The organism is Klebsiella sp. BDA134-6, assembly GCF_015601345.1.
In the GTDB taxonomy this organism is placed as follows: domain Bacteria; phylum Pseudomonadota; class Gammaproteobacteria; order Enterobacterales; family Enterobacteriaceae; genus Klebsiella; species Klebsiella grimontii.
In genome coordinates, this window is sequence record NZ_CP064785.1 from 57,672 (window position 1) to 115,342 (window position 57,671).

The 57,671-nt window shown below is 53.7% G+C and carries 43 protein-coding genes and 4 pseudogenes (1 of these 47 only partly in view); 20 read left to right on the forward strand and 27 right to left on the reverse strand.

Annotated features, from left to right (window positions below; all coding sequences use genetic code 11):
• The 5 genes in view from bcsR to bcsC are tightly spaced (at most 46 nt apart) and all read left to right on the forward strand, a layout consistent with a single transcriptional unit that may run on beyond the window.
• Positions 1–69, forward strand: partial view of a cellulose biosynthesis protein BcsR gene (gene bcsR / locus IYV58_RS27735; RefSeq protein ID WP_004126335.1) — the 3' end only. Its footprint begins 120 nt before the window's first position; 69 of the gene's 189 nt are visible here — the last part of the coding sequence; its start codon lies off the left edge, out of view; the stop codon is at positions 67–69.
• An 11-nt stretch (positions 70–80) separates the two neighbouring features.
• Positions 81–818, forward strand: a complete 738-nt coding sequence (bcsQ, locus tag IYV58_RS27740; RefSeq protein WP_112165992.1) for a cellulose biosynthesis protein BcsQ — start codon at positions 81–83, stop codon at positions 816–818.
• A complete protein-coding gene (bcsA, locus tag IYV58_RS27745) occupies positions 815–3,433 on the forward strand; it encodes a UDP-forming cellulose synthase catalytic subunit (protein ID WP_195729789.1) in 2,619 nt (872 codons plus the stop codon). The genes bcsQ and bcsA overlap by 4 nt, the downstream gene beginning before the upstream one ends.
• 10 nt (positions 3,434–3,443) lie before the next feature.
• The gene (bcsB, locus tag IYV58_RS27750; protein ID WP_195729790.1) at positions 3,444–5,777 is read left to right on the forward strand and encodes a cellulose biosynthesis cyclic di-GMP-binding regulatory protein BcsB; all 2,334 of its coding nucleotides are present in this window, start codon (positions 3,444–3,446) and stop codon (positions 5,775–5,777) included.
• 46 nt (positions 5,778–5,823) lie between these two features.
• The gene (gene bcsC, locus IYV58_RS27755) at positions 5,824–9,306 is read left to right on the forward strand and encodes a cellulose synthase complex outer membrane protein BcsC (RefSeq protein WP_195729791.1); all 3,483 of its coding nucleotides are present in this window, start codon (positions 5,824–5,826) and stop codon (positions 9,304–9,306) included.
• Positions 9,307–9,393: 87 nt separating this feature from the next.
• Here the strand turns inward: bcsC and IYV58_RS27760 are convergent, their stop codons facing one another.
• A complete protein-coding gene (locus tag IYV58_RS27760) occupies positions 9,394–11,139 on the reverse strand; it encodes a coiled-coil domain-containing protein (RefSeq protein ID WP_195729792.1) in 1,746 nt (581 codons plus the stop codon).
• Positions 11,123–11,500 carry a hypothetical protein gene (locus IYV58_RS27765; protein WP_195729793.1) on the reverse strand — a complete coding sequence of 126 codons (378 nt, stop codon included), beginning with the start codon at positions 11,498–11,500 and terminating at the stop codon, positions 11,123–11,125. Before IYV58_RS27765 ends, IYV58_RS27760 begins: the two co-directional genes overlap by 17 nt.
• Positions 11,501–11,987: 487 nt before the next feature.
• On the opposite strand from IYV58_RS27765, the gene IYV58_RS27770 reads away from it, so the two are divergent.
• From IYV58_RS27770 to IYV58_RS27785, 4 genes and pseudogenes are all read left to right on the forward strand, one after another.
• Positions 11,988–12,407: a hypothetical protein gene (locus tag IYV58_RS27770; protein WP_195729794.1), complete on the forward strand. Its 420-nt coding sequence runs from the start codon at positions 11,988–11,990 to the stop codon at positions 12,405–12,407.
• Positions 12,408–12,707: 300 nt separating this feature from the next.
• The gene (locus tag IYV58_RS27775) at positions 12,708–13,310 is read left to right on the forward strand and encodes an LbetaH domain-containing protein (protein ID WP_227676979.1); all 603 of its coding nucleotides are present in this window, start codon (positions 12,708–12,710) and stop codon (positions 13,308–13,310) included.
• 297 nt (positions 13,311–13,607) lie between these two features.
• Positions 13,608–13,769, forward strand: a complete 162-nt coding sequence (locus IYV58_RS27780; RefSeq protein WP_195729806.1) for a hypothetical protein — start codon at positions 13,608–13,610, stop codon at positions 13,767–13,769.
• A gap of 272 nt (positions 13,770–14,041) precedes the next feature.
• Positions 14,042–14,625 (forward strand): annotated as a pseudogene (locus tag IYV58_RS27785) (site-specific integrase); the annotation flags it as partial.
• 196 nt (positions 14,626–14,821) lie between these two features.
• Here IYV58_RS27785 and IYV58_RS27790 read toward each other — a convergent pair.
• Both IYV58_RS27790 and hha read right to left on the reverse strand, forming a co-directional pair.
• A pseudogene (locus tag IYV58_RS27790) lies at positions 14,822–15,441 on the reverse strand (Rpn family recombination-promoting nuclease/putative transposase); the annotation flags it as partial.
• 489 nt (positions 15,442–15,930) lie between these two features.
• Entirely contained in the window at positions 15,931–16,134 is a 204-nt protein-coding gene (gene hha, locus IYV58_RS27795) for a hemolysin expression modulator Hha (RefSeq protein WP_195729795.1), read from the reverse strand.
• Between the two features lie 696 nt (positions 16,135–16,830).
• Between hha and IYV58_RS27800 the strand changes: the two genes are divergently transcribed.
• The 6 genes from IYV58_RS27800 to IYV58_RS27825 all read left to right on the forward strand — a co-directional run bounded on the left by IYV58_RS27800 (position 16,831) and on the right by IYV58_RS27825 (position 23,251).
• On the forward strand, positions 16,831–17,253 hold the full coding sequence (locus tag IYV58_RS27800) for a hypothetical protein (RefSeq protein WP_195729774.1): 423 nt from the start codon (positions 16,831–16,833) through the stop codon (positions 17,251–17,253).
• Between the two features lie 207 nt (positions 17,254–17,460).
• A complete protein-coding gene (locus tag IYV58_RS27805) occupies positions 17,461–18,021 on the forward strand; it encodes a fimbrial protein (protein WP_195729715.1) in 561 nt (186 codons plus the stop codon).
• A gap of 47 nt (positions 18,022–18,068) precedes the next feature.
• Positions 18,069–18,800 (forward strand): fimbrial biogenesis chaperone, encoded by a 732-nt coding sequence (locus IYV58_RS27810; RefSeq protein ID WP_195729716.1) that lies wholly within the window; start codon positions 18,069–18,071, stop codon positions 18,798–18,800.
• A 42-nt stretch (positions 18,801–18,842) separates the two neighbouring features.
• On the forward strand, positions 18,843–21,350 hold the full coding sequence (locus IYV58_RS27815) for a fimbria/pilus outer membrane usher protein (RefSeq protein ID WP_195729717.1): 2,508 nt from the start codon (positions 18,843–18,845) through the stop codon (positions 21,348–21,350).
• A 17-nt stretch (positions 21,351–21,367) separates the two neighbouring features.
• The gene (locus IYV58_RS27820; protein ID WP_195729718.1) at positions 21,368–22,012 is read left to right on the forward strand and encodes a helix-turn-helix transcriptional regulator; all 645 of its coding nucleotides are present in this window, start codon (positions 21,368–21,370) and stop codon (positions 22,010–22,012) included.
• A 108-nt stretch (positions 22,013–22,120) separates the two neighbouring features.
• Complete coding sequence (locus tag IYV58_RS27825; protein ID WP_195729719.1) at positions 22,121–23,251, forward strand: fimbrial protein; 1,131 nt, start codon at positions 22,121–22,123, stop codon at positions 23,249–23,251.
• A gap of 363 nt (positions 23,252–23,614) precedes the next feature.
• On the opposite strand, the gene IYV58_RS27835 is transcribed toward IYV58_RS27825, so the two are convergent.
• From IYV58_RS27835 to IYV58_RS28650, 4 genes are all read right to left on the reverse strand, one after another.
• On the reverse strand, positions 23,615–24,334 hold the full coding sequence (locus IYV58_RS27835) for an HNH endonuclease (protein ID WP_195729720.1): 720 nt from the start codon (positions 24,332–24,334) through the stop codon (positions 23,615–23,617).
• 56 nt (positions 24,335–24,390) lie between these two features.
• Entirely contained in the window at positions 24,391–24,696 is a 306-nt protein-coding gene (locus tag IYV58_RS27840) for a DUF596 domain-containing protein (RefSeq protein WP_195729798.1), read from the reverse strand.
• A gap of 158 nt (positions 24,697–24,854) precedes the next feature.
• A complete protein-coding gene (locus IYV58_RS27845) occupies positions 24,855–25,202 on the reverse strand; it encodes a hypothetical protein (RefSeq protein WP_195729721.1) in 348 nt (115 codons plus the stop codon).
• On the reverse strand, positions 25,199–25,396 hold the full coding sequence (locus IYV58_RS28650; RefSeq protein WP_195729722.1) for a ProQ/FINO family protein: 198 nt from the start codon (positions 25,394–25,396) through the stop codon (positions 25,199–25,201). Before IYV58_RS28650 ends, IYV58_RS27845 begins: the two co-directional genes overlap by 4 nt.
• A 173-nt stretch (positions 25,397–25,569) precedes the next feature.
• On the opposite strand from IYV58_RS28650, the gene IYV58_RS27855 reads away from it, so the two are divergent.
• From IYV58_RS27855 to IYV58_RS27870, 4 genes are all read left to right on the forward strand, one after another.
• Positions 25,570–25,935 carry a DUF596 domain-containing protein gene (locus tag IYV58_RS27855; RefSeq protein ID WP_195729723.1) on the forward strand — a complete coding sequence of 122 codons (366 nt, stop codon included), beginning with the start codon at positions 25,570–25,572 and terminating at the stop codon, positions 25,933–25,935.
• A 1,148-nt stretch (positions 25,936–27,083) separates the two neighbouring features.
• Entirely contained in the window at positions 27,084–28,505 is a 1,422-nt protein-coding gene (locus IYV58_RS27860) for a ShlB/FhaC/HecB family hemolysin secretion/activation protein (protein ID WP_265090825.1), read from the forward strand.
• A gap of 53 nt (positions 28,506–28,558) precedes the next feature.
• Positions 28,559–33,895: a DUF637 domain-containing protein gene (locus IYV58_RS27865; protein WP_195729725.1), complete on the forward strand. Its 5,337-nt coding sequence runs from the start codon at positions 28,559–28,561 to the stop codon at positions 33,893–33,895.
• Positions 33,895–34,272: a hypothetical protein gene (locus tag IYV58_RS27870; RefSeq protein WP_195729726.1), complete on the forward strand. Its 378-nt coding sequence runs from the start codon at positions 33,895–33,897 to the stop codon at positions 34,270–34,272. The genes IYV58_RS27865 and IYV58_RS27870 overlap by 1 nt, the downstream gene beginning before the upstream one ends.
• 53 nt (positions 34,273–34,325) lie before the next feature.
• Here IYV58_RS27870 and IYV58_RS27875 read toward each other — a convergent pair.
• From IYV58_RS27875 to tap, 3 genes and pseudogenes are all read right to left on the reverse strand, one after another.
• Positions 34,326–35,424 (reverse strand): annotated as a pseudogene (locus IYV58_RS27875) (IS3 family transposase).
• A gap of 1,276 nt (positions 35,425–36,700) precedes the next feature.
• Positions 36,701–37,564 (reverse strand): incFII family plasmid replication initiator RepA, encoded by an 864-nt coding sequence (repA, locus tag IYV58_RS27880; protein WP_413784955.1) that lies wholly within the window; start codon positions 37,562–37,564, stop codon positions 36,701–36,703.
• A complete protein-coding gene (gene tap, locus IYV58_RS27885; RefSeq protein ID WP_195729799.1) occupies positions 37,557–37,634 on the reverse strand; it encodes a RepA leader peptide Tap in 78 nt (25 codons plus the stop codon). Before tap ends, repA (IYV58_RS27880) begins: the two co-directional genes overlap by 8 nt.
• 85 nt (positions 37,635–37,719) lie before the next feature.
• Here tap and IYV58_RS28545 point away from each other — a divergent pair.
• A pseudogene (locus IYV58_RS28545) lies at positions 37,720–37,827 on the forward strand (replication protein RepA).
• A gap of 47 nt (positions 37,828–37,874) precedes the next feature.
• Here the strand turns inward: IYV58_RS28545 and repA (IYV58_RS27890) are convergent.
• The 16 genes from repA (IYV58_RS27890) to traQ form a co-directional block, all read right to left on the reverse strand.
• Entirely contained in the window at positions 37,875–38,126 is a 252-nt protein-coding gene (gene repA, locus IYV58_RS27890; RefSeq protein WP_195729728.1) for a replication regulatory protein RepA, read from the reverse strand.
• Between the two features lie 131 nt (positions 38,127–38,257).
• Positions 38,258–38,809, reverse strand: a complete 552-nt coding sequence (locus IYV58_RS27895) for a phospholipase D family nuclease (RefSeq protein ID WP_265090826.1) — start codon at positions 38,807–38,809, stop codon at positions 38,258–38,260.
• A gap of 99 nt (positions 38,810–38,908) precedes the next feature.
• Complete coding sequence (locus tag IYV58_RS27900; RefSeq protein WP_195729729.1) at positions 38,909–39,217, reverse strand: hypothetical protein; 309 nt, start codon at positions 39,215–39,217, stop codon at positions 38,909–38,911.
• Complete coding sequence (locus IYV58_RS27905) at positions 39,214–39,864, reverse strand: DUF2726 domain-containing protein (RefSeq protein ID WP_195729730.1); 651 nt, start codon at positions 39,862–39,864, stop codon at positions 39,214–39,216. The genes IYV58_RS27900 and IYV58_RS27905 overlap by 4 nt, the downstream gene beginning before the upstream one ends.
• A gap of 55 nt (positions 39,865–39,919) precedes the next feature.
• The gene (locus IYV58_RS27910) at positions 39,920–40,564 is read right to left on the reverse strand and encodes a hypothetical protein (RefSeq protein WP_195729731.1); all 645 of its coding nucleotides are present in this window, start codon (positions 40,562–40,564) and stop codon (positions 39,920–39,922) included.
• A gap of 368 nt (positions 40,565–40,932) precedes the next feature.
• Complete coding sequence (locus IYV58_RS27915) at positions 40,933–41,526, reverse strand: fertility inhibition protein FinO (protein WP_195729732.1); 594 nt, start codon at positions 41,524–41,526, stop codon at positions 40,933–40,935.
• A 454-nt stretch (positions 41,527–41,980) separates the two neighbouring features.
• Positions 41,981–42,706 carry a type-F conjugative transfer system pilin acetylase TraX gene (traX, locus tag IYV58_RS27920; RefSeq protein WP_195729801.1) on the reverse strand — a complete coding sequence of 242 codons (726 nt, stop codon included), beginning with the start codon at positions 42,704–42,706 and terminating at the stop codon, positions 41,981–41,983.
• A gap of 56 nt (positions 42,707–42,762) precedes the next feature.
• Positions 42,763–48,024 (reverse strand): conjugative transfer relaxase/helicase TraI, encoded by a 5,262-nt coding sequence (gene traI / locus IYV58_RS27925; protein ID WP_195729733.1) that lies wholly within the window; start codon positions 48,022–48,024, stop codon positions 42,763–42,765.
• Complete coding sequence (traD, locus tag IYV58_RS27930) at positions 48,024–50,345, reverse strand: type IV conjugative transfer system coupling protein TraD (RefSeq protein WP_195729734.1); 2,322 nt, start codon at positions 50,343–50,345, stop codon at positions 48,024–48,026. The genes traI and traD overlap by 1 nt, the downstream gene beginning before the upstream one ends.
• Positions 50,346–50,539: 194 nt before the next feature.
• A complete protein-coding gene (traT, locus tag IYV58_RS27935) occupies positions 50,540–51,271 on the reverse strand; it encodes a conjugal transfer complement resistance protein TraT (protein WP_075912709.1) in 732 nt (243 codons plus the stop codon).
• Between the two features lie 140 nt (positions 51,272–51,411).
• Positions 51,412–52,002 carry a hypothetical protein gene (locus IYV58_RS27940; RefSeq protein ID WP_139316161.1) on the reverse strand — a complete coding sequence of 197 codons (591 nt, stop codon included), beginning with the start codon at positions 52,000–52,002 and terminating at the stop codon, positions 51,412–51,414.
• A 15-nt stretch (positions 52,003–52,017) separates the two neighbouring features.
• Positions 52,018–54,840: a conjugal transfer mating-pair stabilization protein TraG gene (gene traG / locus IYV58_RS27945; protein ID WP_195729735.1), complete on the reverse strand. Its 2,823-nt coding sequence runs from the start codon at positions 54,838–54,840 to the stop codon at positions 52,018–52,020.
• A complete protein-coding gene (traH, locus tag IYV58_RS27950) occupies positions 54,840–56,210 on the reverse strand; it encodes a conjugal transfer pilus assembly protein TraH (protein ID WP_075912707.1) in 1,371 nt (456 codons plus the stop codon). The genes traG and traH overlap by 1 nt, the downstream gene beginning before the upstream one ends.
• Positions 56,197–56,625, reverse strand: coding sequence for a conjugal transfer protein TrbF (locus IYV58_RS27955; RefSeq protein ID WP_075912706.1), 429 nt, complete (start codon positions 56,623–56,625; stop codon positions 56,197–56,199). The genes traH and IYV58_RS27955 overlap by 14 nt, the downstream gene beginning before the upstream one ends.
• Positions 56,618–57,190, reverse strand: a complete 573-nt coding sequence (gene trbB / locus IYV58_RS27960; protein ID WP_195729736.1) for a type-F conjugative transfer system pilin assembly thiol-disulfide isomerase TrbB — start codon at positions 57,188–57,190, stop codon at positions 56,618–56,620. Before trbB ends, IYV58_RS27955 begins: the two co-directional genes overlap by 8 nt.
• Positions 57,162–57,401 (reverse strand): type-F conjugative transfer system pilin chaperone TraQ, encoded by a 240-nt coding sequence (gene traQ / locus IYV58_RS27965; protein ID WP_075912704.1) that lies wholly within the window; start codon positions 57,399–57,401, stop codon positions 57,162–57,164. Before traQ ends, trbB begins: the two co-directional genes overlap by 29 nt.
• Positions 57,402–57,671 lie beyond the last annotated feature (270 nt).

The following is a 57,671-nucleotide window of genomic DNA, read 5'->3' on the forward strand; positions in this document are numbered from 1 at the left end:
CGACGCGAGCAGTTAACCGCGGCGCTAAAACGTTGGCCATTACTGGCTGAATTAGCAGAGAAAAAGTAAGGAAGCCATCAATGGCGATTCTGGGATTACAGGGCGTGCGCGGCGGTACTGGCACCACGTCGATAACCGCTGCGCTGGCCTGGGCGCTGCAGTTACTTGGTGAAACCGTACTGGTGGTGGATGCCAGCCCGGACAACATGCTGCGCTTTTTTTTCAACGTCGATTTCAGCCACAAAGCGGGCTGGGCGCGCGCCCTCATCGACGGGAACGACTGGCGAGACGCCGGGCTGCGCTACACCTCGCATATCGATCTGCTGCCCTTTGGCCAGCTAACGCCGGGCGAGCGCGAGAATATTGACCAGCTTCAGCCGACGCTGGCGCCGATGGCCGGGATCGTGCAGAAGCTCCATCAGCAGGGCGATCACCGCTGGCTGCTGATTGACCTGCCGGACGGTTACTCGCCGCTGACCCGCTCTCTCATTGACGTCTGCGACCGCACGCTGGTCGTCGTGCATCCGGACGGCAATAGCCATATTCGCCTGCATCAGCAGGCGCTGCCGGTCAATAGCGATATTTTGATTAACGATCTGCGCGTCGGCAGCCAACTGCAGGAGGATTTGTATCAGCTGTGGCTGGAGAGCCAGCGGCGCATTCTGCCGGTAACGATTCATCGTGATGAGGCGATGGCGGAGTGTCTGGCGGCGAAGCAGCCCCTCGGCGAATACCGCCAGGACTCGCTGGCGGCGGAAGAGATACTGACGCTTGCCAACTGGTGCCTGCTGCACTACGCCGGCAAGGGGGCGGAATGATTCGCCTGAGCGCGCTGCTGCTGGCGCCGCCGGTCGGGAAACGGCTGAGCGAGCGCTATCTTGATTACCGCCAGCACGGCGCCTCGTGGTTGTCGGCCGCGCTGGGCTGCCTGTGGGCGTCTCTGGCATGGGCGTTTATGCCGCTGGAAACGCCGCGCTGGCAGGCTATCCGCGAACGTCACGGCGAGTTTTTCCCGCATATTAATCCGCATCGGCCGCGCCCGCTGGACCCGATTCGCTACCTGCTGCAAGCCGTGTGGCTGCTGGCGACGCGGGCGCCGGAGCCGGATAAAAAGATCAACTGGCGTTCCCTGGCGGCGCTGGAAGGCGTCCACGGGCGCTACGCCCAGTGGCTGGAAAAGCTGCCGGAAAAGGTCAACGCCCGTACCGGCCATCTGGATAAGCATAAAGAGCTGGGGCACCTGCATCCGAAAATACGGCGGCTTATTCTGGGCACGATAACCTTTTTCTCGCTGATCCTCGCGCTGCTCTGCATTACCCAGCCGTTTAATCCGCTATCGCAGTTTATTTTCCTGCTGCTGCTGTGGGGCGTAGCGCTGCTGGTGCGCCGTATTCCGGGACGCTTTTCGGCCCTGATGCTGATCGTGCTGTCGCTGACCGTCTCCTGCCGCTACATCTGGTGGCGCTACACCTCGACGCTCAACTGGGATGATCCCGTGAGCCTCGTGTGCGGGATAATTCTGCTGTTTGCTGAAACTTATGCCTGGGTGGTGCTGGTGCTGGGGTATTTCCAGGTCGTCTGGCCGCTGAACCGTCAACCGGTTCCGCTGCCGGAGGATATGGCGCAGTGGCCGACGGTCGATATTTTTGTGCCGACCTATAACGAAGACCTTAACGTGGTGAAAAACACCATTTACGCTTCTCAGGGCATCGACTGGCCGAAAGACAAGATCAATATCTGGATCCTCGACGACGGCGGGCGCGAAGAGTTCCGTCAGTTCGCCAAAGACGTCGGGGTGCACTACATCGCGCGCACCACCCACGAACACGCGAAAGCCGGCAATATCAACAACGCCCTGAAGTACGCCAAGGGCGAGTTCGTGTCGATTTTCGACTGCGACCACGTGCCGACCCGTTCGTTCCTGCAGATGACCATGGGCTGGTTCCTGAAAGAGAAAGCGCTGGCGATGATGCAGACGCCGCACCACTTCTTCTCCCCGGACCCGTTTGAGCGCAACCTGGGACGATTCCGCAAAACGCCGAACGAAGGCACGCTGTTTTATGGCCTGGTGCAGGACGGGAACGACATGTGGGATGCGACCTTCTTCTGCGGCTCCTGCGCGGTGATCCGCCGCGGCCCGCTGGATGAAATCGGCGGCATTGCCGTGGAAACGGTGACGGAAGACGCCCACACCTCCTTGCGCCTGCACCGTCGCGGGCACACTTCAGCCTACATGCGTATTCCGCAGGCGGCTGGTCTGGCGACGGAGAGCCTGTCGGCGCATATTGGCCAGCGCATCCGCTGGGCCCGCGGGATGGTACAAATTTTCCGCCTTGATAACCCGTTGTTTGGCAAAGGGCTGAAGCTGGCGCAGCGCGTCTGCTACGTCAACGCGATGCTGCACTTTCTGTCCGGTATTCCGCGGCTGATCTTCCTGACCGCGCCGCTGGCGTTTCTGCTGCTGCACGCCTATATCATCTATGCGCCGGCGCTGATGATCGTCCTGTTCGTGCTGCCGCATATGATTCACGCCAGCCTGACCAACTCGAAGATTCAGGGCAAATACCGCCACTCTTTCTGGAGTGAAATTTATGAAACGGTGCTGGCGTGGTATATCGCGCCGCCGACCTTTGTCGCGTTGATTAACCCGCATAAGGGCAAATTCAACGTGACGGCGAAAGGCGGCCTGGTGGAGGACGAGTACGTCGACTGGGTGATCTCACGTCCCTATATCTACCTCGTGCTGCTGAACCTGGTCGGCGTTGGCGTGGGGATCTGGCGCTTTATGTACGGCCCGGAAAACGAAATTCTGACCGTCTGGGTGAGCATTATCTGGGTGTTCTATAACCTGATTATTCTCGGCGGCGCGGTGGCGGTCTCGGTTGAGAGCAAGCAGGTGCGGCGATCGCACCGCGTGGAGATGTCGATGCCAGCGGCGATTGCCCGCGATGACGGGCACCTGTTCTCCTGTACCGTTCATGATTACTCCGACGGCGGCCTCGGCGTCAAGATTCACGGCGAGGCGCAGGTGCTGGAAAGTCAGCACGTCAGGCTGCTGCTGAAGCGCGGGCAGCAGGAGTACGCCTTCCCGGTGCGGGTTGCGCGGGTCAACGGCAGCGAGGTTGGGCTACAGCTGCTGCCGTTAAGCAATCAACAACATATCGATTTTGTGCAGTGTACGTTTGCCCGCGCAGATACGTGGGCGCTTTGGCAGGATAGCTTCCCGGAAGATATGCCGATGGAAAGCCTGCTGGATATCCTGAAGCTGGGGTTCCGTGGATATCGTCACCTGGCGGAGTTCTCGCCGCCGTCGGTGAAGGTTATTTTCCGCTCGCTCACCATGCTGGTGGCCTGGTTTGTCTCGTTTATTCCGCGCCGTCCGGAACGCGCAGCGGCGACACTCTCGGCAGAACCGGCGATGGCTCAACAATGATGATAATGCGATGAACAGAAAACTCTCTTTGATTTGTGCAGTAGCGGTGGGCATTGGCGGCTGGTCTCCCTTCGCTTCGTATGCGGAACCGGCGCCGCAGGCCACGCAGACGACGACGGTACCCGGTATCGCCGGTACGGTGGCGGACAGCCAGCCCACGGCGACGCTTGCCGACCCGGCGGCGCCGGTGGTGGTGCTGGATAACGCCCCGACCCGCGACGTGAAGCTGACCTTCGCTAAAATCGCCCCGCCTCCGGGCAGCATGGTGCTGCGCGGCGCGCGCCCTGAGGGTTCGGTAGAGTTCGGCATGCGCAGCGATGAAGTGGTAGCGAAAGCGCTGCTGAATCTCGACTACACGCCCTCTCCGTCACTGCTGCCGGTGCAGTCGCAGCTGAAGGTGTATCTTAACGATGAGCTGATGGGCGTGCTGCCGGTCACCAAAGAGCAGTTGGGCAAAAAAGTCAGCGCGCAGATCCCTGTCGATCCGCTCTATATCACCGGTTTTAACCGCGTGCGTCTTGAGTTCGTTGGCCACTATCGCGATGTGTGTGAAAACCCGGCCAGCAGCACCTTATGGCTGGACGTCGGTCGCGAAAGCTATCTGGATTTAACCTACCAGTCGCTGAACGTACGCAACGATCTTTCGCATTTCCCGGTGCCGTTCTACGATTCGCGCGATAACCGCCAGCTGACGCTGCCGATGGTCTTCGCCTCCGCACCGGATGTCCTGCAGCAGCAGGCGGCGGCCATTATCGCCTCCTGGTTTGGTAGCAAGGCGGGCTGGCGCGGCCAGCAGTTCCCGGTCCAGTTCAACCAACTGCCTGACCGTAACGCCATTGTTTTTGCGACCAACGATAAGCGCCCTGACTTCCTGCGCGAGCATCCGCCGGTTAAGGCGCCGACGATTGAAATGATCGACCACCCGGATAATCCATACGTCAAGCTGCTGGTGGTCTTCGGGCGGGATGATAAAGACCTGCTGCAGGCGGCGAAGGGGATAGCCCAGGGCAATATTCTGTTCCGCGGCAGCAGCGTGACGGTTGACGATGTCAAACAGCTGCAGGCGCGTAAACCGTACGATGCGCCAAACTGGGTGCGTACCGATCGGGCGGTGACCTTTGCCGAGCTGAAAACCTACGAACAGCAGCTGCAATCCAGCGGCCTGGTACCGGATTCCATCAACGTGGCGCTGAACCTGCCGCCGGATCTCTACCTGCTGCGCGCCAACGGTATCGACATGGATCTTAAATATCGCTATACCATGCCGCCGATCAAGGACAGCTCGCGCATGGATATCAGCCTTAACGATCAGTTCTTACAGTCCTTCAGCCTCAACAGCTCGCAGGATGTGAATAAGCTGATACTGCGCCTGCCGGTGCTGCAGGGGCTGCTGGACGGCAAAACGGAAGTGACGATCCCGGCATTGCGCCTCGGCGCCATGAATCAGCTGCGCTTCGACTTCCAGTATATGAACCCGATGCCGGGTGGTTCTATCGATAACTGTATTACCTTCCAGCCGGTGCAGAACCACGTGGTGATAGGCGATGACTCGACCATCGATTTCTCGAAGTACTATCACTTTATGGCGATGCCGGATCTGCGCGTCTTTGCTAACGCGGGCTTCCCGTACAGCCGGATGGCCGATCTCGCCGATACCCTGGTCGTGGTGCCCAGGTCGCCGACCGAGGGCCAGGTTGCCACGCTGCTGGAAACCGCCGGCGGCATCGGCGCGCAAACCGGCATGGCGGCCATTAACCTGCGCATGACTGACGACGGTAGCCAGATTAAAGATAAAGACGCCGACCTGCTGCTGATTGGCTCCATTCCGCAGGCGCTGAAGGACGACACGAAAATCAACCTGCTGGTTGAAGCGACCAAAAGCTGGGTGAAAATGCCGATGCGCCACTACGATCTGGCCAGCATCTATCCCGATACCGAGGCCAGAACGCCGAATACCCGCACCGACGTCACGTCGACCGGGCCGATGGCGGCGATTATTGGCTTCCAGTCGCCGTACAACGATCAACGCAGCGTCGTGGCGCTGCTGGCCGACAGCCCGCGCGGCAACGAACTGCTGACCCAGGCGCTTAACGACAGCGGTAAACGCGCGGCGATGTTTGGTTCCGTTGCGGTCATTCGTGAGTCGGGCGTCAACAGCCTGCGGGTGGGCGGTGTTTACTATATCGGGCATCTGCCGTGGTTCGAACGCATCTGGTTTGCGCTCTCCAGCCATCCGGTGCTGCTGGCGGTGCTGGCGGCATTAAGCATCGTACTGCTGGCGTGGGTGCTGTGGCGTATGCTGCGTATTATCAGCCGCCGTCGCCTCCACCTTGATGATGAGTGATTAATGTACAGCATTGCATTCATGTTACTTTTTCCTGGAAAACGAAATGTACAAGTTTTCATTAAACTCACTAATGTTATGCTTAGTCGCACTAATACCTGTTGCTTTTGGCGCAACCACGCCAGCGCAACAACATCTGCTTAAGCAGGTACGTCTTGGCGAGGCAAGCCATCGCGAAGACCTGGTGCGAGAGTCGCTCTATCGCCTAGAACTAATTGATCCCAGCAATCCAGATGTTGTAGCTGCTCGAATACGCTATCTTATTCGTCAGGGTGATACTGCTGGGGCGCAAAAACAACTTGAACGACTGAATAAACTCGCACCTGAATCTGAGATGCTCGCTGATTCACGTAATGAATTAAAGGTTACACATGGTGAGGGTGAAGAGGCATTACAGCAGGCAAGACTTCTGGGAGTAACAGGACATGTCGAGGACGCTATTGCCAGCTATGAAAAGATATTTAGCGGTGTACCTAATAGTATGCCCTATGTGCAGGAATATTGGGTACTGGTATCACAGCTTCCGGCGCGCCATAACGAAGGAATTAAACAGCTGGAGAAATTAAACGCGAAACAACCAGGTAACATAGATTTGCAGGCAATACTGGCAAAACAGATGTTTCGCGATAATAACAGACAAAAAGGGTTTTCCTATCTGGAACAGATGTCGCGCTCGCCGGCGGGCCGGGGAACGGCTGCGTCTATATGGTTCGACGCAATTAACGATATGCCGGTCAGTCAGGTAAGTGTTGAGGCGTTGCAGCGTTTTCTTATACTTTTTACTGACTCTGAAAAACAAGAAGATGCCAAATCCCTACTGGAAAAACAGCAAATCTCATTGAAGGATCCGGTTTTCCGTGCTCGTAATGAGGGGCTGGTGGCGGTGAAGGCCGGGAAAGGTTCGGTGGCCGTGGCCGATTTGCAGCAGGCCGTACGGGCGGATGCCAAAGACAGTGACGCGGTTGGCGCATTGGGGCAGGCGTACTCCCAGCGCGGCGATCGGGCGCGGGCGGTGGCCCAACTGAGTAAAGCCATCAAAATGGACCCGGATAGCCCGAGCCGCGATAAGTGGGACAGCCTGCTCAAGACTAACCGCTACTGGCTGCTGATCAAGCAGGGCGATAGCGCCCTCAAAAGCGGCCAGCTGGCGCAGGCGCAAAATGCTTACGCTCAGGCGCAGCGGATAGACACTACCGACAGCTATGCGGTGCTGGGGTTGGGTGATGTGGCGGCGGCGCGTAAAGAAAACGCCGCGGCGGAGCGTTACTACCAGCGCGCGCTGCGAATGGATCGCGGCAACAGCCTGGCGGTACGCGGTCTGGCAAATCTGTATCGCGGCGAATCGCCGGAAAAAGCCAGCGCGTATATCGCCAGCCTGTCGCCGGGCCAGCGGCGCAGCATTGATGATATTGAACGCAGCCTGACGAACGATCGGCTGGAGAAACAGGCCGAAGCGCTGGAGAGCCAGGGCAACTGGGCGCAGGCGGCGGAAGTGCAGCGCAGACGGCTGGCGCTGGATCCGGATAGCGTGTGGATCGTCTACCGTCTGTCGCGGGATCTGGTCAGCGCGGGTAGCCGCAGCGAAGCCGATGCGATCATGCGCGCGATGGTCAATCGCCAGCCTGGCGATGCCGACCGGGTTTACGCCTACGGCCTCTATTTATCCGGGAATAACCAGGATGAGATGGCGCTGGCGCAGATTAACGCCCTGCCGCGCGGCCAGTGGACGGATAATATCCGCGAGCTGGAGGCGCGTCTGCAAAGCGACAGGATCTTGCGTCAGGCAAACCAGCTGCGCGATAGCGGCCAGGAAGACCGGGCGATCGCGCTGATTCAACAGCAGCCGACGTCGGTGCGCTACGCGCTGACGCTAGCGGACTGGGCGCAGCAGCGCGGCGACAGCCTGACGGCGATTGCTGAATATCAGCGGGTGCTGGGGCAGCAGCCGGACAACGGCGATGCGCGTCTGGGCCTGGCGGAAGTGTATCTTGCCGATGGCGATAAAAATGCCGCCCGCGCCCAGGTGGCGCAGCTCAAGGGCGAAGACATCGATTCTATCAATATGCAGCGGCGTATCGCCCTGGCGCAGGCCGGGTTGGGCGATCGCGCTCAGGCGCAGCAAACCTTCGCCCGCATCGTGCCGCAGGCGAAAGCGCAGCCGCCGTCAATGGAAAGCGCGCTGGTGCTGCGCGACGCCGCGCGTTTCCAGGCGCAGAACGGCGAGCCGCAACAGGCGCTGGAAGGCTATAAAGATGCAATGGTGGCCTCCGGCGTCGCCCGCGAGCGCCCACAGGATAACGACACCTTTACGCGGCTGACACGTAACGACAGCAGCGATGACTGGCTGAAGCGCGGGATCCGCAGCGACGCCGCCGATCTTTATCGTCAGCAGGATCTTAACGTCACCCTCGAACATGATTACTGGGGCTCCAGCGGTACCGGCGGCTATTCCGACCTGAAAGCGCATACCACAATGCTGCACGTGGACGCGCCGCTGGCCGACGGGCGCATGTTCTTCCGTACCGATCTGGTGAATATGGACGCCGGGAGTTTTTCGACGAAGAACGACGGCAGCTATTCGCCGAGCTGGGGTACCTGCGGCGAAATCGCCTGTACCGGCGGCAGCAAACACCAGAGCGACAGCGGCGCCAGCGTCGCGGTGGGCTGGAAGAATGATACCTGGAGCGGCGATATCGGCACTACGCCGATGGGCTTTAATGTCGTTGATGTGGTGGGCGGCCTGAGCTACAGCAGCGACGTTGGCCCGCTGGGCTACACCGTTAACCTCCACCGACGCCCCATCTCCAGCTCGCTGCTGGCCTTTGGCGGGCAGAAAGATAACCCTAACGACGGCCATACCGGCAAGACCTGGGGCGGAGTGCGCGCCGACGGCGGCGGTGTGAGTCTGAGCTACGATAAAGGCGAGGCCAACGGCGTCTGGTCTTCGCTGGGCATCGACCAGTTGACCGGGAAAAACGTCGCCGACAACTGGCGCGTGCGCTGGATGACCGGCTACTACTATAAAGTGATTAACGAAGATAACCGCCGGGTCACCGTCGGCCTGAACAATATGCTCTGGCACTACGATAAGGATCTCAGCGGCTATACGCTGGGTCAGGGCGGTTACTACAGTCCGCAGGAATATGTCTCCTTCTCGGTACCGGTCACCTGGCGTCAGCGGACGGAGAACTGGTCATGGGAGCTGGGAGGCTCGGTGTCATGGTCCCATTCGCGCACCAAAACCGAGGCGCGCTATCCGCTGCTCAATTTGATTCCCTCGCAGTATCGCCATGATGCCAGCCAGCTTACGGAAGAGGGCAGCAGCAGTTCCGGCGTCGGTTATACCGCGCGGGCGCTGATTGAGCGACGGGTGACCAGCAACTGGTTTGTCGGGGCGGCGGTGGATATTCAGCAGGCGAAAGATTACACCCCGAGCCACGCGCTGCTGTACGTCCGCTATTCGGCTTCCGGCTGGCAGGGCGATATGGATATGCCGCCGCAGCCGCTTGTCCCTTACGCCGACTGGTAAGATAGTCTAATATCTGGTTAGTCTGTTGAGTGTCAATCATAGAGTGGAGGAAACTCCACTCTATGAGAAAAGATAAGTTAAATTTATCTACTTTAGAATAAAAGTTATAGAAATTAAATTTTCCACTTCAATTCCTTCTGGGATATTTTTATAAATATCACCAGCCTTTCCATAGAGAATCATAACTCCACCTTTACCACCCTCAGTAAAGACTTTAAGAAGAAGAGGGTCTTTAACTTGAGAGTATTTTACTTTTGTATTCATTGTATTTAAAATAGGCTTACCTTCCAGTGTTTTTTCCAGCATATCAAATGTTACGATATTGTCGTTAGTATACTTCTTGTCTGAAGATTTTTCCGTAACGAGAAAAGTACTATTTTGTAAAACCTCATATTCCTTTTTATTAATTTTCTTGATGATTTTCTTAGCGTATGTGCTATTAATAGTTTGTACTGTCTTATCGATTTTGATAACGTTTTCCATAATTAAATTTTTATTTATTTTAAGTGACTTGCTATACGCGTCATTGATTCCAGCGATCATCATTAATGGATCCAAATCGATTTTGTTATTTGCAATTTTCTTAAATTCTGCATCCATTTTTTCATAATAGAAAACGCCTAACGAATAGGAGTCCCTACCTTTGGTAGTCTTTAATGCTCTTTCTTTGTAAACATTAGCTATATTATTAGATTGCTTTAAATCCTCTAACTCAGAAGTAAGTTTAAGCAATTTTTTTTCTGTGTTGTCAAATTTATTTTCAAGATGTGAGTTCTCTTTTTCCAAATCAGCCAACTCACTGGTTTTCCGGGCCAGAACGGTTTCGCTATCCTTACGCAGAGCGGTCAGTGCAGTGTTGACCTCATCTATCTGTTTCTGAGCTTTGCCGGCTTCATTCTTCAGACGTGAGTTCTCTTCTCCAAGAGCCGTCAACTCGCTGGTCTTCCGGGCCAGGGCGGTTTCGTTATCCTTACGCAGAGCGGTCAGTGCAGTGTTGACCTCATCTATCTGTTTCTGAGCTTTGCCGGCTTCATTCTTCAGACGTGAGTTCTCTTCTCCAAGAGCCGTCAACTCACTGGTCTTCCGGGCCAGGGCGGTTTCGTTATCCTTACGCAGAGCGGTCAGTGCAGTGTTGACCTCATCTATCTGTTTCTGAGCTTTGCCGGCTTCATTCTTCAGACGTGAGTTCTCTTCTCCAAGAGCCGTCAACTCACTGGTCTTCCGGGCCAGGGCGGTTTCGTTATCCTTACGCAGAGCGGTCAGTGCAGTGTTGACCTCATCTATCTGTTTCTGAGCTTTGCCGGCTTCATTCTTCAGACGTGTATTTTCTTCTCTCAAAGAAACAAGTTCTGTCAATTTTCCAGTAACTGAATTTTCTTTCTCCTCACGTAAAGCTAAAAGCTGATTTGTGATTTCAGCAAGTTGCTTACGTATAGAAATATTTTCATTATAAAGATTATCTTTCTCATCTTTAAGGTTTTCAACTAATTTATTTTGTTGTTCTAACTTTTTATTATTATTTCTTAGCTTTATTTCATTATATGAACCAAGCAAGAGTTCGTATTTTTCCTGAAGCCGAATGTTTTTCTTTACGAGTTCTTGTGTGTGCGAACTAACATTGCTATTTGAATTAGATGATTGACTATTACTCTGTTCTTCTTGTATAACTACAGATGCACCATCGTTTTGAAGGTTAAGGTTTTTTATAGCATCAATAAATTCATCGTTTTGTGCATATGTATTTTCATTAGCCAACAATAAAAAAAACACTAGCGCAGCGATATTTTTAAACTTTTTTTTCATTACTGATAAGTGATTAATGTAATTTTTCATTTTTATTATTAATAGTCTGAGTCTGGAACTCTTTGATCAGAAGAATAGAGATCTCATTGCAAATCTCGTTAAGTTTATAATCAAAGAAAGGTGTGATAGTAGAACTGACATTAGAGGATGAATCATCAGCAATAGATGCATAAAACTTTGCATTATTTACTAATGTATATAATTCATGTGTATTTTTACCATACTTTGCATCCAACTGAGACAAGGTTTTGGCATCAGTTATACAACGTTGAAATTTAAGCATTTTAGGTGGTTTCTCTGTTGTCGCAACAGAATTGCGATTAACCCTCTTTGAGCAACCAAAGTTTAGAAAAACTGCTACTAAAACCATAATTATTGATAATTTTTTCAAGGAACTCACCAGATTTCAATTTTATATAAAATAACAAATTTAATCTAAATATTCCACAGGAATTGTTAGATGTAAAGTGATTATAAAAAAACTTAAAATCAAACAACATTATGATAAGTATACATTTTTTATTAAGAGGTGGTTCTTTATAAGAACCTTTCTTCCAAATTAAGAAGTTTTCACGTATTGTAAATCCTATGATTTAAGCACTCTCGGGAATTGACACATTATAAATTCTGAACGCTCAATGAGATTTGTAGATATTTCAGCACTAACCTCCCTGATACATAATTAAAGATTATGTTATAGAGAAGAATCAAGCATAATTTTTCAAAACTAATAAGCTGCATTTATGTTTTTTCAAAATGTGCATTAATCCTAATTGCGAATGCAATCTAATTTTTACATTTCTTTTTGAAAAAAAACTATTAGAGTATGACTTTTTTTGGTGCGGCTTATATTGTCCCGCTTGTTTGGATTTTTAAGAATGAAAAAAACAAGAAATCACATCGAGAGCATTAAGAAAGCAAAAGATGGATTACGTAGCAAAGGTAAAATTTTGGAGGGTTCTTTTTTTGAATTCTACTCAACATTAATGTTTTATTTTAAATCAAAAAGAGACTGGACCGTAAGAGAGATTGTAAGTTCAAATATAAAGTGGTTGATACTATCCTTTGATGATTATGTATTTTATTTAAAATTCACTTTTATTAATGATTTTCATGAAGTACAAATGACAATTGAGGAAGATAATATTAATAAAAAGATACTTTTAATACTGAAGTATAATGATAGAAAGAGCGCCTGGATTATAAAAAAAATTTCTTATAAAAAAATAAAGTATTCTATGAAAATCATCAGGCCAGAAATGCTCGATGATTTGTTTTTACTGATCATGAAGCTTTGATGGAAACGTAATTTTTCCTTAATGGGGTATTAGTAAATAGAAATTTCAATTTAGCTGCTACAAAAATTAGTGCGCATAACAAAGATTATGTTAAATTCAGTGGATATTTATATAATAATCAGATACTTGCATTTAAAGGATTTTTTACTTCAGCTTTTCATGTGACAATTTAGCCATTCGACCTCTGAAGAGAGTAGCTCTAAGCCACCAAGTTAGATTATTAATATGCATACTTAGTCATTAAAAATACCGCGCTCCATAACAAATAAGAAAAGGTATGTTAAAGATTGATTTTAGGGAATGAATAAATTAACAAAATCTAAAGAGAGAGCACCAATGGGAAATGAAATTTTAAAAAACGACTGCTATGACTTTCTAAAGCGATGTCTAGAAATTGAAGTAATAGGTAATGCTAAACCATTTTCATGGCGGAGGGTTGCACATAGATATAAAAGAAACTTTAAAGTTAGATATATTTTCTGGTGGAGAGTTGCAAGTTATTTCTATTCTAAAGGCGGAAGTTTAAACCATGCCATTGCAAAAAAAATAAACAGAAAGATAACATTAAAGTATGGAACGGAAATACAGCTAGGAGCAAAAATATCTCCCGGGATAACATTTGGACATCATGTTGGAATTGTGATTAGCTGTGCTAGTGTAATAGGTGTTAATTTTCACGTGAGGCAGAATACTACAATAGGTGTCAAAAAAGGTATAATAAGCAAAATAAACATCGGTGATAATGTAGAGATTGGAGCAAATTGTTGCATTATAGGTGACGATCTAACCATAGGTAACAATGTAGTAATTGGAGCGATGGCATTTATAAATAGAAACATTCCAAGTGATAGCACTTGTTTTACGAACCACCTTTTAAAAATCAGTAAACGTGAAAATAAATAGCCAATACTGATGATAGATAACGATACGGCAATTATGCTGAATGACTTTTATTAATCTTAAACACTGGGCAGGTAAAGAAGCTTGCCCCTTCCTCTACATAGAGGCTATTTCTTAACAGATATCGTGACCCTGCCCCCGAACATGATCCAGTTATATTCAGGAATAACTGACTTCATGTTGGCTACATATTCAGCCACCCGACAGACTTCTCAGTGAATTCAGACGGCGTCATCCAGCCCAGTGCAGAATAGGAACCTCTCTGATTATATTGTATGCGCCAGACCTCGATTTTGCACCGTGCATATCCAGCTTACCTTCATTTCGGTCTTTATCGTGCTCTCTCACGCCGACTTTCATGTGCTGGAGAAGCAGCAGGAGCATAAGGAAACCTGGGAGCAGGTGGTCGGTCTGACCTGTTTTGGTGGCGCTACCTGGCAACTGAGAGCAGCGTCCGTTTGATGAGTGGCTGAGGTGCTGAAAAAATTATTTTGCTTCAGCAGTGGCATTCCTGCAATCCGCGACTACAGTCTTTTCACCGGATGCCTTGTGACTGTCCCACACTCCGGGGATTTTCCCTTTTCACGAACATACTTTGTGTCCTGCCAGCCTTTCACGCTGGCTTTTTTTTGAAGAAGTTATTTATTGGATTTGACCCTATATATCCAGACGCCTTTTCTCTCTTACGGTTGCGATAACTTCCTGCGTATATATTCCCGTGGCGACCGATATTCCAGTGCCTGCTCCACTATGTGTCCGATCTACACCGCAAGATGCTGCTGGCCACCCTCTGGAATACCGGCGCCCGGACAAACGGGGCACTTACCCTATCGCGGAGTGATTTTTCGCTGGCGCCGCCGTATCCATTCGTGCAGCTGGCTACGCTCAAACAGCGCACAGAGAAAGCGGCCAGAACGGCAGGTCGTGCTCCCGCCGGTAGTCAGGCTCATCGCCTGGTTCCGCTTTCTGACAACCAGTACATCAGCCAGCTGCAGATGATGGTGGCCACGCTGAAAATACCGCTAGAAAGACGAAACAAACGCACCGGCAGAACCGAAAAGCCCGTATCTGGGACATCACAGACAGGACCGTGAGAACGTGGATTAGCGAAGCGGTTGAAGCGGCGGCTGCCGACGGGGTGACGTTCTCAGTACCGATGACGCCCCACACATTCCGGCACAGTTACGCCATGCACATGCTGTATGCCGGCATTCCGCTGAAGGTCCTGCAGAGCCTGATGGGCCACAAGTCAGTGAGCTCAACGGAGGTCTACACGAAGGTGTTTGCGCTCGATGTGGCGGCACGCCACCGGGTTTAGTTCCAGATGCCGGGGACCGAGGCGGTGGCGATGCTGAAAGAACGGATTTAACGGCTGCAGGCTGACGCGCCGCAGGCTTGTCCAACCCCTTGTCTGTCCAGAAGCGAGTTCTGAACAGACAAGGGGGTTCAGAATGAAAGACCGGGGAGGTACTTTGCCTTATCCGGGCCATAAACGCGTTCTCAAGAGAGATGATTCAGTGGCGTATCTGTGCCAGGTCATCCTCAGTCAGACCAGTCATTTTCATGACGGTATTACGGTCAATGCCGTTCTGGAGCATGGTGCGGGCAACTTCCAGCTTGCCTTCGTTGCGGCCTTTTTCAATACCGCGCTGTTCACCGAGCTGCAGGCCTTCAGCCCTGCCCTTCTCGATGCCCTTTTGTTCAAGCTGCTGTGCGATGGTCATAAGTGCGTCCCCGTGTTGCGGCACACGCAGTGCCAGTTCGCGTACAAAGGCTTCGGCGTCGGCTGTTTCGCCTGCCTGCACGATATAGTGTACCAGTGATGGTCGTCAAACTCATCCAGCCAGCGGGTGGAATACGGATAGGGGCTGCGTTTACCTGTATAGAAAAGGACCGGTATCACCAGGGGCAACTTCTTATGGCCCGCTTCCAGATGGCGCTGCATGGCGGCTACCGCGTAACGTATCAGGCGAAACGCCATGTGCCTGTCCGGCGACGACTGGTGCTCAATAAGCACGTGAACGTAGCCGTCCCCGGCGGTAGTTTTCAGGCTGTAGAGAACGTCACTGAAATACTGGCGGAGGTCATCCTCAACAAACGAGCCGGATTCCAGCTTCAGCGTCGTGAGGTCACATTTTCAGTGAGAACTGTTCAGTCACGCCCTGACTCTTCAGTTATTACGCTGAGTGATTTTAACTCTGCAGGTTTGTTATTTATGATTTAATCTTTATCAGAACGTTTACAGACCTGTCAGGGGAGTTAAATGCTTCATTCATACACCGGGCACGCTTATAAGCTCGCAGAATGAAACTAAAATAACGCCGGATTAGTTTGCATTTATCTTTTTACTGACTCCCGGAACAGATATCAATGGATATCTGCTCTTTTATACCGTCTTGTACTCCTGCAGGTCATGATGATAACTTCATTGCTGAGCCCAGAGCGTTTATGTGTCTGTTGCGGGAAGTCCTCCGGAGGTTATTTTATCAGGCAGGAGATCTTTCCACTGGTAATACCTTTCCGTATCCTTATCGTCCTCCCGCTCTCCTCATCCGGTGCCACCCGGCATTATCACCCTGCGGGTTTCTCTGTTTATTCTTTTCTCTGTTTCACTCTCCCCCGGCTATTTCACATGCTTCCACACTTCCGCCGGCACCTTATCATACAGCCGGTTCATCACCATTTCTGCCCGCCGGTGGTCCAGCGCCGCGTAAAAAACCTCCAGCTCATCCTCCGTCAGCGTGTATTTATTTTTATCCGTCACCTTTTCCAGCGTCTCCGCCGTCGTGCACCGCCGCAGACGGTATATCCAGTCCTGTTTTGTCATCACTCTGCTTTCACTCCGGTATTATTCAGCTTATTATCTTATTTTTCCCGCCCTCCCCCTGTCCACTCCCGTTTTATCCCGGGGTATCCGGGTCCCGGCATTATCAGATTTTTCCTCCGCACCCGCCAGCGCTCAGCATCGCCACCTGTTAATTCTTCCGTAATACCGACTTATTTGCGCAACAGTTAATTAACATTCAGGCCGGATATATTCTCCCCCAACGCTTATTGCACCGTTTTTTTCTTATATCAGGTCTGATAAGGGTTTTTGCACGCGTTTCACGATATCTGTATCTGTCTGATTTTACAGTGTTATTACCGGTATCATTCATCGCATTATTGTAACACCGGCTTCACATCCCTTTTTTTTGCTTATCAATAATTACGGTGAATGAAAAAGGTTTTTCCTCCCCCTCTGAGGCCCTATACTTATTTCACAGCAAAACCTTCATTCGAAAATATTTTATGTTTTCTGACTGACTACCGGGTTTCACTTTTACTCCTGGATGACAGGGATTGATATGCATCATTAAGATGTTAATGTCGCGGATTGCGTTTTTATACAGCATAAATACCTGATGAAGGTGGTGGTTATGGCGGTTTATGGTCACTGATGTGTCTTATTGATAACGGATTTTATTTATATAGAATCCGCCACATTGGTGAAACTTAATATCAAGCGAGAGGTACGCCGGTGATGACAAAAAATCCGGGCCATTTACAGCAGGCGCTTTACGGATACAGTATCGGGGATAATCTCCAGTACCGTATTTCCCCGGCCCTGCTGATTAATACTCTCTCCGGTGTCAGCCTGCGTCTGCGGCCCACCATGGCGCGGCTGCTGCAGTATATTCTCAATCATGCCGGTAATCACATGATTGAAGACCGGGATATTATGGCAGAGGTGTTTGATAATTACGGCCTGAAGTGCAGCAAGCAGCGCCTCTGGCATTCCGTCAACACCCTCAGGACCGTCTTTATGAAGTGCGGCTTTGTTCAGCCTTTTTTATACCGGGTCAACAACAGCGGCTTTATTATCTCCGGCGTGGAAATCGGCGTCCTGATGCATTACCCCATCCGGGATATCGGTATTATTCTCCCGCTGGAACCGCAGCACTGAGCGTGAATATTATTTTCACTCACCCGTGCTCGTCAGTATTTACTGAAACAAGATGAATTATGCCGGACCGCCGGATAAAGAAAGCAGTGGCGTCTTTATTTTAACGCGTATCTTCCGTCATTTTTTGTAACGGCAGCATGAAGCCGGGGCAGGGTTCGCTTTGCCTGAATCATGGTTAACCACGAATCATTCATTAAGGACAATATTATGAAAAAGTCAGTCATCAGCGCGTCCCTGTTCGCTATCCTGAGCGCGGCCACCCTGTCTGCCCAGGCAGCCTCCACCGGCACCATCACCTTCAACGGTGAGCTGACCGACACCACCTGTGAAGTGGACATCAACGGCCAGGGCTCTGACGCCACCATCGTGCTGCCGACCGTCGGCGTGAACCAGCTGACCGCCGCCGGCAACACCACCGGGCGCACCTCGTTCAACATGAACGTCTCTAAGTGCGTTATCGGCACCGAAGGCGGCCACTCCAAAGTCTCGGCGTTCTTCCAGCCGGGCAACACCGTTGACCTCAGCACCGGTCGCCTGAAAAACGTCAGCGGCTCCGCCACTAACGTTGACCTGCGCCTGCTGGACGCGTCCAACAGCTACGCCCCGATCAACGTCGGTAACACCGACCAGGTGAACGGCATGGCCTACGTCGACATCCAGACTGACGGCACCGCCTTCCTGCCGTACGCGGTCGAGTACTACGCCAACGCCCAGACCACGCCGGGTACCGTGACCAGCAGCGTCGTCTACAACCTGCAGTACAAGTAATCCGTATCCCGGGGGGAGTCTCTCCCCCCGCCATTCAGGAGTATGTTATGGCCTCTTCAGCCCTTATCCGCACGTTCTCTGCTGCTGTCTGTCTGCTGACCGCGGTCATCTCTCTTCCGGCACCGGCGAGCGTCATCGTCAACGGCACCCGTGTGGTCTACGCCGGCGGCGAGCGGGAGGTGGCCGTGCGCCTCACCAACACCGGCACCCTGCCGGTCCTGGTCCAGAGCTGGATCGACGACGGAGACATAAACGCCACCCCCGACCGGCTGCGCACCCCGTTCACCCTGACCCCTCCGGTGAACCGCATCAACGCTGACAAGAGCCAGACCCTGCGCATCAGCTACACCGGCTCCCCGGCCCTGGTGCAGGACAGGGAATCCGTTTACTGGCTGAACGTGCTCGAAGTCCCGGCCCTGAAAAAGAATGAAAAAGACAACCGGCTTCAGGTGGCGTTCCGCACCCGCATCAAACTCTTCTACCGCCCGGCAGCCCTGGCTGACCGCGCAAAAGCCAGCGAGGCGGCTGACCGCCTGACCTGGTCGGTGGCGGGCAGCACGCTCACCGCCAGCAACGCATCACCCTATTTTGTCTCCCTGGTCTCGGTCTCCGTGAAGGGCGCCGGGAACCGGGGGTCCGTGGAGGGCGAGATGGTGCCGCCGAAGGGCCGCCAGACCTTCACCCTGCCGGCCGGCGTGCGCGCCGGGGCCGGCACCGTCCTGACGTACGAGTACGTCAACGACTGGGGTGCCCTCCGTCAGGTCGATTACACCCTGTAACCCGGCCTCTTTTTTACAGCGTCTTCACGAGGAAACAGCGTCATGCGCCTGCAGTATTCATGCATTGCCCTCGCGGTCATGGCGGCCGTGATGAGCCCGACCCTGGCGGCGGCCGGGAACGAGGACCTGACGTTCGATCCGGTCTTCCTCAGCACCGGCGGGACGGAGAAAATCGACCTGTCGCGCTTTGAGAGCGGCAGCGCGGCCTCCCCGGGCACCTGGTCCACGGATATCTTCGTTAACGGCGAGAGCGTGGCGCACGAGAAAGTGGTGTTCGCCGCGCAGGCGGACGGGCAGGTGCGCCCCTGCCTCACCGCGGAGCTGATTAAAAACCTGAACCTCAACTTTGACCGGGTGCCCGGGAGTTTCACCGACGCGCTGCGGGAGAAACAGGCATGCTATGACCTGCCGGCCCTGCTGCCGGGGGTGAGCGTGACGTTCGACTCCTCGGTCCAGCGCCTGGACATTGAAATCCCCCAGGCGATGATGCGCAACACCGCCCGGGGCTACGTCAGCCCGGCGCTGTGGGACACCGGTATCCCGGCGGCCCTGCTGGGCTATAACGCCAGCACCTACACCACCCGCTCACGCGGGCGGGACTACACCTCGTCGTACATTGGCCTGAACGCGGGCCTTAACCTCGGCGGATGGTACTTCCGCCACGACGGAAGCTACATCCGTCAGCAGGGGGCCGGGGGAAAATACCAGTCGACCAACAACTACGTCCAGAAGGACATCGCCTCCATCCTGGGCCGGGTGCTGGCCGGGGAGACCTCCACCGGCGGGCAGCTCTTCGACACCCTGCCGTTCCGCGGGGTGGAGCTGGTCAGCGACGACCGGATGCTGCCCCAGTCGCGGCGCGGCTACGCCCCGGACATCCGGGGTATCGCCCGGACCAACGCCCGGGTCACCGTGCGCCAGAACGACCGCATCATCTATGAGACCACGGTGCCGCCGGGGGCCTTCAGCATCGAGGACCTGTACCCGACCGGCTACGGCGGCAACCTTGACGTGACGGTGACCGAGGCGGACGGGAGCGTGCAGACGTTCCAGGTGCCCTTCGCCTCCGTGACCCAGCTGCTGCGCCCGGGCGCCCACCGCTATGACGTGGTGGCCGGGCGGCTCAATGACCCGAGCCTGTCGTTTAACCCGACGCTCTACCAGGCGACCTACCAGCGGGGGCTGACCAACAGCCTGACCGGCTACGCCGGCCTGCAGGGCAGCGGCGCGGCCTACTACGCCATCCAGCTGGGGATGGCCATCAGCACCGCCATCGGGGCCTTCTCGGCGGACATCACCCAGGCGCGGGTGCACCTGGAGACCACGGAGAAGCCGTCGAACAGCGGGCAGAGCTACCAGATAAGCTACAGCAAGTACCTCCCGGAGACGGACAGCAACCTGACCATCGCGGCCTACCGCTTCTCGACGTCGGGCTATTACGACTACCAGACCGCGATGCGCGCCATCGATGAGGAGAAGCGCGGCGGCGTGGCCTCGGGGATCTGGCGGCCGAAGAACCGCCTGAACGTCACCATGAACCAGGGGCTCGGTCCCGGGTGGGGACAGATTTACCTGACGGGCTACACCCAGGATTACTGGAACAACAGCAAGTCGGACATCCAGTACCAGGCGGGCTACAGCAACAACATCGGGCGGGTGAACTACAACCTCAGCGCCGGCCGCGTGCGCAACTACAGCGGGAAGATGGAGAACAACTTCCTGCTGAACATCTCGGCCCCGCTGGGCGGGTATGACCAGAAGCACGTGCCGATGCTGACGGCGAGCCTGAACAAGAGCGGCAACGGACGGACCGGGGAGCAGATAGGGCTGTCGGGGAGCTACGGCGAGGACAACCAGTATAACTACGGCCTGACCGCGGCGAACTATAACCAGGGGACCGGGAGCAGCATGACGGCGAGCGGCGGGTGGCGGACGCCCTACTCTCACCTGACGGCAAGCTACGGCGCCGGGAAGCACTACCAGAACACCAGTCTGGGGGCGAGCGGGACGGTGATAGCGTGGCAGAACGGTATCGTGGCGACGCCGTACACCGGGGACACCTTCGCGGTGGTGGAGGCGAAGGAGGCGAAAGGCGCGAAGGTCGGGGGCTACCCGGGCCTGAAAATCGACCGCTTCGGGCACGCGGCCATCCCGTACCTGACGCCGTATGAGATGAACGAAATCAGCATCGACCCGAAAGGGCTGCCGCAGGAGGTGGAGCTCAGCAACACCACCGAGAAGGTGGCGCCGCACTGGGGTGCCGTGAGTAAGGTGACGTTCGGCACCCGTAAGGGGTATCCGCTGCTCATCAGCGCGACGGACGCGAAGGGCCAGCCGCTGCCGTTCGGGGCGGAGGTGACGGCGGCCGGCGGGATGAACGTGGGCAGCGTGGGCCAGTCGGGGCAGATATATGCGCTGACGGAGACGGCATCGGGTGTGCTGACGGTGAAATGGGGCAGCGGCGCGGGTGAGCAGTGCCGGCTGGACTACCGGACCACGGAGGAGAAGCCGGCGGGCGGGTTCAGGAAGCTGACGGCGGTGTGCCGGTGACGGACGGAGGAAACAGCATGGAGAAGAGGATGAGGCCGGGACCGCGGGTGTCGGTGGAGACGGTGACGCCGGACCCGTATCTGGCACGGGCGCTGCGGGTGCTCAGTGACGAGGGTCTGGGGTGGCTGCAGCGGGCGGCTCCGGCAGAGGAGGAAGCGGTCCGGGTGGTGCTGGTTGACACGGCGTGCCTGTGGGGTCCGGCGGAAGCGCGGAAGGGACTGCTGTCGCGTATCCGTGAGGCGGATGCGTACGGGTTCATGTCGTACTCGGGGGCGAGCTTCGACGGTGTGCCGCACCTGCGTCTGGACGGTCCGGTGGCGGAGGTCCGGCGAGAGCTGGTGCGTCTGGTGACGGGTCTGGCGACGGGGTCGCTGCCGGGGACGCCGGCGCTGTTCTCGCGGCTGAGCGCGTCGGAGCGTCATCTGGTGCTGTTCCTGACGTGCGGTTACGGTATCCGGGACATGCATGAGGCGCTGGGTCTGAACGTGAAGAGCGTGTACCGGATGCGGACGGAAGTGATGAAGAAGTACCGTCTGGCGAACCGGCGTGAGCTGTATGCCCTGCTGCGGGTGTATGACTTTATGCGGGAGCTGAAGGCGGTCGGGGTACGTCCGGCGCCGGTGCAGGCGCTGCGGAGTCTGCGGGACACTCCCGCGCTGTGAGCGGCGACGGGTACGGCCGGTTATCCGGAAAGAACACATCGCTTTATGCGATAAGAAGAGGCATATCAGACAATATGCTTATCAAACTAATATTGTGGAGTGTCTTTAATGGTGTTAGGAAAATGGTATAATGCCGTCTTAATAATGGTTGCATTATTAATTATTTTAACTCTCTCGGCTAACAAGGCATATGCTTTAACCTGTAATATCGATGTTCCTGTAAGAATGGATGCCTTTCCGCTTCAGGGGAACAACATAACTGCGGGCAATGAACTTCCCAATGGTACAATCCTTTATCAGCAAAGGATACAATCAACAAAAGATTATACCAATGCTCCTCATGGGATGTGTGATGGTAGTGGACCTTTCACCGATAAACAATATGCATATATAACTTCAACGCCAAATGGACTTTCAAGCTGGCAGGGTGGGACGTACTCAGGTAAAATTTATAATACGAATGTTCCAGGTGTGGGTGTAGTGATCACAGTTGGAAGTGCGAATGGCCTTAATACAACGAAGTTTAAATGGTATGAGGAAACCAGGGCCTCCATAGGTAACGTACAAGTGTGGACTACAGCCTCGGTGATTTTTATAAAAACAGGTGATATTTCTCCAGGAATACTCAATGGTGCATCTCTTCCAACTGTAAGATATCAGAATGACTATACGACAACTGCCGGACAGGTTGTTTTCACATGGAATCCCTATACATTTAATTTCAGTGGAACATTAAATATAGTCTCCCGTACATGTGATGTATCTAGTTTTTCAGTTTCTTTAGGTTCCTGGGATGTGACTGTCCTGGAAAAAAAAGGTTTTACAGACTGGCGAGATGCTTCTATCAAAATGTCCGGATGCCCAAGGTTTTATGGCTATATAAGTAATCCATTTACAACTGCTCATCTTACAGGAAAAAATACAACGGCAATAAGTTACACATCGAACGTTTTTGGACTTAAACTATCTCCTTTATATGGAATACTCGACGCGTCACAGGGAACAATGAATATTGAACCTGACACTAATGCTGCAAGAGGTGTTGCGATTCAGATAGGCACAGGCTCTGCAGCGTCAAATGCTCTTTTTAATCTGGGTAGTGAACAGAGAATCACTGCTCCAAATGACGGTAGAGCTGAAATTTCGATACCTCTTGTAGCTCGATACATAAAAACGGATGAGAGATTATCGGCTGGTAAAGCAGACGGTAAGATTGTATTCACCATAAACTATTATTAGTTTTGCTATGACACCAGCTCGCTAAATTAAGCTGGTGTCATACTAGGTTACCTGAAAAAAAGTCAGTGGCGGTATAGAGGATTTTAACCTCACCCTCTACTATGTTTCGTAGCCAGAACCATACAGAACGTAGCGCCCTTGCAGGGCGAGCGTCACGGCTCTGCCGTTCCGATGGTGTTCATGCCCTGAGCCCCGTTTTATACTCTGCGGCATGTATATTCCACGTCCCGCGAAATTGCTGTTTACCCTCGATGACGGCTGGAATACGTTTCTCGAAAAATTCGGAGACCGCGTCACTCCCTGGACCCGCCTCTGCGTTGAGCGCATGCTCGCCTGTGGCACCACGGAGATGGGCATTCGTCGCTATTGCTGTTCATCATCAGACTGCACCCATAACGGCTTTGCCTCATTTCCCCGATGAATCATGGCGTGGCAGTTCGGGCACAACGGGACCAGCTCGTTAACCGGGTCAATCTGATAGTCAGCCCCGAGCGTTCTCAGCGGCCGGATATGATGAACGTGGATAAATCCTTTCCCGTGCTCGCCCCAGGTTTTCTCAAAATCGAATCCGCAGCACTGACAGACGGCCCCATGATGCGCAATACAGGCCCGCCGGGCGGCCGGGTCGCGTTCGTATGCATTAACGGTAATAGTTTTTGTAGCACCCTCACTGTAACTGCCGGCAACGGCCAGTTCCTCAGGGTACGGACTGGCCGTGAAGTCGGCGTACCAGATGGTGCCCTCTTTTCTCAGAAAGCGTTTTTCCAGCCGGCGCTCAAAATCCTGAATGACCGCCACGTCCGGCGCATCCGGACTGGTGGCCTGTACCATATTGAAGGTGTACAGGTCGTATCCCCCGAGGATGTAGCCGATATGCTCAACCGCCTGGGTGTAGCCGGGATTCTTTCTGAGTCTGGTGTTGTACTCCCACGCTTCCCGCAGGATGACAGCGCGCTCCTGGTCACGCTCAACGTCCCAGGCCCCGAAGATGACCAGCTGGTCATCATGATTAATAAAAGACCAGCTCCACGTCCAGTTACGACAGGTGGCGCCCCGGCTCTGAATAAATTGTTTGCGGTTCATTATCTGCTCTTTTTCCGTTCAGCTCCGGGCACGTATTTTACATGGATTTTAATTATCTAAGTCCAATCCTGATAGCCATTTTCGTAAATCCAGACAATACCTGCAGGGCAGTTTTCACTTAAAAACCAAAATCCTTCAAATGCATCACAATCCATATCATCCTCAGTTTTGGGAAATACCCTTTCAAAAACCTCGATCTGCTTTTCAATACTTTCTGGGAGAAATTTTCCATGTCGAGCGAGTTTAATGTCACCATCTTTCAGTAAACGTGAAATGAACCAGATATATAGAGCTTTTTCTTCCTGATAAGTTAGTTTATAGGCACCATCCACGCTCTCTGGATCGATATTTTTCCATAACATCGTTGTAGATGCTCCTCGCAGTAAATCTTTTCGATCCTGGTATTGTTCCTCAGTTAAATATGTCATTTTATTACCCCCTACCTAAATTTCACTTCGAATCTATTTAATGACGTTTTTGATGCTGCTTTAATATCGGAGATACCAATAATTTCAATTGTCTATCTTGCTCCGGTTTTCTCTGCTGTAGCTGAAAAAATTCGAAGGTTGATTGTTTGATCATCGTTTATTTTTGCATACATCAGCCTTCCATCTGGAAGAATCTGCCCTTTAAATTTTACTCCACCAGTTAGAGATGTAGCAAATTTTATGATTTCATCTTCAATTAATTTTTCTGAAGCAAAAACCTTAGTTCTACCTCTGGTATAGCTCCCTCCTGGTCCCAAAACTTGTTGCAAGGATTTTCCAAGAACATTTAATTCAGCGTTAGGGTTTTGTTTGTTGAAAATACTAACTAGCGTCACCAGGGCGCACCATGCCAGATGGCCCGATTTCTCTGTCAGCGTCACGCTGGCTCACTCCCTGTATATTCCCTGCGTCTCAGTATTTTCTGTAGTCGTAACCGGCTCAGCTGATATTCCTCTTCGGTTACTACCCCCACTGGTAGTCGGTCCAGACCGTAACGGATACTGCCGGCCAGGGTGGCATTCAGGTACCTTTCACTCCGGGTCAGAATCCGCAGGCTGCGTCGCAGCTGCTTCACGGAAACAGGCTACTGGCGGGCAACGATATCGGCCTCCATCTCCTCCCGGATTTAGCCGTAATAATCCCCCCATCCTTGTATATAATAGCAATGTGGTGGTTATATTCATGGTCAGGAAGCGATCGACATGCGATTGAAATTCCTGACCATCAAGTTTAGACAGGAGGTTATATATGATTACAAATGATGAATATGAAAAAAGAAAGGAAGCCCTTGAAGGGGCATCAATGGTTACGATTTGGGAAAATATTCACCCGTCTAGCCTGTCAGGTAAGATAACGCTGTCATTTTATGAAGAGAAAGAGTTATTTCTCTGGTTTATCGAGAATTTAATGTATAAGGGGAAAGTAAAGCTTGGAAACGGTGGCGAGTTCTGGACGGGAACAATAAAAGAACAGGTTTCTAAGTTTAGAGAAAGTTTCCCCAGTACTCCTGAAGAGATGGAGTGTGGCGCTTTTAATGGGTACTGGTTTTTATCTGATACTTGTCCTGCTGGGCTTGTCTGGATTTACGAAAATGGCTATCAGGATTGGACTTAGGTAATTAAATGTCTCCACCTTCGGATAGATACAGCTGACCTGCAGATTTGGCAGTCAGCCATCCAGCGTGTAAAGGTCCGCCTGGAAAACGGAATATATCCCACGTTAAGCCTGTTTTTTGTACAAGCTGCTATCTACTTTACTCAATGGGAGCAGGACACTTCCGCTTTTGGCACACAGCGGTCCCGTTCAGAGAAAATGTCACCGATTTTTTAACAAATAACTAACAATGGATTTCTGGCTATTGCCGTACAGGCCCTCTGGTCCGCGTGAGCGTGAGTAACTCTAAGGGTATGCCGGGGGCGGCTTTAAGATGCGCGTGAGCGCATAGGAGGCGCTGTGCGCCGGAGACCCCCGCAGCGAAGCGAGGACGAAAAAAGCATTACGGCTTCAGCCGTAATAATCCCCCCACGCTGCTAAGCCCAGCCAAACCCGCTAAAAACGCTACAGAAGCTGCTGTGCGCGGTCGGAGTGGTCACGACAAGGCGATAGCGTATCTCCGCGTTAGCGGGCCGTGAGGGCCGCTTACGAGCGTGTATGCCAGAACCTGGGGTTCTGTGCCGGAACCGCCGAAATTTCCGGCATTACGAATTAGTCGATTTTTGAAGCATGTTTGGCGTGTGCTGACGTGTACGTTTATGGTGCCATGAGTGAGAATTTATCCGTACCAGCTATGTGATACGTTGCGAATAGTGATTTTTCGCTCCAAACGGGTATTTCTTCGCTGTCCGGTTGACGGCGGTCTTTTGTACAGGCTGCCGAACGCCAACATTTTGGGGATACGGAAATTTCGGCGGTTCCGGCGTACACCCCCCAATTGTGAAATAACAATGGACAATTGATTACAATTCATTACATTAAATTTCACAACATTTCAGAAAACGGAGTTTTTGATGTCGTGTGTGTCATTTCACAGGTATGGGATCCTGCTGGGCAGCCTCACGGCAACAGCCCTCCCGGCAGCCCCCCTGAGTCCTGCGGACCAGAATGCCATTGAGCAACAACAAAAGGCATTGCTGGAACAGACGCAACAGCAACGCGACATGCTCCGCCATTCCACATCCGCGCCCTCTCTCCCGGAAGCACCCCCTTCAGAACCTGACGGTCAGTGTTTTCAGCTCCGGCATATCCGGCTGGAGAACGCCACAGTGCTCCCGCGCTCTGCCGTGCGAAAGCTGACGACCATTCCGGCACCGGGGTGTATGACGCTCCCGGATATCCGGGAGCGGGTGCGGGATGTCACCCAGGACTACCTTTCCCGGGGATTCATCACTTCACGCGCCTGGCTGCCGGAACAGGATATTTCCGGAGGAACGCTGGTCATTGCCGTCACAGAAGGGAAGGTGGAAGCCGTCACGCTGGAGGGGCATGAGGAAAATGCCATCAGGATGGCTTTTCCCCGGGCGGAGGGCCGGGTACTCAATCTCCGCGACACTGAACAGGGTCTGGAGCAGCTTAACCGCCTGACTTCGCGGTCGCTGACCGTAGATATTCTGCCGGGGAGTCTGGAGGGGTTTTCCCGGGTAGAGCTGGTACCGGTCAGCCAGCGTTTTCCTGTCAGTCTTGATGTGGGCGCAGATAACAGCGGGCAGAAAAGTACCGGCAGCGGGCAGCTGAATGCCCGCCTGACGGCAGACAATGTGATGAGACTGGCTGACCAGTGGACGCTGGCCGCAGGCAGGGACAGTGAGTTTCACCATGACAGACGCAGCCGTAATATTCAGGCCGGCGTTTCGGTTCCTTACGGGTACTGGCTGTTCAGCGCGCAGTATGTGTGGTCTGATTTTTATCAGACGCTTTCTGTTGGCGGGACACCGCTGCACTGGCGCTATGAAGGCACCGTGCAGTCACAGCGACTGGCCGCCAGCCGGACGCTACTGCGTGACGGTAAGCAACGTCTGGCGCTGGATGTCGCTTTGTCCCGCCGGGAAACCGAAAACCGGCTGGGCGGCGTACGTCTTGACGTCAGCAGCCCGACGCTCAGCAGCGTGACGGCCGGACTGAGCTACAGCCGGAGTATCGGTGGTGGCTATCTCACCCTGGGCCCGTCCCTTTCTCACGGCGTCCCGTTCACCGGCGCGACACGGGATGACCCGGCGCATCCCGGCCTGCCCCGCAGCGAATTCCGGCGCTTCAGTGCAAGCGCAAGCTGGTTTTACCCCATGACATCCTCTGTGTACTGGCTGACCTCAGCCTGGGGGCAGACCACACCTGACAGACTCTACGCCAGTGAACAACTGTCTGTCGGAGGACAGTATTCGGTCAGGGGGTTTAAAGAGCAGTATCTCAGCGGCAACCGCGGCGGCTACTGGCGCAATGAACTGACATGGCAATGGATGACGGTGCCGGGCGTGGGGGTATTCTCAGCAACGGGTGCACTGGATACCGGGCATGTCATGCGCCAGGAAGGGATAACCGACGGCGGTACGCTGACCGGGGCTTCCGTCGGACTGGAGCTGGCTGGCCGCTGGCTCAGCCAGTCCCTGACGCTGGGGATGCCGCTGTCGTATCCCGACAGACTCAGTCCGGATAAACACGTGGTTTACTGGCAGGCCACCGTTTCACTTTAACTGCCGGCACACAGCAGGGGCTATGACGGCTCCTTAATACAGGATGTTCTGACATGGATAAACTCGCACATCCGCTGGCCCGAGGGGCCAGCTGGCTGCTGATATACCTCACCGCCGTTCAGCCTCTGCATCCCGCTATTGCCGCGGGTATCACTGCCGCGAATGGCAACACTCAGGTCGTGATGAAACCCGGTAATGTCCCGGTGGTGAATATCGCCACGCCCAATGCGGCTGGTATATCGCACAACACCTACCAGGATTTTAACGTGGGAACGCCGGGCGCGGTGCTGAATAACGCCACGCAGGGCGGGAAAACACAGCTCGGCGTCACCATCGACAACGGCAATGCCAGACTCAAAGGTAAACCGGCCGAACTGATTATTAACGAGGTGACCAGCGGCAACCGTTCTGAACTGAAAGGCAGGCTGGAAGTCTTCGGCAATAAAGCCGGCGTAATGATTGCCAACCCGAATGGCATCACCTGTGACGGATGTGGTTTCATCAATACCCCGTCAGTCACTCTGACGACGGGCAAACCGCAGTTTGATAAACAAGGTGCGCTCGATGCCCTTGAAGTCAAAAAAGGGGCGGTGATTGTCGGCGGTAACGGCCTGGATGGGGCCGGTGCTGAATATGTTGATGTCATCAGCCGGGCCACTGAACTGAACGGCAAAATTAACGCGAAAACCCTCACTCTGACTCAGGGAGCGAACCGGGTCAGCTTTAAGGACGGCACGGTAAAACCCATTGCCGGTGAGGGTGCAAAGCCTCAGCTTGCTGTCGATACAAAGGCGCTTGGCGGCATGTATGCCGGTAAAATCCGCCTGGTCGCCACCGAAGCCGGGGTCGGCGTCAACCTGAGCAATATGACCTCCACTCAGCGGGACATTTCCCTGACGACGGCCGGAAAAATCACCCTCAGTAACGTTAAGGCGCAGACTGACCTGAACGTCAGCGGGCGGGATATCGTCACGCCAGCCGGGTCCAGCGTGCGCGCTGAACGTGATATGACGCTGGCGGCGACCACAGTGGACAACCGGAGCAGCACCACTGCCCACGGGGATATGCGGGTATTTGCGTCGACGGTACGCAATACGGGTAACGGTGCGTCATTACACAGCCATAAAAATCTGTGGATACAGAAGGATGCCCAGGGTAATAAAGCCAGTCTGGTGGAGAACCGGTCGGCGACGATAAAAACGAACACGGGTGACCTGGTTATCCGGACTGACCGTCTGGAAAATACGATAAGTAAAGCTGACACCGTCGTCCGGACCGAGCAACCCACGACAGCACAGGTTTCAGACTCCCGGCTGGGCTGGCATCCTTTCAACAGCGGCAGAGGGCAGGGTATAGCCCATGTCGTGGGAGATATGGACGCTGGCGAGCCGGATAAGTGGTTTGGTAGTGTCGATTTCAAGAACCTGGCTGTCCTCCAGACTGAAAAACAACATTATACGGTGCAGACAGAAGGAGCCCGCCCGGTTATCAGTGCAGGAAATAATCTTTATCTCAATGCCGGCGACCTCATTAACCGTCTGGGGGACATCTCCGCAGGCCGGGATGCGGTGCTTACCGGTCGCAGTCTTGTCAGTGAAAGTCGTTTCGAAGGTGTGCTGGGTAAGTATCTGACCTATGTATATAATCCATATATTGGCAGTCTGTCCCCGGAGCCACAGGGCGGCGGGACTTTCCCCGGCGATTTAATTCACACCAAGGAAGTTGTTAAATTTCGCCATACCGGAGAGACAACAGACTGGATACCAGGCCGGTTGCTGGTTTCACGTATCAGTGCCGGAGGAAATCTGGTTGCTGATTTTTCTGAACGCATTGAGAGTAAAGAGCCCTACGTCACGAACGTTCAGTATTCGGGAGTGATAGCCCGGCCTGACACGATGACGGCTAAAAATATCCTGCTGCGCGCCGGAAGCATTGTTACCACCGATGTGATGAAGGCCTCAGGGGATATTACCTTACAGTCAGACCGTGGCACAAAAATGGCGCTGGCGCTGATGACGGCCGGAAAGGATATCTCGGTTCTGGCGGGCGTAAGTGTTGAGTCCTGGCAGAGTGAGCTCAAAGGACAGAACATTACCCTGGTCAGTCGCGGCGGAGATGTCACCTCTCATACCAGCGAGTGGCCCAACTTTTTCCATTCTGACGGGCTACGCTGGCTGGGAAGTCTGGAGGCTTCACGTGATTTATCAGTCACGGCAGGTGGCAATATTCTGCTCAGGAACACGCGTTTTCCTGTTCTGAGCCAGAATATTTCTCTGGTTGCCAATGGGGACATCACGTTTGATAAAAATGACGCCATGCTGTGGCACGGGCGACCTGGCACAGTCCTGACCTACGCCCGCAAGCAGGAGCTGTTTAACCGGATGTTACCGGGAGAGCCGCTGCGTGCTTCGGGTGATATCACCCTGAGCGGCCGGCGTCTGTCTCTGTATGGTGCAGGGCTCGACGCCGGTGGGAATATCAGCCTCTCATCGGCTGCCAATACTGACCTGAACATGCGGAGCCTGAGTGACCTCTACAGCGAGTTCTTCCCGGACAGCCGGATACCCGAATTACGCAGCAATGTGAAAGCCGGAGGAAACCTGCTCATCAGCTCAGCGGCAGATATCGGCGTGCAGGGCGCTCATATTGTCGCCGGGAAAACCGCGACGCTGCAGGCAGGGAAACTTCTCTGGCTGGGCGCATACGGATATGGCGTAACGGACAGCAGTAATGACAATAACAGGGATGAACTCAACGTACTGACCCGTCTGCACGGTGCGAAAAGCCTGACACTGGCGGCAAACGGGGGTATCCAGGCTGACGGCAGTACGCTGTCCTCAGACGGTAACATCACGCTGACCTCCGGCGGGAATATGCAGTTTCAGTCCGCCCGGGGGACGGTATACCGTGAGTCCGGGAACAGCTGGACGGAAAACGTCAGCCAGACAGGCGTCACGCTGAATTCAGGTGGAGCACTGACGGTTATCTCGGGTGGCAGCATTCTTTTTCAGGCATCGCGTTTACTGGCAAAAGGGGTGATGGATGTTGCAGCAAAAGGTGGCTGGCTCTATGCCCAGGCGATGGAAGAGTCCAGTCATTACGAACGTCAAACCACGAAGAGAAAGTGGTGGGGTAAGAAAACGACCGTCAAACAAACGAAACACACCACCACCAACCGGGTGACGGAGTTTATTGCGGGAGGCAATCTCAGCCTGCTGAGCCGCGATGACAGTACCTATGAAGCCAGTAAAATCGAGGCAAAAAAGAACGCCACGCTGACCAGTACCAGTGGAAAAGTCAGTTTCCTGGCCGTGAAAAACACCACTTTCGAGCAGACTGTCAGCAACTCGAAAGGCTTCTATATCAGGCAGGCGAATAAAGGCTACAGCGAAGGAAAATGGGTGCTTCCGTCTGTTCATGCTGGCGGAAAACTGACGGTTAACGCGGCCAGCGGTATCAGTGCCGATATCAAAGCGAAAAATGGTCAGGCTTTGCAGGGTGCGATTACTGCTCTGGGCGCGTTACCCGGTACAGAGTGGCTGAAGGGACTGAATACCCGCAGCGATGTTCAGTGGAATACGGTTAAGGATGCTTACGACAGCTGGAATTATAAAAGTCAGAGCCTGAATCCGGCTGTGGCGGCGGTAATCGCTATCGCTGCAGCTGCGGCCACCGCGGGCAGTACACTGGCTGCGACCGTTGCGAACTCTGTAACGTCCACCGTGGGTGGCGGCGCAGTAACGACCGGGGCGGTTACTGCCGGGATGTCCTCTCTTGCCGCTCAGGCCGCCGTGGCTCTGGTGGAAAATCAGGGAAATCTGTCAAAAACGCTGTCGGCACTGGGAAGCAGCAGTTCGGTCAAATCTCTGGCCACCTCGATGGTTATCGGGGGCGCGCTGGCGGGCTTTGATAAGGTCATGAATATTGATGTTCCGCCCGACAAGGCAAAACTGCCGGTTCTGGTGAGAAATGAAGACTGGGGGAAAGTGGTCCAGCGCGTGGCCGGCCAGTCGGTTATCAGCTCCAGCCTGAACACCACCATCAATGGCGGCAGCTTTAAGGACAACCTGACGAACGCCCTGCTGGCAAATATTGGCAACCAGATTAATGCCGAAGGGGCCGGTCTGATTGGCGATAACGGCAAGGTTCTGGGTATACAGGGAAGAGCCCTGAGTCATGCGGTGGTTGCGGGTATCAGCGCGGAAATTGGTCGAGGAAACGCCAAGGGAGCCGCTGCCGGAGCGCTGGCTGCGGAGCTGGCCGGGATTATCATCAACGATAACCTGGTAAAGAGCGAAGGATGGCAGGAGCGCCAGGCGCAAATCAGCCGTGTCTCGGGGGCACTGGTCGGCGCCATTGCCACAGGCAGAGCCTCTGGCGCCAATAGCGGCGCAAATGCGGGAGAGCTTGTTGAACGCTTCAATCGTCAGCTGCATCAGGATGAGCTCAACGCTATCAAAGAACTGGCGAAAGGTGACAAGGAAAAAGAAGCGCGACTCATGGCTGCATCATGCCGCAAGGTCGCCTGTACCACACAGGAAGCCCTGAACTCAGAAGAGCGAAAGCAGTTTGAAGCTTTGATGAATAAATACCCTTCAACGCGGGACGAAGACGGGCTTATTGATAACTACTGGGTGCAAAAAGAGCGTCAGCGCTTCGGAAATTACCCGGCATATGCTGGCTATGACAGCGAAAAACTGTTCACATACGATTTGGGTGATCAGATAACCGACGGGCAGTTGTTTGCGCGTAACCAACAGATAGAGCAAATCAGTAAACTGACAGGCTGGTCGCCGAACTGGGTGAATGCCTCTGTAATGGCCATCTCCATCTCCAGTACATTTGTCGGAATGGGGAAAACAAGCGTTGGCAATCAGTATCTGTCCACCAGTCTTGCTGGACCGACCAGTGCATGGAAAGGGTATCTGATCAATGAGCAGACCATACAGCAGGCAGCCACGTTCAGGCAGCAGGTGTTGGATGCCAGAGCGCCATTTTCTCAAAATATCAGGAAGACGGGAAATGCCGCAGTTGCACAAATCGATGTTCCAGGTATGCCCAGGACACTTGCGGCACACAGCCGGGTCGACACAGCAGAGAAAAGCTTTATAGGGAAAGGTAGCGGCAATTTTGAATTTAAAACCATCAACAATGTAAAAGGTGTACCAATACCTCGAAATACCGACTCGGAGTACAAAATTCTGGACAACCTGGCTGATAAGTTAGGTAGTAATGTGTCAGCCAAAGGGAAAGTCACTATTTTCACTGAGCGCGCTGCCTGCGAGAGTTGTTTGGGTGTTGTGGATCAATTTCAAAAAAAATATCCAGGGATTAAAGTAGAGGTCCTTGATAACAATAACGTATTGCTAATTCCTGGGAGGTTGAAGTAGTGGATGACGAACGTATGACTTACGGTGAAATACGAGAAATGATATTAGAATGTTTCTATGATTGCTGTCGGAATATTCTATCGAGGAATAGAAAGGCTGGTGAAAAATCGTCCTATGATAGCTTAGAAATTGATTATGCAATCTATCAATGTGAATGCACACCTTTTTCCCCGATAGAAAAGCTAATGTTTGAGGTATTTACTCTCATTTTAAGGGCCGATAGAGGGCCGAAGAAAGCAGAGGATATCACTCGTAAATCTATCAATTTGATTTTAAAGGAAACCCCTTTGGATATTCTTATTGAGGACCTCTCTGATGATGAAAAAAGGAACTTGCTTTATGATATGGAGTTGCTTGGGTTGCTTGAGGAGCCTTAGTATGGACTGACCCCACAACAGTAGACATTTCCTGTCCTCACGACGAGGCCTGTTCAAAGGCCTCCGGACTGACGCCGGGTCCGGTTGTAGAACACTTCAATGTAATCGAAGATATCCGCCCGGGCCAGATCCCTGGTTTTATATATGCGTTTTCTGATCCGTTCTTTTTTCAGCGAACTGAAGAACGATTCGGCCACCGCATTATCCCAGCAGTTGCCACGCCTGCTCATGCTCGGCGCCAGGTTATTGGCCCGGCAGAAGCGCTGCCAGTCGTCACTACCGTACTGGCTGCCCTGATCGCTATGTACGATAACCTCGCCGTCCGGTTTTCGACGCCACACGGCCATCATCAGCGCGTCGAGCGCCAGTTCGCGTGAGAGAGTGGGTTTCATCGACCAACCGACCACATTACGGGCGAAGAGATCGATAACCACCGCCAGATACAGCCAGCCCTGCCAGGTGCGGATATAAGTAATATCGGTGACCCAGACCTGATTGGCCCGGACAACGGTAAACTGCCGCTGCACACGATTAGGCGCAACCACTGAAGGTCGGCCAGCGATACGACGCGGAGCTTTATAGCCGCGCACGGCTTTAATCCGGTTCAGTTGCATAATGCGGCCCACCCGGTTTTTACCGCAGATTTCCCCGATTTCGTTCAGGTCGCCATGACCCGGCGGTAACCGTATACGCCTCCGCTCAGTGAATAGGAGTCACGGATAAGCGTCAGCAGACGCTGGTTATCTTTATCCCGCGCGGAGACCGGGTTATGCAGCCACGCATAAAACCCGGCCCGGGCAACGCACAACACCCGACACATCGTCATGACACCCCATACAGAGCGGTGCTCATTGATAAAGCGGTACTTCAGTCGGGCTCCCTTGCAAAGTACCGCGCGGCCTTTTTCAGTATGTCCCGTTCTTCCTCAGTGCGCTTCAGTTGGGCCCTGAGCTTCAGGATCTCGCTTTTCGCTTCCAGTAAATCACGGGCATGCTGCTCGCTGTTATCGGGTTTAATAGCCCGTAACCACTTATAGAGACTGTGTGCTGAAACGCCCAGCCGGTCAGAAACTTCGGCGACGGAATAACCGCGTTCCGTTATGTGACGGACGGCTTCTTCCTTAAATTCAGGTGTAAATCGTGGTGTGCCCATACGCTCCTCCTATGCTCAAACTATAGGGCAGGATCGTCTACCGGGGCGGGGTCAGTCCATAAATGACTCTGGGGTGTCTGTTAAACCCGTGGCGATTCAAACCTTAAACCTACCAGAGTTATCTGTAGAGACTACAGGGCTAGATCAAAGGAAAATTGCAAAGTCCGCTTCTGGCACAACGCGGCCCCGTTCAAAGAAAATGTCACCGATTTTTTAACATAAAACCAACAATAGATTTCTGGCATTGCCGCACAGGCTTCTCAGCCCCGCGTCAGCACGCGTTACTTTCAGGGTACGCCGGGGACGGTTTTAAGATGCGCGTGAGCGCATGGGAGGCGCTATGCGCCGGAGACCCCCGCAGCGAAGCGAGGACGAAAAAAGCATTACGGCTTCAGCCGTAATAATCCCCCACCCTGCCAGGCCCAAAACAACTGCGCTAAAAACGTTACAGAAGCTGCTGTGCGCGGTCGGAGTGGTCACGACAAGGCGACAGCCGAAGTCGGGGCGTATCTCCGCGTTAGCGGGCCGTAGGGCCGCTTACGAGCGTGTATGCCAGAACTCAAAGCAACCTTATCAACAGCAACAACAAAACCTAGTTACAACATCCGTCGTTTTGAAGCGATGCATTACCCCGGCCTGCGGCCGGGGTGGGGCGGCGCTTTTCAGTGTCGGTCAGGTGGGCACAGGTGTAATTGAAGCGTCAGCGTTCTTCGGTGGTCAGAGGTGAGGTTTCTGCTGTTTTGTAGTGTGTGATGCGATGTGGAGGACAGCATGGGTGCGGTTCTCAGGGGATTCGCTTGGATGATGTAACTAAATAATGAGGTGTTGCTGACGGGCCCGGCGTATAGCGGCGGGAGGTACTTTTGGTGTTTTCGAACCGGGCGAACGTGAGTTCGCGGCAGGGGCGTTCATTCTCAGGAGCCTGTCCACAGGGCTGGCGATGAATAGGTTTTCTCCTTACATGATTTATTAAAAAGATATTTAACAGAGATATAGAGCAGGGGTTTAAAGGGAACCACGCACTTTGAAACTCTTTCGCCTGGCGCTCTGTAAGCCTTACGGTTGTCGCTTTGTGTAAAAGTCCCTTGCAGTTAACTGTTGATAACAGGACGCTGCCGGCATTTGTGGTCGCAGTGAGCTGCTTTCTGGCCCGTTTATTCGGGCGCCCGAATGGAGAGAGGCGAAGAGGTCGGTGTTTTTGCGCAGATTTCAGGCGCCGGCGGGCTGCAGACGTGCGAATACCTCCGGCGCCGGCCGGATTTTTTCGGAGAGAGGGTTATATCGGGGCTGTGGCCAGCCGCGTGTAGTTGTTGCCGCGCGACATCAGCATGCGCTCTTTCACACGCCGCTCAAGCTCCCGCTTCATGGCATCAAGACCGCCGGTAAAACGTCCGGTGGCGTACTCACGCGTCAGCTGCTGCTTCACGAGTGTCACGATATCCTGGCGGGTTCTGTCCGCGTCACGGCGTGCACGGGCGCGTTTCAGACCATGTGATTTACGCTCGGACTGATAGCTGCGGAATCGCTCACGCACAAAGCGCCAGGCCTTCGCTATCAGCTCATCCATCTCCAGCGGCAGCAGGCTCTGCTTTTTACGCTGCAGATTCTCCCACTCCACGCGGCTGCGGCGCGCAGCCAGCACCGCCACGTCAGAGACATCCAGCGCCGAAAACAGAGTCGGGGTGAACGTGATATCTGTCGGAATGTTGCAGCCAATCTGTGGGTCATATTCGGTCTGGTACGTAATCAGCCCCAGCTCCGCCATAAACTTCAGCGCACGGGTGGCGCGGGTGATGGACAGATTGCCGCCCTTCGACTCGGTCGCCAGCCCGCACTCGATGGCCAGATTGGTGATGGACCGCTGTACCCGGTTGGCCAGCGGGTCGTAATGAAAGCACAAACCCTGCAGCAGCGCATCGATGGCACGCCGGCGTAGCAGTGGTGGCATCCGGTGACGCTTACCCAGCGAACGGGCAAAAGCAACATGAACGGAAAAATCAAAACGGGACGTGAAGCCTTCGGCTTTCGCCATTAGCTTACGACAGAACGGGAGCGTCTTCTTTCCTTCACGCGGCGTGAACACCGGATTCGGATTTTTGACCTGCCGGTAATGGGTGAACAGGGTCTGAACGTCAGACACACATTCCCGCACTTATGTTGCACGGAAGGAGCAAATGGCACAGAAACAGGTATTGAACTTTTCTGAGCATAAAACTATACTCCCTGCATAGAGCAACAGCTTCTATGCAGTTTTGAAAGGCCCCGTTAATCTTCTTCGTCGCCAAACATTGAAAGATTATCGGGGTTTTTGCTTTTCTGGTTCCGGGTAGACACCTCATCAGAACCAGTTCCCTGCCACTTTACGGCGTGGCCAGCCATTAAAATTCGCTAAACGATCAGTAATCTAACACTCATAGAGAATTCAGACAAGAAAGTGATGTCGCTACTTTTTACTGCTTATTAATTCTTTCTTGTTCAATCAATTTTGCAATCATTTCAGCCTGAGTCATACCCTCTGCTTCACACATGTCTTGAAGATGCTCTTTCAAAACTATCGGCAGAAAGACCCTTAACTCTTTATGGGTATCTTTTTTTCTTGCTAATGATGCCTGTTGGCGTTCAGCAAGGGTCAATGGATTCCCTTTTCTGTACTGACGCTTTTCTTTCGATGAGGAAGTTACTGCATTTCCGGGCTGCGACATCTCTGCCTCCTCAAGGATCAAACCTGGATCGTTTGCAGAGAATACTACAGATTCCTGAAATCAGCGACTTACTTTATGAACGTAACCCGTGTTGGCGCACGGTTTACGTCCGGGGATCGTTTAAAGCGGTATCAGTAGGTCTGTTTCCAGTCCGTTCCCTTTGACCAGCGGGATGACCAGTGCTGCAAATAGCGTTGAGCAACAACAGGGTCATCCCACACGACGAGCACGTTCTCTGAATTGGCGCGATCGGCGGCGCGACTGAAGTTGAACGAACCGACCTCGGTATTACGCCCGTCAGCGATGATCACTTTGTCGTGCAGGATCTTGTAGGCATCCACCGTCCGGACCGGTATACCCGCGCTGACCAGCAGATTCATGGCGGCCCGGCTGGCCTTGTTGCGCTCACCGGTATTGGCTTTGTGGTCCAGAACGACCTTCACATCCACGCCCCGCTGCCGGGCCCTGACCAGCGCACCGGCTACATCCGGAGACGTGAAGGAATAGCCCATCAGCCGGATTTCCTGTTGTGCGGTCGTAATGGTTTTCAGAACCAGCTGCAGGGCCGTCCCTTCCGGGGAAAACCCGGTCTCGATGTTCGCGGCATAAACGGCGGGTAAGGAGGCGCACAGGCTCAGGCTGACCAGCCCGGGCAGACACCATCTGCGGAGAGTACGATTTATTTTCACAGTATTTCCTTCACTGTTTTTGAGAAACCCCGGGGGCGGGGGAAACTGGTTTCCCCCGCCCCCGGGGTTGGACAACGACGCCATGTGGAGGCGTCAGGCTTTTGTGGTCTGGCGGAACCAGTAGCAGACTGGCTCGTCATCAGTCGCATGGACAGACCCCAGGAACCAGGCATCCTCATCCGGCGGCTCAGGTATCCAGTTACGCGCATCCGGGGCTTCACCAGTCAATCCGGCTGAGTAGACCTCAGGCGCGTCATAGCGCATTGTCATCACGAAGCACAGCAGTCCGTGGGTTTTCAGCCAGTAGCGGAATTCAACCGGGGTTTCGCAGCCGCTACGCGCCAGCGCAGGATGCGTCCAGTACCCCTGCTCATCACGGTTGATGTCGATGGCAATTATCATTTTGCTTTCTCCCCGGGTTCAGTCTGTTCTGTTGATGGCGCCATACCACCAGTGGATATGATGTCAGTGTCCGTTTCACGGTGCCTGAGAAACTCTCTGATTCTTCTGACCAGCTTCTCTGAATCCCGGTCTCGCAGCAGCGGGATGCCGGCCTGCCTCAGAACCTCTTCGAGCAGAATATCGCGCCGGATACGATGCTTTTGCAGGTGTGAGGCATCATCAAGTTCAACAGCAGCGACGATGGCGAAGGTCTGAATATCAACGATGACCACGTCGCAGTGCCACTGCGACGCCATCCGGAAAAGTTGCCACCAGGCCCGGGAGCGAGGCCGGATGTGAGGAGCGAGTGTGGCGATATCCGCCACCCGGACCTGCGGGCACAGAAGCCAGCGCTTCTGGCTCGTGCTTCTCAGCAATGCCCGGTAAAAATGCTGTTCCCGTAACGTCATCAGCGTGTCATTACCCACCCAGACCCGCTCGCGACACAGCCGCTGCTCCGCTTCTGAGGGCCGAATTCCCAGCGCTTTCAGTGATATCAGGACCGGTGATGTCCCGGCCATTATCCGCCCTCTCAGAAGCAGCACAGTAAATCCCAGCAGACTCAGCAGAACGACTGCACTGCCTGCCATCATTAATATCTTTGCCATGTTTTGTGTTCCCTTATCTCGCTGTCTGTCCCGGTGCGTTTGCCGGGCGGTATCCTCATCGTTCTGTCCCTCTTCTGATACGCCAGGCCTCTGCCGGTAGCCTGTCGAGCAATGCGCGGCGAAAGACATTCGGCAAACCTCTTCCGGCCACCACGTCAGCTGTCAGCACCGATATCACGGAAATCAGCAGAACACTGCGCAGAACGAACCCGGCCTGATGCACCAGTTCTGCAGCAGGCAGAGTCCGAAACGCACTGACCAGCCGGACGGCGTCCTGCGGAAAACTGCAGGCGAGAATGCCCGTACCGACCAGCATCACCGCTGGCGCATACAACAGCCCCCGACGGATAACCCGCCCGGTCAGGGCAACAAGTTCCCGCCTTTGCTGGCGAAACACCTCATCATCCCGGAGAATGCCCCACTCAATCCGGGCCTTCTCATGACGTGGCAGGGTGGCAACCACCTGAATACCGTCACGTATACGGACCTGGGGGGATACCTCCGTTTTTCTCACCTGGTCGGTATCGCAGATGTACAGAGCCAGCGCGGTCCAGCAAACCACCGTCGACAGTACCAGGATGAGCACAAAAACAATGACCGTTACAGACGGAATGAGTATTGTCAGAAATACCGCCAGCACACCGCCGGATAAATAACACAGCAACTGCTGTTCAAAACGCAGAGCGAAATATCGAAACATGTTTAACGTCCCTTTAAATATTCAACCTGAAGAATAAGTGATTTATTTACTGCTTTTAATTACCGACCTGATATAAATAAATCGCGTGAAGATTTAATTTACAGGTGTACTTGTTGAAAAATCCGATTATCACTACTGTGCAGGAGATATTAGCTGGCTTCATGCCATATAAATGATTGCGGCAAGTACAAGTATCATTATTGTCACGCAAGCAAACCAGAAAAAGCCGCGGACATGTCACGAGAACACATGCACCAGGTTCTCATGTTATTCCCTCGCTCACTCATGACGAATACTGTCAGCTAATGGATGAAATATCCATTAGCTGCTCAATGACGGGTATATCTGATTTAAGAAATTAAAAAGAATTAAATCGTCTGGCTCATCTTACGCTCGGCCCGCAACAGCTCTTTCATCATGCGCTCACCGGCGTATCTCGCTTCTTCAGCAGTGACGGTGGCCACAACATTTCCCTGCAGGTCATAGCGGGAGGCACCTTCCCGCATCCGGGACAGATAGCCCGCTGACCGGGTCAGGCTTTTCAGGCACATAATCACCTGCTTATGCGACAGCGGCAGGTCGCGGCTCGCAATATCGGCAAACAGCTGCTCACGCATCCCGGTTGCCAGCAGACGCGGGGCGTTACCGTCAAACAGTTGCGGCCAGAACGCTTTCAGGGTCATGATGGCCTGCTCCGGCGGAATCAGCTGAAGATAACGTACCGGAGGCGGCGTTTTTACCACTTTAACGGGCTCCCGGGCAGCTTTCCGCGCAGCGGCTTCGGCAGCCTTTTTCGCCTGCTCCAGCTTCTCTTTTTTGACCTTCCAGGCCGGCGGAGCTGACACCACCACCACCTTCTTCCGGCGAACCACACCAGGTGTGGCATCACTCCCGGGAGCAGGTGTGCTGTCCGGCGCCGGTTTTCGTTTCAGACTCAGTACGGGGCGTTTTTCTTCAGTCATATCGCTGTCGTATCAGGAATAAATGTAAGTCATTAATACAGCGTACCACAGCCTGGCGTGCACCTGCTCTGGCATGGTCTACACTTATCATGTCAACGCCCTGTATAACCAGAAAACTAAAGACCCCGGTTGCCCGGATACTCTCCGGGCTTTTTTTATGGCCACTATAGGCCACTTTCGGATTCTGTAACACGCAACAGCCCGTTTTATCTGACCCGTATCAAACTTTGCGCTTTCGGATGATGTTCAAATGTTTCCCGCAGAGCGCCTCCTGAGAGTCTACTACGTTCTGCCAGTGCGTCTGAGTGAAGAGCAGTCTTGCCTGTCAGGCATCCGGAGGGAATCGGAAACGTTCAGTTGCTTCTTCTTCTGACAAACTGTTAATACTGTGTTGAAACAGCCGTATCATATTAGTCATTTGACCTCTTCGCCCGGTACCGTCCGGGTCTTTTTTTTACATCGTCGCCACTATCCCCAGCACCGCCAGGTGCAGCGCATAGAACAGCACAAAAAAATGCCGTGGCCAGAACCGCTTTATCTCTCCTCCGACCGATGAGCACACCATCAATACGAGCAGCGCGATGGCCAGCCCGGCCAGCGATTCTCCGGCGTCATTCGGATTCATCAGTAACACAATTATGACCCACAGTATCCCGTACCCGATTCGTTCCCGCGAAGTCTGTGCCCGGCACAACAGCCAGCTGGCGGTGAGCATGGCCACCCCGGTCATGCCGTAGCTGCCGGAGGAGAGCGGTATCCAGACGGCTACGATGGCCATGGCGGCGAGAGTGTGACGCCAGAACGGCAGGCTGAACCACCGCAGCGCCTGACCGGTGACGGCAAAGGCAAACAGAATATTTCCCGCGTACCACGGATACCCGATAAGCATGTATGGCACCTGGGCGACCAGCGCCCAGCCCCAGAGACTGTTCAGCTGCGACTGGCGGATATCCGCATGTCGCGCCAGATTCATCCCCCAGACCAGACCGAACAGCGGAAAACAGCCTCTCCCCAGCAGGCGCATAAGCTCGTTATTCTCCGCCAGCAGCAGGCCGGCATGGTCAGTGACCATCAGAAGCAGGGCCACCGTTTTGATGATATCCGTCTGCCCGGGCGTCCAGGTCAGCAGAGCCTTAAGCCAGCGGTCTGCGGCGCTGACGCGTATTGCGTGTGTTGTCATCATTATTTCCTTTTTATCCCTGATATTACTGTGCATTGTCAGAAGCTGAAGGCGCGTCAGTCACCCCCGAGGGTTTTCTCCCGGTTCAGGTCGCGCACCATGTCCCGCTCCATCTGCTGCAGGCGTTCACGCTGCAGACTTTCTGAGACGACCTGCTGTATCGCGGCCTCCTGGCGTCGGGTCTGCGGGTCATCCGGCAGCCGTGCTTTCTCTTCACCCGGGCTGTCACGCTCCAGACCACGAATCACGTCCCCGATAACCTCTTTTATCCGCTCGCCCGGCTCGCCCGTTTTCTTCTCCTCGCCGGCGACTTCCCGGGTCGCCTGCTCTGCCTGCCTCTCCATCTCCCGGCGCTGTGCCTCTTCTGCAGCCCGCTGTGCCAGCACATCCGGAGGGAGTGTGATATCCGCACCGGTGTCAGGCAGCGGAAGATTCGGCAGGGGGTCAGCCCATATGCGCCCGCCGGTGATGGCCTGCGGGTTCCAGGGGCGGTCGTCGCCGGCAAGGCGTACTATCACCCCGCTGTCGGGATGGTCACGGGCTGTTCTCACGCCCTCGCTCATGTTCCCGGCCAGCAGACTTTCGCCGTTCCGGCTGTTCTGCAGCGCCACGAACCGGGCAGACTCATCCCCCATAACGCGCCCTTCACCACCAATGGCCTCCAGGCGGCCATCCCTGTCCGTCAACGGACTGAGCCAGATCCCGGCTTCCTTGCCGTTTTTATCGAATGCCGGCAGCGCCACATGTGGCTGCGGATACTTCTTACCGGGCGAGATGAATTTCCCCGGCGAACTCCCTCTGGCCAGACCGGACTGCTGTAGTGCCGCCCGGCCTGCAGCTATTTCATCCAGCGGCTTTGCCCGCCCGAACAACTGGCCGGCGTTTTTGATGGTGCGGTCGTTACGGGGTTCAAGGATGTCGTGCGCCGTCGCTTTTGAGGGTGATGACCGGATGGCATTAACCCATCCCTCGCGACTGTCGGTATACACCTGAACATGCTGTTTCATGCGGGATAACGCCACATAGGCAGACTCAAAGCTGGCCATCTGTTCCCGGCCACCGACCACCCCTTCCAGCGCGATGGCATACGGTTCGCTGGCCCCCTGGGCGCCGTGGGCGGTGATGGCGTAGGCGAGGTCGATATGCTGCTGCGCCTGATCCGCCTTCGGGGTCAGCGTGCGGGTGAGTTTGCCATCAGACAGCGTGACACTGTCACCCGAAACAGACTGCACCTCCCAGATACTGTTGGCCACATAGCCGCGCTCCGGGTCACTTTTGCTGAAACGCATCCGGTCCCCCTGAGACACGGTGATCTTTTCCTGACGATAGAGCGTGACGCCTTCTGCCGATGCCTCCCGGGGTGAGATATATCGCTCCTTTCCTTCACTGTCAGTCAGGGTGATCAGCTGATTAACCCTATCCACTTTGCTGATACGGTGGTATACGTTATCAACCAGCGCCACCGCCTCCTTATGAGCCGTCCAGGTCGACAGTTTGCGCAGTTCACCGTCACGGATGTTGCTCGTGACCAGCACCGGCAGGGTGATTTCCTCTTTGCCGGTTTCCCCGTTCTCCCGCCGTGCGTTATGGATCATACCGTTCAGCGTCCGCCGGTCCTTATTCAGATGGGTGATCACCAGCGTCTGTGACTGTGCCTCCGGGGTCCGTCCTGTATAGTCCTTCACCAGCGCCTCGTAGAGCGTCGCGGGCTGACCTGCCGGCAGGGTTTTCCCCTCGCTCAGCGCCTTTTCTATCGCCTTTTCCTGCTTTGGCGTGAATTCCACCACAGAACTGCCCGGCGCCCAGGCGCCTTCTTTTCTCGGCACCTGCTCCGGCGTGACCTGCTCGATGGTGGTCAGGGCGCGGTGCACATCCCGCTCAATGAGGCTGTACACCGCCGGTCGCAGCTCGGGCACCTGGCGCACAATCTCTTTCATGATGGCCACATCCGCGGCGCTGCGCTGCTGCGTCAGCCTGAACGGCTGGCCCGACGGGATGGGCGGCAGCTGGTCGGTATCCCCACTGGGCACCGCCCGTCCACCGCCGGCGGCGATGAGGGAGTGGGCTTTTGCCATATCGGCCAGCCCCACCATCGAGCTCTCGTCGAGCAGGAACAGGGTGTTGCTGAAATCGGGTGTCTGGCCATTGCGCTGCAGCAGCTGCATGTCGTGGAGGAACGACGCTGTCGTGCGCGCGTCCACGCCGGCACTCTGCATTTCCCCGACCGCGCGATGCGTCGGCGCCAGACCGATGACGCGCGGGCGGGTCTCTTCCGGCAGCAGGCTGATGGCGCTCATCACAGCTTTGAACTGCGTGGTTTTCCCCACCCCGGCATACCCCTGAACCACCGTGAACCGGTCCGTGCTTTCCAGAATCATCCGGGTCGCCGCCCGCTGTCCGGCGGTCAGGTCCGTCATCAGACTGGCCGGCACGCGGTCCATTAACGGGGCCACCGCATCTTTGCCTTCCAGCACACGGGTCAGGATGCTTTTCTCGGCATCCCAGGTCTGGCGGGAAATCAGCAGGTCATTGCCGTGTCCGGGAGACACCGGGACATTCAGCAGACTGCCTGCCTTAATCTGCGCCTGAATGGTTGCCTCTATCTCCGCCATCGGGACCTTACCGCCACCGGTTTCCAGCGCCGTGGCCAGCAACTGCGGGCGGGTGAAGGTCAGGCTGTTACTTTCCAGCAGCGGGATGGAAAGGTGAATGGCCTGCTCTGCCGGGGTATGCAGTCCGGCCTTCTGCTGTGCGATGGCCGCCTCCAGGTCTGTTTCTCCCGAGCGGGCCTTCAGCTGCTCTGAGACCACGCTGAACGCCGTATGACGCGTCAGCTTCTCTGTGGTGCGGGCCGCATCCTGTGCGGAGTACAGCCGGATATGGCTTCCGCTCTGCGCCAGCTGGTTGAGCGTGGCATTGTCGAGTTCGCGCTGCGTGACCGAGGCAAAGACGGTCGCCGTCTCGCTGACCGACCGGCCGGGACTCTCCACCCAGCCGTGGCCGACCTTGATACCGTCAAACGGGCTGCTGCCAACAGGAAGCGTCTGCGTGGTTTTCTGCCCGGGGCGCTGAACCGTCAGCTGGTCCTTATCCATCCGGAGCACTGTGACACTCTCACCACCTTTGAGTCGCGTGTCGGGGATTTTCCCGAGCACCGCCAGACGCTCTCCCTCAGCCACCGGCAGCTTATCCGTGCGAAACAGCGTCCACTGGCTGTCGACGGCGGAGACCTTCAGGTCCAGACGCCCGCCCTCACGGTCTTTCAGGGTCAGCATGTTGCTGCTGGCCGTTACCCGGTCAATGACAAAGCGGTCATGTTTGCGGGTCTCCGGGTCCCACCGCTCCATCACCATCCCTTCCCGGTAATAATCGCGCACGCCCCGGTTCTTGCTGTCCAGCCAGACCGGCGTCAGAGCGGTCACCGTCATCTCCCGGTTGCCGAGTACCCCTTCATTTTTGAGAGTGCCACGGATAACGTTGTTGAGCACACTTTGCTCACGCGTCCCGCTGATTTGCGCCACACTTTCCTGCCCCTCGCGCACGCTGACGGCAAACTCCTCTGCCAGACGGCTGTAGCGGGCCCCTTTGTCCGGCTCGCTGATAATATCTGCCGTCGCCTGTTTTCCTCCCTGCCACCGGTAGGTATTCACACCACTTTCTTTCAGCACTGTCAGCGCGCTTCCGGTTCCGCTGCGTTTGCCGCTGTCGGAGAGCAGGACCTGCACGTTATGACGCATCGCGCCATCGAGCAGGGAAATCGTCTCCTTCAGGCTCAGCTTCTCCGCCTGGTCCACAATGAGCGTCCCACCCGGGATAAACGCCGTCCCGTCCTGCAGTGCAGATTTGCCGGTTACGGTTTCTCCGGCCAGTCGCGCATCCCCGGCGAGAAAGTCCCTGGATCGGTTATCGGCAGCGAGGATATGCACATCACGTCCCTGCTCCCGGGCCATCAGCGTCAGTTCGGCCACCCGCTCCCGCTGGCCTGCCGCGCCGCCCTGACCGGAGACAATACCCATTGTCGGCCGGTCCTGTGCCAGGACGCTGACCGCATCGCTGAACGGAGCCTGCCGCACCTCTGAAGCATCCGGCGTGACAGAGACGTGGTTCTGACGCTGTACCTCCTGACTCAGCGCTTTCACGGAGAGCTCATCCAGAACGTGGATGTTTGAGGTGAACAGCCCCTTTTCCCGGTCGAGCGGGATAAGTTGCTCGCGCTCGATGGCCGCATCAATGCCCGTTCTGGCCAGATCAAACACACCCGGCTTCGCCTCCAGCTGGCCGACTGTGCGAGCCAGCAGGTCGGCATACGTAAACTGCACCTTGCGGTCGCTGAGACCTGCGATGGCCTTTGTCACCACATCCGTGATATCCGGACCGTCGGTTTTCACCGGCGCGGGGGGCGCACTGGACAGCGCTGCCGCACGGCCATCGGCGGCCTCACGGTATCCCCGGATATCAAACCCGGTCTCCTTCAGAGTATTCATCCACTCCACCATCTTCTCTGCCGGATCGATGGCTTCCTTCGACTTGCGGGTATCGAGCGCGGCCACATCCCTTGACTTCAGGGACGCATCGGGTCCGGCTGCCTCCCTGAGCTCCTGACTGCGCGTGGAAAACGGCTCGACCGGGACATCTTTCATCTCCCACATGCCGTGTTTACCCACCACCTCTGTCTCATACCCGAGTTTTTCAACGAGAGGTTTAAACAACTCCCGGTAGATTTTCCCGAAGGCTATCTGGTTCGCGTACACATTCTCAATAAAGCCTGTTTTACCGACCGTATCGGTACCGAGAGACTGCCATTTGTCCCCGTTCTGCGTCGCATTGATAACGACGGCATGGGTGTGCAGCTGCGGCTCCTGATTACGGTTTGTATCGTGGTTGAATTTCGCCACAATCAGGTTACCGGTCAGTACGGTTTCGCTTTTACCGTCTGTCATGACCCGGGTCGCTGCAAGCGTTTCAATCTGGCGAACAGCTTCCGTCACCGCCTGGTTGTGGGCATCGATGAGGCGCCTGTCTCCGCCCAGCATCGCCATCACCGACACGCTTTTGGGCGCCGAAAAGGTCAGGTCATAACCAGGCCGGTGCTTATTGGCGCCGTCCTGCATCCGGGTCAGGTCGCTGCCATCCGGCAGCTTTCCTTTCAGAAGCTCGGTGAACACAGCTTTGTCGACCGCTTTCCCGTCCAGCCCCAGCGCTTCCGCCCCTTTGCCCTGCCAGCGCTCTTCCAGGCTGCCAATAACGTAGTAATTATCCTTGTCCGTATAGTAATTACCGGCGCTCCCGGCCGATTTAACAGAGCCAATCGACATCATCAGAAGTTCCCTCCAATCTCGATATCATCCTGCTCATCGCGGCGATGGCTGTGATTGATATTGACCTCTTCACGCCGCTGCATATCGCGCTGCGTCAGCTCATCAGCTAGCCACGCGTCGTAAGCCTGCATATCTTCAATTTCACCATCCTCGTTCATGCCGGCTGGCATCATTTCCTGTCCCACGTCTGCCGACTGCTGCGCCAGCTCCTGCTCTGTGCCCCCTGTGTGAGCAGTCACGCCGGCAGCTGCAGCTGCGGTACCTGTCGCAGAAGACGCTGGTTTAGTCCGAATTAAGGGAACGGTCGTGATTCGCGTGTCCGAAACTTCAGGCCGCAGTGTTTCAGGCGACTTAACGGGATCTTCTGCTGCAGGCGTCTTTGCCGCCGACAGGGCTGTTACCGGCACAGGGGAGACAGTGCCTTCTGCTGGTTCCGGCTGTTTAACCGGCTCATGCTGCGCTCCGGCTTTACTGCCCTGGTCAGCATGCTCTGCTTCTGGCGCATCCGGCGTAAACAGCATCCGGGCCAGACTACCTTCCGCCTCCCGCGCTGCCAGCAGGGCATTAAGTCTTGCATCCACCCGCGTATCGAACGTGCGCTGGATGAACCCTTCCGCCACTTTCGGGCGCGGTTTGTATTTGAGGGCCAGCTTCACGGCCGGATACGGGCCGGGCAGCGTGACGTAGCAGGACAGGTCCGGCAGCGTCTGAATATCAGAGTAGCTGACCAGCGTTTCACGCTCTTTTTCTTTCCCGGTCGACACACCATCACGAACCGGGTCCGCACCGTAGGAATACTGCTCGCTGGCCTTGAGGATTTCTTTCTCTCCAATCTCACCGGCAGCAAACTCGGCAATCTCTTTACTCGGGGAACGGAAAAACGCCCGGGTGTTCATGACGTCAAAAAGCGTGGCGGCGGGTTTCACGCCGTAGATATCTTCCAGCTGGGCATAGGACTGGATACCGAACACGTAACAGCCGCCGAACTTACGGGCTTCCGGCAGGATTTCGACCAGGTCCGGCAGCTTGTGCAGCGTGGGCAGCTCATCGGCGAAAATCCACACACGGCGGTTGCGGTTCTCTCCCATCGCCAGCAGGCCGCGGATGGCAATCGACAGCCACATCGAGATAACCGGCTTCAGGGAAGCATGGGTGTCAGCGTTGGAGGAAATAAACAACCAGCCATTGGGCTGGTCTTCACGCACACCGCGCATCCAGTCGCGGATGGTAAATGGCTCGCCGTTCTTCTCAATGCCCTGCAGGTAGCGAATGGCCTTGACGTAGTTGGTGAGCACCGCACGGATACTGATGGCCGTTTTCTCAATCTTCTCCTCGACCAGGTTCGCCGCCGGCGTGTTCTGCAGATAGGCTCGCAACTTATCGATTTTGATGGACAGCATGGTATCAACCAGCTTCTCGTAGCTGCGGTCCTTGTCCTCACGCATCAGGTAGGCACCTTCGGCAAAGATGGTCCGACCGGAGCCCTGCCAGAACGGGTCCTCTTTGGTCCCCATCGGGATAAGGGTATTGGATATGTTGTCGAAATCCGGCAGCGTCAGACACTCTTTCCACAAATCCCAGGCCGCACAGCGCGAGTCCATCGGGTTAAGAATTTTATCCAGTGACGGATCGTAATAACTTTTGACGAACTCACAGGAGCGGTCGTAAATGATGGCCATATCGCCCCGGGCACGTACGTAGTTCAGCAGACGGCGTATCACTTCTGATTTACCGGAGCCTACGGTACCGTGGAGACAGAAGTTCTGAATTTCGGAGTTCAGCAATATCGGTAAGTCACCGATTTTAATATCCGAAGCCTGACCGTCACGCTTCATCTGACGGGCCACTTCTTTAGGCTTATCAGAAAGCTGGCGCCCGCCGGTATTCTCATCCTCACTCTGTTGTTTCCCCTGACGCCCTAATACCCAGCTGGCGACAAAGAACGTCACGATACAGATAACGAGAGAAACGACGGCGGCGAGAACAAAACTGGTCCACAGCTGCTCACCGCACCAGATGGTGTATTTATCGGCCAGAATTTGTTCTGAGGTATATTCCAGTGACTGACCGTAATACTGAATGGTGTAAACTGGCTGGGATCGAATAATATCGCGCATGGGACCGAGCGTCGTACACCACCAGTATACGCAGCCGTTAACAAACGTCTGCCAGCTGAGCCGGTACATCAGCATCAGCCCACACAATACCCAGAATAAAATAAACAGCACATAAAATATAATATTGGCAATCTGGCCAAACATGCGAAAGCGCATATTGGCAATCTGACCGCCTTGAGTCATGTCCTTGGCATTAAAGCTCATAATTCTTGACCTTAAATACAAAAGCGAAGGAATGTTCCGACCACGGTCGGCAACGCCTCACAGATGCACAAATAAATTGCGCAACTGCTCACCGTTCTGAGGAGGAATAAGCTTATTAAATGTCGAATTAACCTGACAGGCCCGGGAGACGATGTCAGTCAGGCCCGTTATACCCAAGCCGAGAGGTGGCAGACTTACAGAATATTAGCGATAGATTTTGCCAGCTGGTCTTCAAGAACAGGCTGGGCTTCCGGAAACTTCAAATTCACTTTATTTGCGTTGGATACAACACGGGTCTGGTATTTATGTTGATTACCGGTCTCAGTGCTGGTCTGCACTTTCGCGCCCGAGGTTCCCTGACGTAATATAGCCACATTATCCGTTTGCACCTGAGTTTTCGCGCGTTCTGAAATCTGCACGTCGGTGATCATTGTGTAGTTAACATCTTCAACCATTGCATCAGCGGCCATGCCGACAAGTCCAGCGCCCAGACCGCCCCCTAGAGTCGCACCTGCAGAACTAGAGTTATACGCGGTAATCCCTGCCCCCAGTGCCACGCCTGTTGCAGCACCTTCATAACCCCGGCTTAACCAACCCTGAGTCTCACGCAGGTCCATTTTGTCGGCCTTCAGCACATTTGCCTGAATCCAGTAACCCGCGGTATCGGGATTAGTGATGACCTGGTAGCCTTTTGCTGTGACGGCACTGGTGATTTTCGACTGGAGCCCGCTCATATCTTTATCTGAGGTATTTTTGATTTGCAGATATACCGTGCGATTATTAGAGGGTTCTAACCAGATAGTCTCACTCATTTGAGTTTTGACATCCAGATTCCGTTTTTTTATTGCTGTCCCCATAGCACCACAACCGGAAAGTACCAATACTGAACTCATGACTGCTACAGCCATAAATTTATCAAATTTCATACAGGTTCCTTGTACTATAACAAATGAAGGTAGGCGGCACCCACATTAATATTATGGGCGCACAATTTCTAAACATAAAAATTATTACAATTAAAAATCCTAATTCATAAAACTCATTACTGCCTTATTAATAACTGAGATCAATCATGCCTATCAATGCCATACGGATTACCAGCAACATCAACATTACCTATCATTGGAAGCCCACTCGTTGGATTAACGTCTGTAAACGTTGTAGATGATGTATCCACTTGCCCCCCAAGATCTTTATATATATCAACTTCAGTATTTATCGAAGAAGATGTATCGAGAGAGTGATGCGATTCAAAGCAATTACCTCTCTGTTCAAAAGAACCTGAGTAAGGAGTTGTTGATACCTGGTTGAGCGCATCCATCCCCGGATCATATCTGGTTTTTTTAAACACTCTTTTTTTGTCAAAAGCCATAAATTGATAATATTTATTCATTACAAACAATGGATATATCAAACTAAAGAATAAACAAACAATCGGGCTAAAAAACGCACTTATACAAAAGACCAATAAATACAGGCGAAATTGTCCATTAGCTTCACCTATTGGTTTGCTTTTTCTGATTTTGAAAAAAACGTAGTAAAAAATCAAAAACCATATTGCCAATGTTGACGTAACAAAGAGAGTTGAAGGGAGATCCCACCTGCCGATGAGACATGAGATGGCCTGTACTATAAGCAGCAATACCATTTTCTTCATATTCCCTCCCTCAACTTATTTTTTATGATTCTTCTCATAATCCTGAGCTTTGCTTAAGAGCTCATCTCTTGTATCTGCACCAGGAAGAGCTTTTTGATCATATGTTCTACTATTGTATTCATTGTCAATTTTATTTCCCTCTAAATTGTGGTTGTTTTGCAGGTCTGTATTTTGTTTTTGTACCTCTTGTTCCTGTTTAGTTATTTTTTGCCTAGCATCCTGATTAATTTGATGATTTTCAGACACTAGCGCATCTACGCCACTGCTTACGTCATGTTTTATACCGGCCTGTACCGTCATATTGTCAATGCTAGTGACATTCTGACCGTAGTCAGAAACAACACCTTCATGCCCGCCACCAGTGGAAACACTGCTCATACCATTTCCAAGAGAACCTCTGGCCTCCTGATAAGCCCCGTCAATTTTTGGCTCAACCTGAGATTTTACAAAGTCTCTGGCGAGAGCCTCTCGTTGCGCGGCAATTTCCGGAGATCTGGTATCTGTCAGAATGGCTTCCGCATTCTGAGGCGCCTGTTTCTGAACAAAGTTTGCAAATTGCTGCGTCAGATTTTCGCTCATCTGTCCGCTCATGCTTTCAGTGCGTGATGCCATATCGCTGTATTCATGGCTGCGGGTTTTGCTTGTCGTATACTGGTCATAGCTGTTCTTCGCGCTTGAAAGTGACGCTGCAAACTGGTCAACTCGAGAAGATGCATTATTATCAGTAACATTTCCGGAGGTGGTTGTCTTATGACTGGTTAAGTAATCAGACGCTTCTCTGAAATCGTTAACAGCCTGGCTGCTGCGATCGTGGTTATTCGTATTTGAATGGCGACCAGATTCACTTGTATTGTCCTGAGAGCCAGAACTGGCAGTGCCGCTAACCGATAATTTTCCACCTGTCTCAACATGACCACCTGTACCGAATACTTCAAAACCAGCACCAGCTCTTGCACTTCCATAAATTTCGCCAGAAACCGCACCTTTTACTGATTTATCCATTAACTGACTGAACGCTTCATCGCGGCTTATTTGATTGGCTTTTGCGTAAGAGTCAACAGCATTCATCATTTTGCTTCTGGCCATCGTGTCCTGAGAAGATTCTGTGTTGTCTGCACCCGTTGTCATCGAGGAACTGGTCCCCATATTGTTACTAAACTGCTTCAGACTGTTCCAGGCACTTGTCACACTGTTGTTATAGCCATGCAACGCACTTTCGGCCTGCACATCCGACTCTCTGGCCATCTGCTGCTGCGCACTGGCTATCTGCCGACCGACGTTGATATCCACCGGCAGTTTTGACATTGCACCACCACTGTCCCAGACTATTGAGCCATCCCTGGTCTGCGTGCTCATTGCCCCGTTCCCCAACTGCCGCGACATCTGCCCGAAGCTGGTCGAGCTGTTGGTGCCCCAGCTGTAGCCGCTAACGTTCTCCATCTGCATATTGGCAAACGAGTAATTGCCGTCCACGACACTGGATGAGGCCTGGGACGTCGAACTGAGTCCCGAGGAGGCAAAGTGGCTGTAGGCGCTGGAGAACCCGGCCCCCATACTTTTTATCATCGCCCAGCTGAGCGGCGGGATCATCATCGAGATATACCCGGCCGTGGTCGCAATATCTGAGTTCTTCAGTTGCACCTGTGAGAGCTCTGACAGGACGACCGGAACACCGTTCTGTTTTGCGTAGTATGCCATCGCGCTGTTCAGGATGGCATACAGTAACGGCCAGGACTGCAGCCATATGAGACCAAACGCATAATGTTTCAGGACCTGCAGCGTCATCATGTTGAACATCGCTGCCATAATCATTATCGGGAATAATCCAATCATGATACCCATGATGACAGTCTGTATCATGGGAAGAGCACGTAGTGCCTGATGTCCCATCGTGGCCTGGGCCAGACGCTGTTTCTCCAGCGACATGGTGTTGGCGATGTTCACCAGGCTGGCAGTATCGCCGCTGCGGGACGCGTAACTCTGGATGCCGTTGCGCAGCGCATTCATGGTGACGTTCTGGCGGATAATCTGCCCGGCACTCTGGCCTGAACTGTAGAAGTAGCTGTAACTGTCGCCAATCATCTGGCTGAACAGCAGGTCCGGATTCGGTTTCCCACCAAACAGCTGGCGCACATAATAACTCCAGGTTTTCCCGCCGGTCTGAGAGTCGAGTGCTAACGCTGACTTCAAATCACGTGAAGCCTCCAGACAGGTCTGGAACTTGTTGTTTTTATCGAATACCCCTCTCAGCGGGCTGGGATTAGAAAATACCAGTGTGTACGGATCGGACGAGTTCATCAGCTCTTCAAGGGTGTATTTGCCATTGAGAAAGATGTCACCCATCACGCAGTTCTGGACATAGTCGGAGAACAGCGTGGTGATTTCGGGGTTCTGCGAAACAAAATCCGTGCTTTTCGCCACCAGGTTTCCGCCGAACAACATCCCGGTCTTACTGTAGGTGACACTATCGGGCAGAGAGAAAATCATCTCATAGCTCTGCACCAGGGCGTTGCCCACACGCGTGGTCAGCGACGCCGGAATGGCCAGTCCAATCGGAACATTATCGATTTTGTAGACCTGGGACACGTTGCTGTAGTCAATTATCTGCACAGGCGTGCGGATCACGACCAGCATCGAGACCAGGGTCAGGGAAAACACCCAACCGACAAGCTCCATGATGTTGTGTTTTTTCACCCAGCTGACGGCAACTATCAGCACCGAGAAGGCAATGCACATTTTCTCGATGGTCGACCAGGTACCGGTCCCCATGAAAGCAGCGATGGCGTTCAGGTTGCCCCGCAGCCAGTCACCTCCGGCGATGGTATAGATTTCCTGCATCAGAGGCCCCCTCCGAAGTGATAGTTATTCTGATAGCGGGTCATCATGCGGGCAGAAACCTGCTGACGCATGTAACTCATTTGCCGGTCGACAACCAGTAACGCGTCCTGCTGAACCTGGACACGAGACTGGAAGGCGGCAATCTGCACACTCGCCTGATTCAGGTTTTCGAGGATTAAATCCATCGTCGACTGCGGATAGTTCCCGGTTGAGACCATCGCCCGGGCCTGCTGGATGAGCTCCTGAATGTACTGCAGCAGAATGTCGTAGCCGATATAGTCCGTCAGCTGATAGATGAGTGTGTTAGACACGCCGAGCATCTGCGGGTCGACAAGATATTTGAACACCGGGATGGTCGTGCTGGAGATAAAGCCTTTTTCCATTTCCGTGAGCGGCTGGTCTGCAACGGCCTTATTCTGAATACTGCTCAAGAGAGCAGATATCTGGTTTTTCAGCGCCTTGCTTGCGGCTATGGTGACCGTCGCGTCTGCGACTACTTTCAGGCATTTTTCAGAATCGTTGCAGTGGTAGATTTTAGCCGTCCCACCTTCCATCATGGCTTTAATCAGGTCCTGATCTGTTGTGCGTGCCGGCAGTGGAGTAATTTCACTGTTCTCGCCAAAAATCAGCGTCCCGGTCAGCGTCATCACAAACTCTTTCAGTTCCTTATTGCCGTCAAAGAGCCGGTTTTTGGACAGGGCGTTCCACATGATGTTGATGTTCTTCATGACGCGCTCCTTGTCCTTATCGCTGGCTTTATCCTGCACCTTACCCATCTGCCCGCCGACCGAACAGCCCTGACGCGATGCCGCCCAGTCGGCAAAGATATTGCTCTCTCCGGCAATGTCCTGGCAGACCTTCTGCTGTGCCACCTGGGTACGGGGAAACAGGCCACCAACAATGCCCTGTGCGGCCTGGCACGAGCTGAGGTTCATGCTGTTAATGTCGCTGGCCATCTTCTGGAGGAAGTCTTTGGCCGTTTTGATTTCGGGTACCGTGGTCTGCAGGGCAAGATCAAAGAAGTAGCCCGCGGCGTTGGACATGATTTGTTTTCCGAAGCGCTGCAGCTGCTCGCTGTTAATGAAGCTGAATGAGCCCAGGTACGCATCGATGCCGCCGCAGCCGGCGTTGATATCCGGCAGAGTCATGCTGACCAGCTGGATAGTTTTCACCTGCGTTCTGGCATACAGCGAACCGCCGGAGGCGTAACCCGCCGCCTGCCCCTGCCAGACCTGTGGCTGGCTGGTATTGGACGCAAACCCGAGCTTATTGAAGAAGTTGTTCATGTCGCCGTTAACATCTGCGGCCGCCGTCAATGACACCCCTAACAACATCCCACAAAGCACCGATAATGGTTTACGGATGAACATCAGGCTCTCCTTCTTTCATTTTATTTTTCCGTCGAAGGTTGCGGTTTAAATATCGCTGGAAGCTTTTTTCAAAGGCATATTCAAACCAGAAAGCCAGTTCGGCCATCAGTACTCCCAGCAAAGCCGTTGCCAGACATCCAATGGAAAGTGAGAAAAGAATAAAGGGTACGAAATACATCAGAACATTCCACAGATTCATGATGTTCTTCGCCGCGCCGATATCTACCGCTGGGGCTAACAGCTCAGTGAACACATTGAAATAAGCATGGCTTCCCCACCACAGAAATAATCCGGCAAAACCAAACATAAAAGCGAGACAATAATAAACATCGAATCTCTTTTGCCGGGTTAACTTCAGGCGTTTATTTCTTTCCAGTACGGGTATCGAAGAATATATTTTGTTGAGATTATCCATTATTCGGGTTCTCCATCATCTGAAATACCGTATCAACTCTGGCCATAAAGCCCTGTGCATCTGTGGCCCCCTGCAGAATCGGGTACGCCGCCAGGGTGTTCACATTGACCAGAAACGTGGTTGGCGTGGCCACCGGGATATTGGGGAAAAAGGTCTGCATCACGTCCGGGGGGACCGGCAGCGCCTCGGGAAATGCCTCATCGCCCTGCCCGTCGATGGTATAGGGGAAAACGGGGAAGCCGTACTGTCCGGCCAGCTGCTTCAACACCGGGTCAAACTTATGGCAGTACGGACATTTCCCCTGCATGAACAGTACGACTTTCCAGTCGCGCAGGTCCACCTGCCTGCCGTTACTGAGACGGAGCCAGCGAGGCTGTGTGGCAGGCATCACAGCTCGAGGAGCATCATCCTGCCGGGAGGCTGATGCCACACCGGAGATGCCCTGCGGGTCCCAGAGTGACTTCACCTCATCGAGCGTTCCCCCGAGCGCCATGCCGGAGAGGGCCAGGAGTAAAGTTGCTGTGGTTGCTGCTGTTTTAGTTGTGTTCTTCAGGCTGCTTTTCACGGGCTTCCTCCTCCTTTTCGGCTTCAGCAATGAGGGCATTGAGAATGCGGTACCCGCCGAAGATGACCATTCCTAATCCCAGAATTTCAGCGGCCTGCACGGCCATTTCAGGCTGTTTTCTGACAAGCCTGGCTATCAGATGGGAAAACACTCCCACGGCCAGCACCCACATTCCCGTAATATCCAAATCGGGGAACCGAATCTTTCGCATATATCATCCTTCAGTTTTTAGACTTAAGTTTTTGAATGTGCTTTACTCATTACCGCGCATCAGACCAAACTACAATCAATAGAGTTCGGAGAGAGAATGGACATAAAAATAGATAAAGACAGACAAGACAGACTCCTGACAATCAGGGACCTTATCCGGGAAACTCTTTTAGGAAATGCGGCAATAATATTCATTGCATATATTTTATCTCTTTCACTGCCCCCTCAAAACATTCCGGACTACATTGTCATTACATTATGCCTACTAACA

Bases quoted from the DNA above. Each gene is read 5' to 3' on its own strand.
- bcsQ (WP_112165992.1), top strand. From the start codon at position 81: ATGGCGATTCTGGGATTACAGGGCGTGCGCGGCGGTACTGGCACCACG.
- bcsA (WP_195729789.1), top strand. From the start codon at position 815: ATGATTCGCCTGAGCGCGCTGCTGCTGGCGCCGCCGGTCGGGAAACGG.
- bcsB (WP_195729790.1), top strand. From the start codon at position 3,444: ATGAACAGAAAACTCTCTTTGATTTGTGCAGTAGCGGTGGGCATTGGC.
- bcsC (WP_195729791.1), top strand. From the start codon at position 5,824: ATGTACAAGTTTTCATTAAACTCACTAATGTTATGCTTAGTCGCACTA.
- IYV58_RS27760 (WP_195729792.1), bottom strand. From the start codon at position 11,139: ATGAAAAATTACATTAATCACTTATCAGTAATGAAAAAAAAGTTTAAA.
- IYV58_RS27770 (WP_195729794.1), top strand. From the start codon at position 11,988: ATGAAAAAAACAAGAAATCACATCGAGAGCATTAAGAAAGCAAAAGAT.
- IYV58_RS27775 (WP_227676979.1), top strand. From the start codon at position 12,708: ATGAATAAATTAACAAAATCTAAAGAGAGAGCACCAATGGGAAATGAA.
- hha (WP_195729795.1), bottom strand. From the start codon at position 16,134: ATGACAAAACAGGACTGGATATACCGTCTGCGGCGGTGCACGACGGCG.
- IYV58_RS27800 (WP_195729774.1), top strand. From the start codon at position 16,831: ATGACAAAAAATCCGGGCCATTTACAGCAGGCGCTTTACGGATACAGT.
- IYV58_RS27805 (WP_195729715.1), top strand. From the start codon at position 17,461: ATGAAAAAGTCAGTCATCAGCGCGTCCCTGTTCGCTATCCTGAGCGCG.
- IYV58_RS27810 (WP_195729716.1), top strand. From the start codon at position 18,069: ATGGCCTCTTCAGCCCTTATCCGCACGTTCTCTGCTGCTGTCTGTCTG.
- IYV58_RS27815 (WP_195729717.1), top strand. From the start codon at position 18,843: ATGCGCCTGCAGTATTCATGCATTGCCCTCGCGGTCATGGCGGCCGTG.
- IYV58_RS27820 (WP_195729718.1), top strand. From the start codon at position 21,368: ATGGAGAAGAGGATGAGGCCGGGACCGCGGGTGTCGGTGGAGACGGTG.
- IYV58_RS27825 (WP_195729719.1), top strand. From the start codon at position 22,121: ATGGTGTTAGGAAAATGGTATAATGCCGTCTTAATAATGGTTGCATTA.
- IYV58_RS27835 (WP_195729720.1), bottom strand. From the start codon at position 24,334: ATGAACCGCAAACAATTTATTCAGAGCCGGGGCGCCACCTGTCGTAAC.
- IYV58_RS27840 (WP_195729798.1), bottom strand. From the start codon at position 24,696: ATGTTATGGAAAAATATCGATCCAGAGAGCGTGGATGGTGCCTATAAA.
- IYV58_RS27855 (WP_195729723.1), top strand. From the start codon at position 25,570: ATGATTACAAATGATGAATATGAAAAAAGAAAGGAAGCCCTTGAAGGG.
- IYV58_RS27865 (WP_195729725.1), top strand. From the start codon at position 28,559: ATGGATAAACTCGCACATCCGCTGGCCCGAGGGGCCAGCTGGCTGCTG.
- tap (WP_195729799.1), bottom strand. From the start codon at position 37,634: ATGCTCAGAAAAGTTCAATACCTGTTTCTGTGCCATTTGCTCCTTCCG.
- repA (WP_195729728.1), bottom strand. From the start codon at position 38,126: ATGTCGCAGCCCGGAAATGCAGTAACTTCCTCATCGAAAGAAAAGCGT.
- IYV58_RS27900 (WP_195729729.1), bottom strand. From the start codon at position 39,217: ATGATAATTGCCATCGACATCAACCGTGATGAGCAGGGGTACTGGACG.
- IYV58_RS27905 (WP_195729730.1), bottom strand. From the start codon at position 39,864: ATGGCAAAGATATTAATGATGGCAGGCAGTGCAGTCGTTCTGCTGAGT.
- IYV58_RS27910 (WP_195729731.1), bottom strand. From the start codon at position 40,564: ATGTTTCGATATTTCGCTCTGCGTTTTGAACAGCAGTTGCTGTGTTAT.
- IYV58_RS27915 (WP_195729732.1), bottom strand. From the start codon at position 41,526: ATGACTGAAGAAAAACGCCCCGTACTGAGTCTGAAACGAAAACCGGCG.
- traX (WP_195729801.1), bottom strand. From the start codon at position 42,706: ATGACAACACACGCAATACGCGTCAGCGCCGCAGACCGCTGGCTTAAG.
- traI (WP_195729733.1), bottom strand. From the start codon at position 48,024: ATGATGTCGATTGGCTCTGTTAAATCGGCCGGGAGCGCCGGTAATTAC.
- traD (WP_195729734.1), bottom strand. From the start codon at position 50,345: ATGAGCTTTAATGCCAAGGACATGACTCAAGGCGGTCAGATTGCCAAT.
- traT (WP_075912709.1), bottom strand. From the start codon at position 51,271: ATGAAATTTGATAAATTTATGGCTGTAGCAGTCATGAGTTCAGTATTG.
- IYV58_RS27940 (WP_139316161.1), bottom strand. From the start codon at position 52,002: ATGAAGAAAATGGTATTGCTGCTTATAGTACAGGCCATCTCATGTCTC.
- traG (WP_195729735.1), bottom strand. From the start codon at position 54,840: ATGCAGGAAATCTATACCATCGCCGGAGGTGACTGGCTGCGGGGCAAC.
- traH (WP_075912707.1), bottom strand. From the start codon at position 56,210: ATGTTCATCCGTAAACCATTATCGGTGCTTTGTGGGATGTTGTTAGGG.
- IYV58_RS27955 (WP_075912706.1), bottom strand. From the start codon at position 56,625: ATGGATAATCTCAACAAAATATATTCTTCGATACCCGTACTGGAAAGA.
- traQ (WP_075912704.1), bottom strand. From the start codon at position 57,401: ATGCGAAAGATTCGGTTCCCCGATTTGGATATTACGGGAATGTGGGTG.